The following is a 56,920-nucleotide window of genomic DNA, read 5'->3' as shown; positions in this document are numbered from 1 at the left end:
GCCCTGTACGGGATCGGCGCGCTGATCGGGCGGGACCGGATCCGCGCGCTGGTGGCGCGGCTGCCGCTGCTCAAGCTGGACGACCTGGACCGGACGGAGGCGTGGTTCGCCCGGCACGGCGCCAAGGCCGTGTTCTTCGGCCGGATGATCCCGATCTTCCGCAGCCTGATCTCCGTCCCGGCCGGGGTGGAGCGGATGAGGATGGCGACGTTCCTGCTCTACACCGCCCTCGGCAGCCTGCTGTGGAACACGGTGTTCGTGCTGGCCGGGTACGGGCTCGGGGACAACTGGCGGACGGTGGAGGAGTACGTCGGCGTCTACTCCAAGGCCGTGCTCGTGCTGGTCGGGCTGGCGGCGCTGGCGTTCGTCGCCGTACGTATCGTGAAGTCGCGCAGGTCCGCGCGGCGCCCGGGGCCGGGGGTGCACCGAGCGGAGGCGAGAGGGTCGTCGAGTGGAGGCGAGAGAACTCGAACGTGATCGCAACTTTTGAGGTGCCGCGCGGCGGCCCGCGCGCGGCGGCACGGGCCGCTGCGGGCCTGCTGCTCGGCGCGGTCACGGCCGGGGCGGAACTGGTGCTGCTGGCGGTGGCGGCGGTCCTGATGGCGTACTCGATGGCGTTCTCGCGCGGGCGCCGGAAGGTGCCCGCGGCCGTCGCGGACGGCGCCGAACTCCTGGCCGAGCTGGAGCTCTGGAGGCTCCGGGCGTTCCTCGGCGAGGACCGGGCCGTCCGGTACGGCCCGTTGAAGGCGCTCGCCTACCTCGTGCTGCGGGTGCCGGTAGGGCTGCTCGGCGGCGTGATCCTGCTGCTGCTCGCCTACGGGGCGGCGGCCGCGGTCCGGCTGGCGGTGGGCTGGTGGATCACCGGCGACCACATGGACGACATCCCGCCGACCTGGTGGATCGTCCTCTACACGGCCGTCGCGGGCGTGGTGCTGCTCTTCCTCGCGGTCCAGGGCCTGGTCGGGGTCGCGGCGATGGAGCGGAGCGTGGCCAGGCGCTGCCTCGGGCCGAGCCCGCTGGAGGAGTACGAGCGCCGCATCGCGCAGCTGTCGGTGACGCGGGCGCAGGTGGTGGACGCGGTGGACGACGAGCGCCGCCGCATCGAGCGCGACCTGCACGACGGCGTCCAGCAGCGGCTCGTGGCGCTCGGCATGCTGATCGGGCGGGCCCGCCGCGCAGGCGACGACGAGCGGGCGGCCGAGCTGCTGAGGCAGGCGCACGAGGAGTCCCAGCGGGCGCTCGCGGACCTGCGGGAGGTCACCTGGCGGGTCTACCCGGCGGCGCTGGACGGCGAGGGGCTGCGGGCGGCGCTGGAGACCGTGGCCGAGCGGTCCGCGCTGCCGGTGGCGATCGAGTACGACGTCCCCGGCCGGCCCCCGCACGCGGTCGAGACCGCGGCGTACTTCGTCGTCTGCGAGGCCGTCACCAACGCCGCGAAGCACTCCGGCGCCGCGTCGGTGCGGGTGGCCGTGGCGGGATCGGCGACAATGATCGGCGTGCGCATCGAGGACGACGGGGGCGGGGGAGCCGACCCGGGCGGCGGCGGGCTCGCCGGGCTGGCCCGCCGGGTGGCCGCGCTGGACGGGACGTTCGCCGTGGACAGCCCGCGTGGCGGCCCGACCGTGATCACCGCGGAGTTGCCGTGCGGGTGATGCTGGCCGAGGACTCCACGCTGCTGCGCGAGGGCCTGGTGCGGCTGCTCGCCGAGGAGGGCCACCGGGTGGAGGCGGCGGTGGGCGACGGCGACGCGCTGATCGCGGCGGTGGCCGCCGGCCCGCCCGACGTCGTGGTCGTCGACGTCCGGATGCCGCCCAGCCACACCGACGAGGGCCTGCGCGCCGCCCTGGAGATACGGCGGCGCTGGCCGGACGTCGGGGTGCTCGTCCTGTCGCAGTACGTGGAGAAGCGCTACGCCGCCGAGCTGATCACCGCGGACACCGCGGGCGTCGGCTACCTGCTGAAGGACCGGGTCGCGCAGGTCGACGAGTTCCTCGACGCTCTGGAGCGCGTCGGCGCGGGCGGCGCCGCGTTCGACCCGGAGGTGGTGCGCCGGCTGCTGGCCGCGCACGGCGCGCAGGGCGACCCGCTGGCGCGCCTCACCCCGCGCGAGCGGGACGTCCTCGACACGATGGCGCAGGGGCACACCAACGCCTCGATCGCCGCCCACCTCCACATCTCCCAGAGCGCCGTCGAGAAGCACGTCAACGCGATCTTCGACAAGCTCGACCTGTCGCACGCGACCGGGTACAGCCGCCGCGTCCTGGCCGTCCTGCGGTACCTGGGCTCCTGACGGCGGCGCCTACCCGATCCCCTCGGCGATCCGCAGCGCCATCGCCATGATGGTGAGCTGCGGGTTCACCTCGGGGCAGGTCGGCAGGACCGACGCGTCGGCCACGTGCACGCCCCGGACGCCGCGCAGCCGCCCGGACGGGTCCACCGGCGCCCTCGCCGCGTCGGCGCCGAGCCGCGCCGTCCCGGTCGGGTGGAACCCGGCCAGGTGCAGGTCGCCGGCGGACGCCATCGCCACGGCGTGCGTGAGCTCGGCCTCGTCGCGGGCGACCGGGCGGCGGGGCAGGCCGGTGAGGACCTCCTCGGCGCCCGCCGCGAACAGGATCCGGCCCATCGCGACGAGCGCCCGGCGCAGCCGTGCCGCGTCCTCCCGGGCCAGGTCGTAGCGGACGAGCGCGCGGTGCCGGGCGCCGTGCACGCGGCCGGACGGGGCGTCGGCGATCATCGCGCCGAGCACGGCGAGGCGGTCGGCGCCCTCCAGTGCGCGGCGCAGCGCCCGTCCCGCGCCCGGCAGGGGGAACGAGCTCATGCCGGGCGGGCTCGCGGTCGCCTCGATGAGGATCCCGTCCGCGTGCAGCTCCTCGACGCCGACACTCTGCATCACCCCCGACCAGGAAACGACCGGCTCGGCGAACCTCCCGGCGATGTTCGTCGCGGGGTGGACGGCCATACCGCGTCCCACCCCGGGATGCGAGCCGAGGCCCGACCGCCTCAGCAGCAGCGGCGTCTCCAGGGCGCCGGCCGTGACGACGACGCGGGGCGAGAGGACCTCGAAGGCCGTGCCGTCCGGGCGCCGCGCGCGCACACCGGTGGCGGTGCCGCGCTCGACGAGGATCCGTTCGACCCGGGCCCGGGAGACGATCCGCGCTCCCGCCTCGCAGGCCTGGGGGAGCGCGTTCAGGTGGACGCCGTACTTGGCGTTGTGCGGGCAACCGGCGGCGCACTGCCCGCTGCCCACGCAGTCGGGCGCGTTGCGGCGCAGCGGCCCCGCGCGCCAGCCGAGCCGCTCGGCGCCCTTCAGCGCGAGCAGCCCGTTGCGGCCGAGGGGCCCGATCGGCTGCGGTGCGACCCTCAACGTGGCCTCGACCTCGTCGAGGTGGTCGCCGAAGTCCCCGACCGGGACGCCCAGCCCCGCCCACCGCCGCAGGACGCGGTCCGGCGTCCGGTAGCAGGTCCCGCTGTTGACGACGGTCGTCCCGCCGACCGCGCGGCCCTGGGGCAGCAGCACCGGCGGGCGGCCGAGCGCGACGGTGGAGCCGCCGTCCCGGTACAGGTCGAGGAACCGGTCGAGGGGCGGGCGGTCGCGGAACTCGGCGACGGTGAACCTCCGCCCCTCCTCCAGGACCACCACCGACATGCCGCGCCGGGCGAGGGTCCGCGCCGCCATCGCGCCGCCGGCGCCCGACCCGATCACGACGGCGTCGGCGGTCGAGCACGCCGGCCAGCCCTCCGACGGCGTGCAGTCCAGCGGCGCGTCGGGGCGCGGGTCGCCGGCCGGCCGGGGGAGCGGCAGCAGCTCGGTGCCGGCGGCGAGCAGCAGGGGGATCTTCAGCGCCTCCACGAGCCGCGCCGCCGGCTCGCGGGAGGTCAGCAGGGCGCAGAACGCGTCGCGGCGGTCGGCGTCCAGGCCGTCCAGCGGGTGTCCGGTGGCGAGCCGGGACAGCGCGTCCAGCGTGCCCGCGCCGGCGCGCAGGCCGAGCCGCGCGGGCGCCGGGAGCGCCCGGCCGACGGCCTCCGCGCGGGCGGACACCCGCGCCAGGTCGCCGGGGTCCTCGATGCCGAGCAGTGCCGCGACCGTTCCGGTCATCGCGCTCATCGCAGCCCCACCTCCGCGTGCCCGGTGCCGTCGAGCCGCCATTCGCGCTCGGTCTCCCAGCCGCGCCCCGCCCGCCGGGCCAGCACGATCCGGACGTCGGCTCGCTCGGAGTTGTGGCAGACGGCCGGGGCGCCGTCCGGGTCGGCGTAGTCGACGGAGACGGTCTCCCCGGGCGGCAGCGTCACCCGCACGTGCACGCGCCGGTCGCCGATGCGGCCGTGGACCGTCCAGGCAGGCAGGCCGATGCCGGCGCGCAGCCGCAGCGCCGCGAGCAGCGGGTCGCCGGAGGCCAGGTCGGCGCCGTCGACCCGGAGCCGGACGAACGGCAGCGGAGGGAGCCGGTCCATCCCCGGACGCGTCGACACCGCCGCCACGATCTCGCACACGTCGCCGCCGCCGAGATCGGCGTGCAGCCACGCCCAGCGGCGCGCGTTCCCGTGGCCGTAGATGCGGGCGGACGCTCCGGGCGCGGCCTCCAGTTCGAGGACGCGGTCGCCGAACCGCACCACGCCGTCGTACGTCGCGGCCGGCCTCGGGACGATCTGCGCGGCGGGAAGGAGCTCCGACTCCCACGCCCAGCGCGGGAACGTGTAGAGGGGCCGGCCGCCACCCGACTCGCGCAGGTCCCAGGTGAGGGTCCCGGCCGTGCCGGTGAGCCGCCCGTCGGCCTGCTCGACGGGCCCGGCGGCGAACGCCGCGTCCTCCGGCGGGCTCCACCGCTCCGGGCCGAACCGCGCGAGCACCGGCGCCTCGCCGGGCGGGAAGACGGCGGCCCAGCCGTGCGCCCGCGCTGTGCCCGCGTCCGCCGCGCCCTTGGCCGGCGCGACCAGCTCGTGGTGGAGCCAGACGCCCGTCCCGGTCGCCGGGTCGGTCAGCGTCGTGTACCAGACCTCCAGCCGCCCCGGCTGTCCGCGCCAGCGCGACCGCAGGGGGTCGGGCCCGGGGAAACGGAAGCCGCCGAGGAAGCGGACGAGATCGCGGCGCAGGTCGAAGCGCAGCCGAGCCTCACCGACCACGGCCCCGTCCTCGTCGGTCACCGTGAGCGGCAGGAGCGTCATCGACCGGACGGGGCGCCGCGGGCTGACGGTCTTCCAGCCGTCCAGGCGCAGCCGCCGCCCGTCGCCCGCGGTGAAGCCCAGCGTGTAGCGGATCCGGCGCGCCGCGACGGGCGCCACCCGCAGCCGTCCGGACGCCGCCGGGTCGTCCGCCCAGTCCGGCACACGGACGCGTCCGGTCAGCGCCCCCTCCACATCGCCCCAGGGACGCAGCACGCCCGGCAGGTCGGCGGCCAGCTCCAGCCGCATCGGGCGGTCGCGGTCCTCTCCGGCGAGCCGCAGCGACCCCTCCATCACCTCGCCGAAGACCGTGCGCCGCGCGCTCATCGCGAGCCCCGCATGATCGACTCGGTCTCGGTGAAGTACGCGCCCGCCGCCTCGCGCGCCCGCGCGGCGTCGCCGTCGCACAGGGCCTCGACCAGGGGCGCGAGCCGGTCCGCGGCCGCCGCCGGGTCGGCGAAGGCGTGCGTGAAGGCCTCCCGGACGGCGAGGTAGGCGTTCAGCAGGGCGTTGACCATGAACCCGTAGACCCGGTTGCCGGTGGCCGCCGCGATGACCCGGTGGACCTCGCACTCGGCCAGCTGGGCCTCGTCGCCTCCGGCGGCGTCCCCGACCCGCGCGGCCAGCTCCCGCAACCGGGCCCGCTGCTCGCCGGTGGCGTGGACCGCCGCCTTGGCCGCGACCTGCGCGCCGACCTCGCGCCGCACCTCGAAGATCTCCGCCATCCAGGCCGTCCCGACGGTGCTGACCAGCATCGGCAGCAGTTCGGGCCCGCCCAGCCGCTCGTAGTCGCGGACCCGCGTCCCCACGCCGTGCCGCGTCTCCAGCAGGCCGGCCTGCGCGAGCCGGACGATCGCGTGCTTCAGCGACGTCCGGGTGACCGCGTAGCCGGCGGCCAGGTCCCGTTCCGGCGGCAGGTAGGAGCCGGGCGGGTAGCGGCCGCCGAGCACGTCGTCGCGCAGCCGGTCGACGAGCGCGTCGACGACCGTGTCGCGGGGGATCGGGGAGGACGGCACCGGTAACCTCCAGAGGATGAGTGGATGAGCCACTGGACCACGCGCGCGGCCCAGCCGTCAAGACCGTGGCAGGGTGGGGGCATCACGAGAGGGGACGAGACATGGTCGGCACGCTCGACTGGGAACCGGCGAACGGACGGCGCGACCTGCTGGCCGATCCGGTGGCCGCGGCGATCGGCGGTCTTCCCGGCGCGGAGACCGCCGGGATCGACCCGGACCTGGCCGACACGGCGGCGTTCTGCGAGCGCTACGGCGTCCCCCTCGACGTCAGCGCCAACTGCGTGGTCGTGGCCGCCAAGCGCGGCGGCGAGGTCGCCCACGCCGCCTGCATGGTCCTCGCGACCGGCCGCGCCGACGTCAACGGCGTGGTCCGCAAGCACCTGGGCGCCCGGAAGGTCTCCTTCGCGCCGATGGCCGACGCCACGTCCCTGACCGGCATGGAGTACGGCGGCATCACGCCGATCGGCCTTCCCGCGGGCTGGCCGCTCCTCGTCGACGAGGCCGTCGCCGCCGCTCCGCACGTCGTCATCGGCAGCGGTCTGCGCAGATCGAAGATCCTCCTTCCGGGCAAGGCCCTCGCCGGGCTGCCCGGGGCGGAGGTCATCGCGCTGGCGCGGTAGGGGTGGCGTCCCGGGAGCCGCTACGGTGCCGGGATGCCGTCACCGATCCTGCGCCGCGCGCTGACCGAACCCGGGCTCCGTCCGCTGCCGGAACGGGCCGCCCGCCTCCTGGAGGACCTCGACGCCCCGCCCCGCCTGGCCGCCCACCTGCGGGCCGTCCACGACGTGGCCGCCGAGCTGGTCGACTGGATGGGCCGGCGCCATCCCGGACTCGCCGTGGAGGCGGAGGCCGTGCTGTTCGGCGCGGCCACCCACGACATCGGCAAGGCGCTCCACCCGGCCGAGCTGTCCGGCCCGGGCGCCGAGCACGAGCGCGCCGGGCACGGTCTGCTCCGGGAGCGGGGCGTCGAGGAGCGCCTGGCGCGCTTCGCCCGCACCCACGCGTCCTGGGACGACCCGGGCATCGGCGTCGACGACCTGCTCGTCAGCCTCGCCGACGCGATCTGGAAGGCCGAGCGCGTCACCCGCCTCGAACAGCGCCTCGTGGAGGTGCTCGCCGCCGCGTCCGGCCAGGCGGAATGGGAGGCCTTCATGGACCTCGACGACATCTGCGACCGGATCGCCGCGGGGGCCGACCGGCGGCTCGCCTTCCAGTCGGCCTACCCCGCGGCGGGCGGGACGGAGTCGATCGCGTAGCGGACGCCGCCGACCGCCTCGGCGCGGTCGAGCAGGGCCCGGTTGGCGGCGAGCATCTCCGCGACGGACGCGCACCCCGGCGAGGCGGCGCGCAGCACGCCGAACAGGACGGGGTCGTCAGGCGCCGCGAGCATCGGCACATGGCCGACTCGCAGAGCCTTGACCACGATGGCTCCGCTGAGGCCGAGATCCGCCACGGTCATGCCGGCGACCGTCGACCCGATCACCGCCGCGGCGGCGGGGCCGGGAAGCAGGACGATTCCCCACGGGTGCGGGCGCGCCCACTCGCCGAGCGAGATCAGCTCCTCCACGTCGGGACGCATCCGGTCGGCGAAGTCGGCGTAGGAGAGCTCCTCGGTCTCCGCCGTGCCGGCAGGGGGCTCGCCCGGCCCGTACAGGACGGCCTTGGCCTCGTACGTCCAGCCGGTCTCCGAGGGCTTGACCTGGCCCGAGATGTGCTCGGCCGGCGTCTCGCGCTGGACGCGCAGGAGGTCCGCGGCGTCCCGGCACGGGACCGTGCAGCTCAGCACCCGATCCGGTGCCGGCACGAGCCGCAGCGTCGCCTCGGTGATGACGCCGCGCCGGCCGAGCCCGCCGCGCACCGCGTCGAAGACGTCCGGGCGGACGTCGGGGGAGCAGATCACGGGCTCCCCGTCCACGACGACCTCCAGCGAGAGGACGTTCTCGGCCTGCGTCCCGTGCCGGTGGGACGTTCCGCCGAGGCCGCCCGCGGAGATCGTCCCGCCGACCGTGACGTCGAGAAGGTCGGTCAGGACGGGCGGGGTCAGCCCGAGCGGCAGCGTCGCCGCCAGGACGGCGCGCCAGCTCGTCCCCGCGCCGACGACCGCGCGGTCCGCGCCGACCTCGCGCACGCCCGCCAGCCCGCCGAGGTCGAGCGAGACGCCCGAGGTCAGCGACTGCCCGTAGGTGGAGTGCCCGAGGCCGCGCGGCACCGGCTCCAGGCCCTGCGCGGCGGCCTCGCGAATCGCGGCCGCGGCCTCCCGCGCCGACGCCGGCCGGACGACCCGCGCAGGCGAGCGTTCGACGATCCCCCCGAAGTCGCGCAATGCGATGCTCCCCCCGCTGGTGGTCTCCGCCTCCGGTCACGTTAGCCCGGCGCGACCTACCGGTGGCGCAGGCGCTCGGCGACACGGCCGAGGGCGTCGCCGAGCAGCTCGATCTCCTCCGGCGCGAGCACCTCGACGAAGACTTCGCGGACGACGCGCCGGTGCCCCGGGCGCGCCCTGCCGAGCGCCGCGGCGCCCTCGTCGGTCAGCTCCGCCCACACCGATCGGCGGTCGGACTCGCAGGCCGTGCGCTTCACGAACCCGGCCCGCTCCAGCTGGGTGACCTGGTAGGTGAGGCGGCTCTTGGACACCATCACCTCGCGGGCGAGGTCGGACATGCGCAGCCGGTTGCCCTCGGCGGACCGGAGCCGCACCAGCACCTCGAACTCGGGGTGCGACAGCCCGCCGTCCCGCTTGAGCTGGCGTTCGATCTCGTGGTCGATCAGGTGGCCGGCCGTCAGGAAGGCGATCCAGGCGCGCAGCTCCCGTGGGTCGAGCGGGTCCCCCGCACTGTCCATGCGGCGATTCTAGTTTTCGACGAAGGAGACGGCCGATGCCCCCACCGGGTACCGCCACGACGCGGACGGTGCCCGCGAGTGTGATCTGGGTAACTCTTTCTCTCCGCCGCCGACGCCGCGTGACTCGTGGTTCGACAGGGGTCACCTGCCGGGAAAGGAATATGGCCCGATCCAATCCCTCCTCCAGGCCGCCCCGCGCGCCTGACATCCCCCTTTTCGGTCTCGGGTCCTTTGCGTCGAAATGACAAGATGTTCCCGTTGACCGTATGTGGGCATGAGTGAGCGCTGAGAGTGTCCTGGAGAGGCGGGTCGCAAAGTGTCGCGCGGTAGTGAGTTCGTTGTGGTGGCCAACCGGTTGCCGGTGGACCGGAATGTCGGAGCCGACGGCGTCCCGCGCTGGCGGCGCAGTCCGGGCGGACTGGTCAGCGCGATCGCCCCGGTGATGAGGCGCAGGAAGGGCACGTGGATCGGCTGGACGGGCGCGCCGGACGAGCAGCTGGAGCCGTTCGAGGAGGACGGCATGTCGCTGCACCCCATCGCGCAGTCCGCGCAGGAGGTGGAGCTCTACTACGAGGGCTTCTCGAACGCCACGCTGTGGCCGCTCTACCACGACGTCGTCGCCACGCCCGTCTACGACCGGGCGATGTGGGACGCCTACGTCCGCGTCAACCGGCGCTTCGCCGAGGCGGCGGCGAAGGTCGCCTCGAAGGACGCCATCGTCTGGGTGCAGGACTACCAGCTCCAGCTCGTCCCGCAGATGCTCCGCGAGCTGCGTCCGGACCTGCGGATCGGCTTCTTCCTGCACATCCCCTTCCCGCCGGTGGAGCTGTTCTGGCAGCTGCCGTGGCGGCGGCGGATCCTGGAGGGGCTGCTCGGCGCCGACCTGGTCGGCTTCCAGCTCCCCGGGGCGGCGGCGAACTTCGTGCGGCTCTGCCGGCGCCTTCTGGACGCCCGTTTCGCCAAGCAGGACGTCTTCTGGGACGACCGCGTCGTGCGGGCCCGCGCGTTCCCCATCTCGGTGGACGTGGGCGAGCTGAACGACCTGATCGGGCGCGAGGACGTGCTGGAGCGGGCGCAGGAGATCCGCACCGACCTCGGCGACGCCACCGTGCTGCTGGGCGTCGACCGGCTCGACTACACCAAGGGCATCACGCAGCGGCTCCAGGCCTTCGGGGAGCTGGTCGAAGAGGGCCACATCAAGCCCGGGCAGGCGGTGTTCGTGCAGATCGCGACGCCGAGCCGGGAGCGCGTCGAGCAGTACCAGCTGCTCCGGGAGGAGATCGAGCAGCTCGTCGGGCGGATCAACGGAGAGCACGGCGAGATCGGGTTTCCGGTCATCCACTACCTGCACAGCTCGTATGACCGCGCCGAGCTGGCCGCGCTGTTCCTCGCGGCGGACGTGATGGTGGTGACCCCGCTGCGCGACGGCATGAACCTGGTGGCCAAGGAGTACGTGGCCTGCCGCAAGGACCTGCGGGGCGCGCTCGTGCTCAGCGAGTTCACCGGGGCCGCCGCCGAGCTGAAGCGCGGCGCCTTCCAGGTCAACCCGTACGACATCGACGGCCTGAAGGGCACTCTGATGGCCGCGCTGAACGCCGAGCCCGCCGAGCAGGCGAGGCGGATGCGCGTCATGCGCCGCCGCGTCATCGAGCACGACGTGGACCGGTGGGCGCAGGAGTTCCTCAGCGAGCTGGAGAACCCGGCGCGCTCGGCCCCCGCCGAGCAGGCTCCTACTGCCCTGGAGGGCTGAACCGCAGGTCGAAGGCGGCCCAGACCGCCTTCCCCCCGGTCGCCAGGCGCGCCCAGCCCCAGGAGTCGCTGATCGCGCCGACGACGACGAGGCCCCGGCCGCCCTCCGCGCAGCGGTCGGGTTCGGTCGGCACCGGCTCGGGCGCGCGTGCGCCCGGGTCGGTCACCGACACGACCAGCCGCCGTGGATGGCCGATCAGGACGAGCTGGATGGGGCACAGCGGCAGCGGCTGGGGAAGGCCCTCCAGGCCGTGCCGCAGCGCGTTGGTCACCAGCTCCGACACGGCGACGACCACGTCCCCGGCGTCGTCGGCCATGCCCCAGGCGTCCAACGTGACCTGGGTGAACTCGCGAGCCGACCGGGGTGCGGTGATCTCCGCCGGGAGCACCCGGCGGGCCGTGCGCGGCGCGCCCGCGTGCGGGGCGGGCCAGAGCCCGGCGAGACCGGGGGTCGCGGCCGGGCCGCGCGCGGCCCCCGCGGGAACGTTCGGGCCGAGCGTCATCTGCGGGGCGTCCGGCCAGGGCGAGTGGACGGCCGAGAAGTGCCGTGGCCGCCCGCCCCCCATGGTGGCGGGGGCTGCGACGTCGTCTGCCTGGTCAACGGTCATGGTCAAACCTCAGAGGCGTGCGGGTTGGTCACCGGCGAGCGTTCGCTATCTTGCTCCCCAAGTCGTGCAGATGCAAGACCGTCTGCATGAACCAATGCAAGAACGAATGCACGTGCATCTCGTACCATGGTGTGGGGTGGGGCGAGATCGCGGTCTCCTGGGACAGGGGGACCGAGACGCCTAAAGGGGGCGATGATGGACGGCCACCAGATGTCGGACGTCCGGTGCGGCGGGCTCGTCTGGCAGAAGAGCCGGCGAAGCAACCCATCCGGCAACTGCGTCGAGATGGCGGAACTCCCCAACGGGGAGATCGCCGTGCGCAACTCCAGGGACCCCGAGGGAGCGATCCTCGTCTACACGCGCGAGGAGGTGGAGGCGTTCGTCGGGGGAGCCAAGGACGGTGATTTCGACCACATGCTCGTCTGACCGGCCGGCAAACCGAACGGGATTCCATTTACTGGTCCGGCCAGGTAGGTTGCGGCCATGTACCTGGGGCAGATCGCCGCTCGGACGCCCGACAAGCCCGCCGTGGTCATGGCGGGCTCCGGGCGGGTCGTCACCTTCCGGGAACTGAACGAGGAGTCCAACCGGCTCGCGCAGCTGCTCCGCGCGGAGGGGCTGCGGCCGGGGGACCACATCGCGTTCATGCTGGAGAACCACCCGCTCTACCTGGCCGTCGCCTGGGCCGCTCAGCGGTCCGGGCTGTACTACACCGCCATCAGCTCGCGCCTCCAGCCCGACGAGCTCGCCTACATCGCGGGCAACTGCGAGGCGAAGGCCTTCATCACCAGCGCCGCGATGGAGGCCGCCGCGCAGTCGCCGCCGGACGTTCCGCTGCGCCTGATGCTCGGCGGCACGGCCCCCGGCTACGCCTCCTACGAGGAGCGCGTGGCCCAGCACCCGCCCACGCCGATCGAGGACGAGTGCGAGGGCGCGGACATGCTCTACTCGTCCGGCACGACCGGCCGCCCCAAGGGCGTGAAGCCGGCCCTGTCCAAGGCCCCGATGGGCGAGGGCGGGACGCTGTACCAGCTCCTGTCGTTCCTCTTCCAGCCCGACGCGGACTCGGTGTACCTCTCCCCGGCGCCGCTCTACCACGCGGCGCCGCTGCGGTACTCGCTCAACTTCCACCGGTTCGGCGCCACCGTCGTCGTGATGGAGAAGTTCGACGCCGAGCAGGCCCTCGCCGCCGTCGAGAAGTACCGCGTCACGCACAGCCAGTGGGTGCCGACCATGTTCATCCGGATGCTCAAGCTCCCGGAGGAGACCCGCGCCCGCTACGACGTGTCGTCGCTGCGCTGCGCCGTGCACGCCGCCGCGCCCTGCCCCGTCCCGGTCAAGGAGCAGATGATCGCCTGGTGGGGGCCGATCCTGCACGAGTACTACGCCGGCACCGAGGGCAACTGCTTCGTCTACACGAACTCGGAGGACTGGCTGGCCCACAGGGGCACCGTCGGTCGCCCCATCCTCGGCGAGGTGCACGTCTGCGACGAGGACGGCCGGGAACTGCCGCCGGGGGAGCCCGGCACGCTCTACTTCGGCAACGGCCCCGAGTTCGAGTACCACGCCGACGAGGCCAAGACCGCCGCGTCCCGCGATCCCCGGGGGCGCGGCTGGACCACCCTCGGCGACGTCGGCCACGTGGACGGGGACGGCTTCCTCTACCTCACCGACCGCCGCGCCTACATGATCATCAGCGGTGGGGTGAACATCTACCCGCAGGAGGCCGAGAACGTCCTCGCGGTGCATCCGAAGGTCGCCGACGTCGCGGTGTTCGGCGTCCCGGACGCCGAGATGGGGGAGGCGGTCAAGGCCGTCGTCCAGCCGCCGTCCATGGACGACGCCGGCCCCGCGCTGGAGGCCGAGCTGATCGCGTACTGCCGCGACCGGCTGGCCCACTACAAGTGCCCGCGCTCGGTCGACTTCCGCGCCGAGCTGCCCCGGCACCCGACCGGCAAGCTCTACAAGCGCCTGCTGAAGGACGAGTACTGGGCGGACGAACGTCCTGCCACGGCCTGAGACGGCCCTGAACGGCCAAACCCCGGCCGGGCCCCCTCAGGGGCCGACCGGGGTTTGGAACGCGCCAGGGGCGTTCTAGTGCATCGGCATCGGCGCGTCCACCGCGGGGGTGTCCGGCTTCCTGCGCGGCAGCAGCAGCGCCGGCAGGAACGCCAGCAGCAGCAGCCCGGCCGAGTACCAGTAGGTGTGCTGGAACGCGTTGGCCATCGGCCCGGCGATCTTCTGCATGATCGCCGGCGGCACCTTCTCGGTGCTGCCGATCTCGCCGCCGCCCCCGCCGCCGAGCTCGGAGGTCAGCCGGTTGGCCAGCAGCACCGAGATCATCGCGGTGCCGATGGACGCGGACACCTGCTGGATGATGTTCAGCATCGTGCTCGCCCGCGGCACCTCGTCGTGGACGAGCGTCTGGATGGCCGCCGCCATGGTCGGCATCATCGTCATGCCCATGCCGAGGCCCATCACGAACAGGGTCCCGCCGAGGGCCCAGTAGGAGGTGTCGGCCTCCAGGATCGAGGCGAAGCCCGACACCGACAGGACCACGACGACCATCCCGACCAGGACGACCCGGCCGGGGCCGATCCGGTCGGTCAGCTTGCCGCCGATCGGCATCGTGATCATCGCGCCGAGGCCCTGCGGGGCCAGCAGCAGGCCGGACTGCAGGGCGCCCTCGCCGCGGACGGTCTGGTAGTACAGCGGCAGCAGCAGCATCGCGCCCATGAACGCCATCATGAACAGCAGCATCGTGCCGGACGCGGCCGCCACCGAGCGCCGCTTGAGCAGCCGCAGGTCGATCAGCGGGTTCTCGGCCTTCAGCGCGCGGACGACGAAGCCGAGCACCAGCACGGCGCCGACCGCCCAGAAGCCCAGAGAGCCGGTCTTCAGGAAGTCCTTCATCTCGGCGCCCTTGGCCACGCCGTAGATCAGCGAGGCCAGGCCGGGGGACAGCAGGAGCAACCCGATGAAGTCGAGGCGCTCGGCGGGCTTCGGCTCGTCCCGCTTGAGGATCCGCGCCGCCAGCGCCAGCGCGACGATGCCGATCGGCAGGTTGATGAAGAAGATCCACCGCCACGACACATCGTCGACGAGGTAGCCGCCGATGATGGGGCCGAGGATCGGGCCGAGCAGCATCGGCACGCCGACGATGCTCATCACCTGGCCGACCCGCTGCGGTCCCGCCGCCTGGGTCAGGATCGTCATGCCGGCCGGCATGATCATGCCCCCGCCCAGGCCTTGCAGCACCCGGAAGGCGATCAGCGACTCGGCGGACCAGGCGAGGCCCGCCAGCATCGAACCGATGACGAACAGCCCGATCGAGACCATGTAGAGGCGCTTGGTGCCGAACCGGGCCGAGGCCCATCCCGTGATCGGGATCACGGTGGCCAGCGCCAGGGTGTAGCCGGTGGCGACCCACTGGATCGTCGCCAGCGAGGTCTCGAACTCCTTCGCCAGGTCGTTGATCGCGACGTTGACGACGGTCACGTCCAGGATGGACATGATCGCCCCGAGGACGACCACCATGGCCGTGGCGAGCACACCGCGGTCCAGGCCTCCTCCGGCGCCGGGTTCCTTCAGCGGGCCGTCCGCCACCTTGGGAGATGCGGGAGCGGTCAACTCTGTTCCAATCGTCAGGCCCGCATGTGGGCACGCGGGGGCCGTGGTCTCGTTGCTCAGGGAGTGTCAGGGCTCGCTCATGGCTCGCCTGGGTACTGCCGCAAAATACTGCAGCGACTGACACTTTCGCGAACGATTAAACTTCGAGCGCTCCGGGAGTATTCCAGCGGGGTCCGACAAATCCGCCCTGCTCCGCGCCGTCCGCGCTCCCGCCTCCACCGCCCCCGAGGCCGACCAAGTGTGACAGACGCGACACCGCACTCCTTCCTTCGCGAGTCGGAGAGGCAGACCGTCGCCGGTCCCCGAACTCATCGCCCCCGGGAGGAGGTACTTCGCCGCTCACCGGGTCAGAGGTTGACGGTGATGCCCAGGCCGCGGTCGCGGGCTCCCCGGTAGGCGACCGAGGCGGCGGCGACGTCGAGTGCGGCGTGTCCGGTCGACTTGAAGAGCGTCAGTTCCGTGGCGGAGCGGCGGCCCGGGTGGCGGCGGTCGAGGACGGCGCCGATCAGGGTGGCCGCGGACGGGTCGGTGCCCTGCAGTTCCCAGGCGCCGGCCGGCGGAGGTTCGGTCACGGCGCCCGGCCATTCCACGAACAGCGATGACGACCGCAGGGTCTCGGCGTCGAACTCCGGGCCGTCGGAGCCGCCGACCGAGCTGAGATGCGCTCCGTCGGCGAGCCAGGACCGGCGCACCACGGGCTCCCGGCTGGACGTGCAGCAGAAGACGACGTCGGCCGTCTTGACCGCCGCCTCGATGCCGGCGGCGGAGCCCGCGGACAGGTCCGCGACGAGCCGCTCCGCCCTCTCCTGGTCGCGCGCGCCGACCACGACCTCCGCGGCGTCCATCGCGGCGAGGACGGCGAGCTGGGCCCGCGCCTGCGCGCCGGTGCCGATCACGGCGAACCGGGTGGCGCCGGGCCGGGCGAGGGCCAGCATGGCGGCGGTCGCGGTGGCCGCGGTGCGCACCGCGGTGATCGCCTCGGCGTCCATGATCGCCAGTGGGCGGCCGGTCTCCGCGTCGAAGTGGGCGACGATGCCGCGGTGGGAGCCGCGGCCGCCCGCGGAGAAGACCGACACGAGCTTGGCGGTCAGGCCGAGTTGCGGAACGTATCCGGGCATCGCGCCCAGCAGCCCATGCCCCGAGCGGGCCGCGACGCGCGCCGGGGCGGAGACGTCGCCCCGGCTGACGGCGACGAGCGCGGTGCGCACCGCCGCCAGCACCGCGTCCGGCGGCGACGCGGCCCTGGTCTGCTCCCGGTCGAGGACGAGGACTCCGCCGCCCGCGGGGTCAGTCATCGCCGGCTCCGTCGCCCGTGCCGCTCAGCGCGCCCTCCAGTTCGGCCGTGGCGGACGTGAGGTCGTCCTGCAGTTTCTCGAGGGTGGCGTCGTCGAACTCGCTGTCCAGGCCGACGATCGTGACGGCGCAGATGGGCCGCCCGCCGCCGGCGAGCACCGCGCGGCTCACCGAGGCGATGACCTCCTCGTTGCGCCCGCGCTCCAGCGCGAAGCCGGTGCGCCGGGTCCGGTCGATCTCCTTCAGCAGGTCGGCCCTGGCGGTCGCCGGGTGTCCCTGCTCCTCCGCGGCGCGCAGGTAGGGGATCCGGGCGGCCTCGTCCAGCGCGGAGACCAGGGCGAGGGGGCCGGCGAACTTGTGGATCGGCAGCAGCTCGCCCAGCAGATCGGTGATCATCGCGAGCCGCGGCGGCCGGACGACGTCGATCACCCGGCCGCCGTCCGGTTCGAGCACCTGCAGGTTCACCATCATCGCGGTCCGGTCGGACAGCGCCTGGAGCACCGGCCGGCTCAGCACCACCAGTGAGTTCGCGGCCGCGGCCTGGGAGAACTGGAGCACGACGGGGCCCGGCAGGTAGCGGTCCTCGCTGCGCATGATCCAGCCGCGCCGCACCAGCTCGAGAAGGATGCGGTAGGCGGTGGCGCGGTGCATCCCCGCCTCGTTCGCCAGCTCGCTGAGTCGAAGCGGGTGATCGGCCCGGACGACGGTCTCGATGAGGTCCAGGGCCTTGTCCACGGCAGAGCTGGCCGGTCTGGGCAACTTCCCTCCACTGGCGTTGAGCGTTTTCCGATGCTTGACGCACATTATCAGACGTTGCTAATGTTGTAACAGTTGTTACGGTGTATGTAACACATCGACTAGGCACCCCCTCACCTCGCGAGGCTCGAGAACGGAGACAGGGCGATCGCCATGGTGGACAGAGACGAACGACCGATCGCCGGCAACGACCCGGCCCCCACCCCCTTCGCCGCCGCCGTACCAGGGCAGGTCGTGCTCTACCGCGGCGTGTCGGTGATCGACGGGACCGGCGCCCCCGCGCGGCACGGCATGGCGGTGGTGACGGACGGCCCGACGATCGCGGCGGTCGCGCCCGAGGACGAACTCCGCTCCTCGGACCTGTCCGGCGCCGAGACCGTCGACCTGCGGGGCGCGTTCCTGCTGCCGGGCTTGATCGACACCCACCAGCACCTGTCGACGCCGCCGAACCGCGAGCAGGCCGAGGCGTTGATGCGGCGGCAGCTGTACGGCGGCGTCACCGCGATCCGCGAGATGGCCGGCGACCTGCGGCAGATGGCCGACCTGGCGCGCGCCGCGCTGGTCGGCGAGATCCCCGGGCCCGACGTCCACAACGCGGCGCTGATGGCAGGTCCCGGCTTCTTCGACGACCCGCGCACCTGGCAGGTGTCGCAGGGGGCGACCCCCGGCGCCACGGCCTGGATGCAGGCGATCGACGACGGGACCGACCTTCGGCTGGCCGTCGCGATGGCGCGCGGCACCGGGGCGACGGCCGTCAAGGTCTACGCCGACCTGGCGCCGGCACTGGTGGCCCGCATCACCGAGGAGGCGCATCGGCAGGGCATGCGGGTGTGGGCGCATGCGGCGGTCTTCCCCGCGATGCCCCGCGACGTCGTCGCGGCCGGGGTCGACGTCGTGTCGCACGCCCACTACCTCGCCTACGATCTCGCCGGCGACCGGCCGGTGGCGTACCGGCAGCAGCGCGAGCACCTCGCGGACGCCTACGAGCGCTTCATGGCCGCGCCGGAGGACGCCGTCGACGGGCTGCTGGACGACATGCGCCGCCGCGGCACGATCCTCGACGCCACCGCGAGCCTCACGGCCAGGATCCCGTCCAGCGCGCCGGGCGCGGCCGAACTCGCGCCGGACGTCATGCGGCGCCTGATCGGCCGCGCGCGGGCGGCGGGCGTCACGATCTGCACCGGCACCGACTACGAGTCCCCGCCGAGCGACCCGTACCCGTCTCTCCACGACGAGCTCCGCTACCTGGTGGAGGCCATGGGCATGCCGACGCGGGAGGTGATCCGCGCCGCCACGCTCGCCGGAGCGGCCGGCGTGGGGCTGGAGCACGCGATGGGCGCCGTCCGTCCCGGCATGCTCGCCAACCTCCTGATCGTCGCCGACGACCCGCACGAGGACATCGACCATCTCCGCGGCGTCATCACGACGGTCAAGCGCGGACGGCGCCACGACCGGGCCGACTACGACCGCGCGTCCGCCACCAGGGCCGGCGCGACCATCGAGGAGGGGACGCCGGCGTGAGCGTCGACATTGCGGACTTCATCGTCGTCAACGCGCTGGGCGGGCTGGACAACCCGAACGCCCCGGCGTCGCTCACCGCGTCCGGCGCGCTCGTCCAGACCAGCGAGCAGTTGACCGTCGACGCGCGCACGCTGGCGGACGCGCACGCCTCCGGCGTGACCGCGATCAACGTGACGCTGGGCTACACGATGGGCGACCTTCCGCCCTACGAGCACACGCTGGACGAGCTCCGCACCTGGGACGCGATCATCGGCGCCCACCCGCGGGACCTGATGCGGATCGACACGGCCGCGGACCTCGCCGAGGCGAAGCGGCAACGCAGGATCGGCATCATCTACGGCTTCCAGAACGCCGCCGCCGTCGAGGACCGCGCCGAGCGGATCGGCACGTTCGCCGGGCTCGGCGTCCGGGTGGTCCAGCTGACCTACAACCAGGCGAACCAGATCGGCGACGGCTCGATGGCGCCGGAGAACCGCGGGCTGACCCCGCTCGGGCGCGACGTCGTGGCCGCCCTCAACGAGCACCGCGTCATGGTCGACCTCTCGCACAGCGGCGAACGGACCTGCCTGGAGGCGGCGCGGATCTCCGCGCAGCCCGTCTCGATCAACCACACGGGCTGCCGCGAGCTCGTGGACCTGCCGCGCAACAAGACCGACGAGGAACTGCGGCTGGTCGCCTCGCGGGGCGGCTTCGTCGGCATCTACTTCATGCCGTTCCTCAACGCGTCCGGGCACGCCACGGCGGCGGACGTCGTGGAGCACATCGCCCACGCGGTCAACGTCTGCGGCGAGGACCACGTCGGCATCGGCACCGACGGGACGATCACCGCCATCGACGACCTGGACGCCTACCGCGACCGGCTCGCCGAGCAGGTGGCGCGGCGCCGGGCGGCCGGCGCGTCCGCGGCCGGCGAGCGGAGCGACACCTACCCGTTCGTCGTCGACCTGCGCGGCGTCGACCAGTTCCGGGAGCTGGCGCGGCTGCTCACGCAGCGCGGCTACTCCGCGAGCCGGATCGAAAAGATCCTCGGCCTGAACTTTCACCACTACGCAAAGGCGGTCTGGGGCCGATGACACTCTTCACGAGAGGCGGAGCCATGCGGCGCCTCCCGCTCCTCGCCGGGGCGCTGGTGGCGCTCCTGCCGCTCGCGGCGTGCAGCGGCGGCGGCGCGACGTCCACCGCCCTGAAGCCGGGGGCCAAGACGTTCGGGTCGCTGCCCGCGCAGACCGGCACGCCCAAGGACGGCGGCGCCATCGACATCGGGCAGCAGCCGGGGGCCGGACCGTTCTACATGCTGCCGGTCGTGCCCGGCGCGTTCAACTCGACCTTCGTGACCTACCAGTTCCAGCGGCTCATGTACCGGCCGCTCTACTGGTTCCCGCAGGGCGCGAGCCACAAGGTCGACGAATCGCTCAGTCTGGCCGCCCTGCCGGAGTTCTCCGACGGCAACAAGACCGTGACCATCAAGCTGCGCGATGGCTACAAGTGGTCCGACGGCAACCCGGTCGAGGCCGATGACGTGGTCTTCTTCATCGACCTGGTGAAGGCGGCGCTCAAGAAGAGCCCGGCCAACTGGGCCGACTACACCCCGGGCCAGTTCCCCGACAGCATCGCCGGGGTCGAGGCGACCTCGAAGAGCACGGTGAAGCTGAAGCTCAAAGAGGCGTACAACCCGGAATGGTTCACCGCCAACCAGCTGACCTCCATCATCCCGCTCCCGGCCGACCAGTGGTCCCGCACGTCGGCCGATGGGCCGATCCTCGACCACTCCTCGCCCGAGAACGCCAAGGCGATCTACGCCTACCTCGACAAGGCGTCGCGGGACCCGGCCACGTTCGCGACGAACCCGCTGTGGCGGACGGTGAACGGCCCGTACCGGCTGAGCAGCTTCGACGTGACCACGAACGCGTACTCGATGACCGCCAACGAGGCGTACGCCGGGCCGCAGAGACCGCACATCAAGACGCTGAACTTCCGGCCGTTCACCTCCGAGACGGCCAAGTTCAACCAGCTCCTCAGCGGCAAACTGACCGTGGCCACGGTCGACCAGAACAATGTCGGGCAGGTGGCGGCGCTCAAGGCCGCGGGCTACCACGTCTACGGTGCGCCCAGGTTGGGCTTCAGCTTCATCATGCTCAACTTCAAGGACACGACCGGCAACGTCGACAAGCTCTACGCCCAGCACTACATCCGGCAGGCGTTGCAGCATCTGATCGACCAGCCCGGCTACATCTCCAGCAAGGGGATGTACAACGGCGCGGCCGTCGAGAGCTACGGCCCCGCCCCGGCGAGTTCGCCCTACGTGTCCGGGAACGTCGCCACCGCGCCGTACCCCTACGATCCGGCCGCCGCCCGCAAGCTGCTCGAAGACCACGGCTGGAAGGTGGTGCCGGACGGCGGCACGACGTGCGAGCGCCCCGGCACCGGGCCGTCGCAGTGCGGGGCCGGGATCCCGCGGGGGCAGACGCTGAAGTTCAACCTCTTCTACCGCAGCGAGCCGCAGCTGCACAGCGCGGTGAGCACCGCGTTCGCCTCGGCGGCCCGCAAGCTGGGCGTGACGGTCACGGTCGCGCCGAAGACGTTCAGCTTCCTGATCCAGAACTTCAACGTGCCCGCGGCGCCCTCGAAGGCCGGTGAGTGGGCCATGTCGACCTGGGGCGGCTTCAGCACGAAGCCGTACCCGACCATGTCGGGCGTCTTCGACACCAAGGGCTCGGGCAACGTCGGCGCCTACAGCGATCCCAAGACCGACGAACTGATCCGGGACTCGGTGCACGGCGCCGACCGCAAGGCCGTCCAGGCCGAGATCGAGCATCTGCGGACCGACCTGCCGGTGCTGTGGCTGCCGAACGCCCACACCATCTGGGCCTGGAAGGACACGCTGTCCGGCCCGTCCGACTCCTTCGCCAACCTGCCGGCCAGCGTGCTCACCCCGGAGTACTGGTACCTGAAGTAGCCGGGCCCGCCGAAGCCGGAGACGGCCATCGAAAGAAAGGAGGCAAGGGCGTGGTCCAGTATGTGCTGCGGCGGCTGGGAACGTCGGCGATCGTGATCCTGGGCGTCTCACTGATCACCTTCCTGCTGCTGCACGGGATGTCGGGCTCCCCCGGCCGGGCGATCCTCGGCGTCCAGGCGAGCGCGGAGGCGGTGGCCGCCTTCGACCGGGAGCACGGCTACGACCGATCGCTCGCCATCCAGTACTTCGACTACCTGGGCCGGTTGCTCCACGGCGACCTCGGCCACTCCTACAAGCTGAACCAGAGCGTGAACGCGCTGCTGGCGGAGAACGCCGGCCGCACGGCGATGCTGTCGGCGGTCGCGCTCGCCCTCGCGATCTGCGTGGCCGTCCCGCTCGGCGTCTTCCAGGCGGTGAAGCGCAACAGCGTCGGCGACAACGTGTTGACCACGATCACCTTCGTCACCTACTCGATGCCCGTGTTCCTGCTCGCGATGCTGCTGATCCAGCTCTTCGCGATGGGGCTGGGCCTGCTGCCGGCCCAGGCGGCGCAGTCCAGTTCCGACTTCGTCATCTTCACCGAGCCGCGCGCCATGCTGCTCCCGGTGCTGACGCTGACCGGGGTCACGGTCGCGATGTACTCCCGGTACCAGCGGTCCGCGGCGCTCGACCAGCTCGCGCAGGACTACATCAGGGTGGCGCGGGCGAAGGGCCTGTCCATGCGCCTGGTGCTCACCCGGCACCTGCTGCGCAACGCCTGCGTGCCGCTGGTGACCCTGATCGGCATGTCGATCCCGCTGCTGCTGGCGGGGAACCTGGTGGTCGAGTCCGTCTTCAACTACCCGGGACTGGGGCTGCTCTTCTTCAACGGCCTGAACAACCAGGACTATCCCGTCCTGCTGGGCTACACGCTGGTCGCCGCGACCCTGACCGTCCTCGGGAACCTGGTGGCGGACCTGCTGGTGGCGGCCACCGACCCGAGGACGCGGCGCGCATGACCGAATCCGTGACCGACAAGACCGGCGGCAGGGCGCCCCGCACCGTGCGGGACGACCGCGGAGCGCGCCTCCCGGAGACCACGAGCGGATGGCGGCTCACCGCGCGGGCGTTCCTGCAGAACCGGCTCGCCGTCATCGGCCTCGGCATCATCGTCTTCTTCGTTCTGTTCTGCGGCGCCGGGCCGTACCTGTACGCGACCGACCAGGTCACCGTCGACCCGGTGAGCAGCCTGCTGGCGCCGGGCGGCGGGCACCCGCTCGGCACCGACGCGCAGGGCTTCGACGTGCTCGGCCGGATCATGCTGGGCGGCCGGGCGTCGCTCCAGATCGGGCTGTTCGCGGCGCTGATCGCCACCGGGATCGGCACGCTGTACGGCACGATCGCCGGGCTCGCCGGCGGTGTCGTGGACGGGTTCATGATGCGCGTGGTCGACACGCTGCTGTCGATCCCGTTCCTGTTCATCGTGCTGATCGTCGCCACCCGGTTCAGCTCCACGGTCCTGTCGCTGAGCCTGATCCTGGGCGCGTTCTCCTGGCTCGCGCCGGCCCGTCTCGTCCGGGCCGAGGTGCTGACGCTGCGCTCGCGCGGGTTCGTCGCGGCGGCGACGGTGATGGGGGCGACCAAGGCGCGGATCGTCGCCCGGCACCTGATCCCGAACGCGCTGGGCGTGGTGATCGTCAACATCACCTTCCAGGTCGCGGACGCGATCATCGCGGTCTCGCTGCTGGGCTTCCTCGGCTTCGGGCTCAACTACCCGGACGTCGAGTGGGGGACGCAGCTGTCCGCGGGGGTGTCCTACCTGCTGGCGGGCTCCTGGTGGCTGATCTACCCGGTCGGCGCCTGCCTCGTCCTGGTGGTCATGGCGTTCAACTTCGTCGGGGACGCGCTGCGCGACTCGATCGACGTACGGCTGAGGCGGCGCTGATGCCCGCCCACGCAGGAAGGTCGCACATGAACCCCGACATCGGTCCGGCACCCGACGACGACCGCGTCCTGGCGATCGAGGGCCTGTCCACCACCATCCGGCTGCGCAAGTCGGACGTCGGCGTGGTCGGCGGCGTCGACCTGCGCCTGCGCCGGGGCGAGACCCTCGGGCTGGTGGGGGAGTCCGGATGCGGGAAGTCGATGACCGGGCTCTCGGTCATGGGCCTCCTGCCGCCCGGCGGACGCGTCGCCGGGGGGTCGATCAAGCTGGCCGGACGGGAGCTGGTCGGCCTCCCGGAGAAGCACTACCAGCGGATCCGCTGCAACGAGGTCGCCATGATCTTCCAGGATCCGATGACGTCGCTCAACCCCACCAAGACGATCGGCGACCAGGTCGCCGAGCCGGTCCGGCTGCACCGCGGCGCGAGCCCGAAGGAGGCCCGCGACCGGGCGCTGGAGATGCTCGCGCTGGTCGGCATCGCCCGGCCCGCCGAACGGCTCGGCCAGTACCCGCACGAGCTGTCCGGCGGGCTCCGGCAGCGGGTCATGATCGCCATGGCGCTGTCCTGCGAGCCGAAGGTCCTGATCGCGGACGAGCCGACGACGGCGCTCGACGTGACCGTCCAGGCGCAGGTCCTCCGGCTGCTGCACGATCTGAAGGACCGGCTCGGCATGGCCATGCTGCTGATCACCCACGACATGGGCGTGATCGCGCAGTGGGCCGACCGGGTCAGCGTCATGTACGCCGGCGGCATCGTCGAGAGCGCCCGCACCGGCGAGCTGTTCACGGGCATGCGGCACCCGTACGCGCAGGCCCTGCTGGCCTGCACGCCGCGGCTGACCCAGCCGCGCGGGCAGGCCCTCTACTCCATCGCCGGCTCCCCGCCGGACCTGGCCCACCCGCCCGCGGGTTGCCGCTACGCCGCCCGGTGCGCGCACGCCACCGACCGCTGCCGGAGCGAGGAGCCGGTGCTCGCCGAGGAGCGGCCGGGGCACGCGCTGGCGTGCTGGAACCCGGTCGACGGCCCGCTCGGCGTGACCGCGCCGGCCGCGCCCGGCGCGGAGACCGCGCCGGAGACCGCGGACGCGCCGCAACGGCCGGCCGGACCGGTGCTCGCCGTCGACGACCTGGCCAGGGAGTACGCGGCGGGCAGGTCGCTGCGGGGCGGTGCGCGGCGCGGCGTCAAGGCCGTATCCGGGGTGTCGTTCGAGGTCGAGCCGGGCCGGACGTTCGGGCTGGTCGGGGAGTCCGGCTGCGGCAAGAGCACCCTCGCCCGGATGATCGTCGCGCTGGAGAAGCCGTCGTCCGGCGGTGTCACCGCCCTCGGAGCCGAGCTCGGCGGGCTGCGCGGGCGGGGGCTGCGCCGGCACCGCCGCAACCTCCAGATGATGTTCCAGGACCCGTTCGACGCGCTCGACCCGCGCATGCGGATCGGCGCGATCCTGCGCGAGCCGTTCGCCGCCCAGGGGATCGGTTCGGCGAGGGAGCAGTCGGCCGCGATCCGCGACCTGCTGGACGAGGTCGGCCTGCCGCACAGCGTGCTGGAGCGCTACCCCCACGAGTTCTCCGGCGGACAGCGGCAGCGCATCGCGCTGGCCCGCGCGCTGGCGCTCAACCCCCGCGTGATCGTGGCCGACGAGCCGGTGAGCGCGCTCGACGTCTCGATCCGCTCCCAGGTGCTCAACCTGATGAGGCGGCTCCAGGCGAAGCACGGGCTCACCTACGTGGTGATCTCCCACGACCTGACCGTCGTCCGCTACCTGGCGGACACGGTCGGGGTGATGTACCTGGGCAAGCTGGTCGAGATCGGCTCCCCGGACGACATCTACCTGCGCTCCGCGCACCCGTACACCGCCGGATTGATCGCCGCGATCCCTGAGCCGGACCCGGCCGCCGAACCTCCCGGCGACCAGGACGGCATGGACGCCGAGATGCCCAGCCCGTTCGACCCGCCGTCCGGCTGCCGCTTCCGCACCCGCTGCCCGCGCGCGCAGGCCCGGTGCGCCGAGGAGGAACCGGTGCTGCGCGGCTTCGATCCGGGCCATTCGGCCGCGTGCCACTTCCCGCTGCGCGAGCCGCAGCCCGCCGCCGCCCAGGCCGGCTGACGCCGGCGCAGACCGCAGAGACTCGCAGAAGGGACACCGGTGAACACCGACCTCGAACCCTCCATCTGCCCGGTGACGGAGCAGGAGCGCGTCGACCGCGCCGCCGCCGGCGGGGGAGAGCCCACCCTGGCGTTCACCGGCCGGGTGCCGTACGACGCCTACATCCACGCCGGCACCCTGCACACCCTTCAGCAGACGCTGAGCGACGATCCCGGAGAGATGTCGTTCCTGGTGATCAGCCAGGTGATGGAGTTGTACTTCGGGCTCCTCCGCCATGAACTGCGCGAAGGGCAGCGCCTGATCCGGGAGGACGACGTGTGGGGCGCCCTCCCGCCGCTGCGCAGGGCCTCCCTGCACCTGGAGGGGCTCAACGCGGGCTGGCGCGGCCTGCGCTGGATGACGCCGACCGACTTCAACCGTTTCCGCGACAAGCTGGGCGAAGGCTCGGGCTTCCAGTCCGCGATGTACCGGCACCTGGAGTTCCTGCTGGGGCTCAGGACGGCGTCTCTCGTCCGGCCGTTCAGACGGCAGCCCGACGTCCACGCAGAGCTGACGGAGGCGCTGCGCGCACCCAGCCTCTGGGACGACACCGTCGCCCTGCTCGCCCGGAAGGGCCACGACATCCCCGCCGACCTGCTCGGCCGGGACCACTCCCAGGAACACCAGCCGCACCCGGCGGTCGAAGGCGCCTGGGTGGAGGTCTACACGGACACCGGACCCGACAACCACCTCCGCATGCTCGGCGAGGCCCTGACCGACGTCGCCGAGCGTTTCGGCGACTGGCGCTACCAGCATCTGGTGTCGGTCCGCCGCGCGATGGGCGCGAAGGCGGGCAGCGGCGGCTCGAACGGGATCCAATGGCTCCAGCGCAGCATGGCCAGGGAGGTCTTCCCGGAGCTGTGGTCGGCCCGCACGTACATGTAGGGGAGCAAGGATGACGAAGGTCGACATCGCCGTGGTCGGAGCCGGCCTCACCGGATCCCTCCTCGCCTGCTATCTCGCCAGGCGCGGCCATCAGGTCTCCCTGTACGAGCGCAGACCCGACCCGCGCGTCGGCGACGGCGAGCGCGGACGCTCCATCAACCTCGCCCTGTCCGAACGCGGCCTGGACGCTCTCCGCCGCATCGGCCTGGAGCAGCAGGTCATGGCGGACGCCCTGCCGATGCGCGGGCGGATGATCCACCCCGTGGCCGGGCCCCGGGACTTCCAGCCGTACAGCCGGGACGGCGACAAGGCGATCAACTCGATCAGCCGGGGCGCGCTCAACAACGCGCTGATCGACGCCGCCGAGGCCGCGGACGGCGTGACGCTGCACTTCGGCCACCGGCTCACCGGCCTCGACCCCGTGACCGGCGAGCTCCGGTTCGAGACCTCCGCGGGCACGGTAGGCGTCAGCGCGTCGGTCGTGCTGGGCGCGGACGGCGCCGGATCGGCCACCCGCGCGCAACTGGTGGCGGCCGGCGTGATCCGGGAGGACGTCGAGCTCCTCGACCACGGATACAAGGAACTGACCATCTCCGCGGTGGACGGCGCGTTCGCCCTGGACCCCGAAGCGCTGCACATCTGGCCGCGCGGGAACGCGATGATGATCGCCCTCCCCAACCCCGACCGGTCGTTCACCTGCACGCTGTTCTGGCCGTACAGGGGCCCGTCGGGATTCGCCTCGCTCGACACCCCGGCCGCCGTGAAGGAGCATTTCGAAGCCCGCTATCCGGACCTGCCGCCGCTCTCTCCCGGCCTGGTGGAGGACTATCTCGGCAATCCCGTGGGCAGGCTCGGCACCGTCCGGTGCGACACATGGCACGTGCCGGGCGGCCGGACGGCGCTGATCGGCGACGCCGCCCACGCGATCGTCCCGTTCTACGGGCAGGGCGCCAACTGCGCCTTCGAGGACGTCGTCGAACTCGACCGCTGCCTCACCGAGACCGCCGGCACCTGGGAACTCGCCCTGCCGCGGTACGAGAAGCGGCGCAAGGACAACGCCGACGCCATCGCGCGGATGGCGCTTGAGAACTTCGTCGAGATGCGCGACAAGGTCGCCTCCCCGGTCTTCACGTTCACCCGGAAGACCGAGCTCGCGCTGCAGAAGGCCCTGCCCGGGGTGTGGGCGTCCCGCTACGAACTCGTCTCGTTCTCCACCAAGCCCTATGCACGGGTAGAACGCCGCGCGAAGCACCAATGGCGCTTCCTGGCAGGGGCGGCGACGGTAGCCGGGATCGCGGCCGCGATCGGCTTGCGGCGGGTCGGCTTCCAGGGGCGCCGCCCCCTGTCAGCACCCGTCGGTGAGCCATGAGGACGGTCACAGCACGCTCCCGGGTGTCAGGCGGGGGCGAAGGTCCAGAGGTGGGTCGTGCCGGCGCCGCTGGTGGTGGCGAAGCTCTGGCCGTCGGGGGAGAAGGTCACGGACTGCTCTTCGTCGGCGTCGCCCGGGAGCGTCGCCGTGTTGCGGCCCGTCGGGACGTGCCATAGGCGGATGTTCTTCTTGTCGGCGGTGACGAGGGTGCCGCCGTCCGGGCTGAAGGCGAGGGCCTGGACCTCGCCCTGGAGGTCCCTGATGCTGGTCTTGAGCCGTCCGTCGTCCGCGTTGCGCAGTTCGTAGCCGTAGTAGCCGCCGGTGGAGGCCGCGACGACCTCTCCGTCCGGGCTGAAGGCGAGGCACGGAACCTCGGTGGCGTTGAGGGGAGAGACCTCGGTGCCGCCGCCGTCCGAGACGTTCCAGAGGGTGAAGCGTCCGGAGTAGGACCGGCCGCCGGCGAGCGTCCTGCCGTCCGAGGAGAAGGCGAGGGCGTTGGCGTAGTAGTCGGCCTTCATCCGGACGGTCCTCCCGGTGACGGTGTCCCAGATCTGCACGTGGTCGGGGCCGTTTCCGCCGCTGACGGCGAGCGACCGGCCGTCCGGGCCGAACGTGAGCGCCTGGACGCCCCGCACTCCGGTGAAGGTCTTGCGGATGCGCCCGGACGCCACGTCCCAGAGGTGGACGGCTCCGTCGGCGCCGCCGGTGGCGAGGGTCCCGGCGTCCGGGCTGAAGACCATGGGCCGCCGGTAGGTCTGGTCGGTGTCCTTCATCTCGTGGACGGTGACCTGGGCAGTTGCGAGGTCCCAGCGCAGGATCGAGGAGAAGCCCGCCCCCCACAGGGACCTGCCGTCGGGGGAGAACGCCACGTCGAAGAGCGCGACCTCCGAACTCGGCAGGACGACGCCGGTGGGGACGCCGATCGGGGTCTTCGGGACGTTCCGCTCGGCCGGCACGTCCGAGGGCCACAGTAGGACGGCCGGGACGGCGACGGCGGTGGTCGCCGCCACCGCCGCTCCGCCGAGAAGGAACGCGCGGCGGGGCACCCGGCGCGACGGTTCGGTGGGGAGCCCGGTCAGGATCTCCTGGACGGACGGCCGCCGCGCGGGTTCCTTCTCCAGGCAGCGGACGATCAGGTCGCGCAGGGGAGGGTCGGTGAGCCCGGCCACGTTCGGCGGCGAGCCGATGATCTTGTGGACGATCGCGGGGATGGTCGGCGCGTCGAACGGGCCGCGGCCGAGCGCGGCGTAGGCGAGCACGCAGCCGAGCGCGAACACGTCGCTCGCCGGACCGGTGGCGTCGGCGCGCACCTGCTCGGGCGACATGAACGAGAACGTGCCGACGACCACGCCGGTCGAGGTCAGCGCGGTCGCGTCGGACGCGCGGGCGATGCCGAAATCGATGATCCGGGGGCCGTCCGGGGCCATGATGACGTTGCCGGGCTTGAGGTCGCGGTGCACCAGCCCGCACGCGTGGATCGCGGCCAGGCCCTCGGCGAGCCCCCGGCCCAGTTCGCGGACCGCGGGCGGCGCGAGCGGCCCCTGGCGCGCCACGACCTGCCGCAGGGACGGGCCGGGCACGAACGCGGTCGCCATCCAGGGCGACGCGGCCTCCGGGTCGGCGTCGACGACCTGCGCGGTGTGGAACCCGCCGACCTTGCGGGCGGCCTCGATCTCGCGGGCGAACCGCTCGCGGAACCCGGGGTCGGCGGCGTACTCGGCGCGGACGACCTTCACCGCGACCCTGCGCCCGCTCGGTGAGGAGCCGAGGAACACCTCGCCCATGCCGCCGGCGCCCAGCCGCCCGTCCAGCCGGTGGGGGCCGACCTGGCGGGGGTCGTCACCGCGGAGCGGATCCAAGGGTCAGACCTTCCAAAGGGTCACGGTGCCGTCGGCCTTGGTGCCGCCCACGCCGGCCACGGTCCGGCCGTCCGGGGTGAGGGCGATCCGCTCGACGGGCTGGGAGTGGCCGACGAGCGTCGCGGTGAGCACGCCGGTGGCGGCGTTCCAGATCCGGATGGTCCGGTCCGAGCAGGCGGCGAGGACGGACGAGCCGTCCGGGGAGAACCTCGTGTCCTTCACTGTCGCCTCGCCCGCCTTGATGACGCGCACGGCGCGCCGGGACGCGAGGTCCCAGAGGCGGACGGTCTTGTCCGCGCCGCTGCTGGCCAGCCGCTTCCCGTCGGGGCTGAACGCCACGCCGGTGAGGTTCGAGGTGTGGCCGACCAGCTGACCGCGCTTGCGAAGCGTCCGGCCGTCGAGGAGCTGGACGGTCTTGCCGGGCGGCTTGTCGTGGTACCCGTCCACGCCGACCGCGACGAGCTCGCCGTCCGGGCTGTAGGCGATCGCGTTGACGCCGCTGTGGCGCAGGTCGAACGACGCCAGCCCGCGGCCGGTGGCGGCGTCGAAGAGCCGGGCGTCGGGGTTGGCGCCCGCGATCGTGCGGCCGTCCGGGCTGTAGTCCAGCGAGTTCAGGCCGAACTCGCCGCTCCGCTCGTTCACCTTGAGGCGGCCGGTGGCCACTTCCCAGACGAGCAGGAGGCCGGGGGTGCTGCAGGAGCTCGCCAAGGACCGGCCGTCCGGGCTGAACGCCAGCGCGCTCACCCATCCCGTCTTCTCGATCGTCCGGAGGACGCGTCCGGTCGCGACGTCCCACAGCGTGATCGTGGAGTCCAGGCCCCCGGCGGCGACGGTCCGGCCGTCGGCGGTGATCGCGACCTCGTTGAGGGACTTGACATCAGGGGCGGTGAGCGACCCGCTGGGGGAGACCAGGCCCTTCGGGCGGGGGGCGGGCGCCGGGGGCGCCGCGGCCTCCTGCCCTCCGTCCCCCCTTGTCAGGAACAGCGCGGCCGGGACGGCCGCGGCGGCGACCGCCGTGACGGCGCCCGCGCCGATGAGCAGCGCCCGCCGGCGGACGGGCGCCGGGCCGGCCGGCGCGACGGCCGGGGCGTCCTGCTGCCGGGTCGCGACGCGCGTCGCGTTCGCGTGCGTGCCGACCGCGTCGTCGTCCGGGAGGGACGGGCCCGCTGGTGCAGGAGCGGGGGCTTCGATGCTCTGCGGCGCGCTGATGAGCGCGTCCAGCACGGGCCGCCTCCCGGGATCCTTGACCAGGCACGCGGCGATCATGTTGCTCAGGTCGCCGGGCAGCCCCGGCAGGTCGGGCTCCTCGTGCAGGACGCGGTGGACGATCGCCGGGATGGACGTGGCGTCGAAGGGGCCGCCGCCGGTGGCCGCGTAGGCGAGCACGCAGCCGAGTGAGAACACGTCGCCGGGAGGGCCGGGCACCTCGCCGAGCACCTGCTCCGGCGACATGTAGGCGTAGGTGCCGACGACCACGTTGTGCGAGGTCAGCACGGTCGCGTCGGTCGCGAGGGCGATGCCGAAGTCGATGATCCGGGGCCCGTCCGCCGCCATGATGACGTTGCCGGGCTTGAGGTCGCGGTGCACGAGCCCGCACGCGTGGATCGCGGCCAGGCCCTCGGCCAGTCCCGCCGCGAGCGCCCGGACCGCGTCCGGATCGAGCGGCCCGTGCTCGGCGACCACCTCCCGGAGGGTCGACCCGGGGACGAACGCGGTCACCAGCCACGGCGGGTCGGCCTCCGGGTCGGCGTCGACGACCTGCGCGGTGTGGAACCCGCCCACCCGGCGGGCCGCCTCGACCTCGCGGGCGAACCGCCTCCGGAACCGCTCGTCCTCGGCGTGCTCGGCGCGGATGACCTTGACGGCGACGCCGCGGCCGCCGGGCGAGACCCCGAGGAACACCTGCCCCATGCCCCCGGCGCCCAGCCGTGCCTCCAGTTCGTACGGTCCGATCCGCCGGGGATCTCCGGGATGCAGGGGTTCCATGTACCACCCGTCGTCGGGCCTGGAAGGGTCCGGGATTTTCTAGCAGACGCGGGTGTTCCTTCGACAGCGCCTCGAACCCGGTGTGACGCACGGCATGAACCCTGCTGGTCGGCCGGCTCTCCGGGAGGGGGACCCCGCCGGCCGGATCTTCGTCGAGCCGGGCCCGCGGTCAGTGGCGCTGGAAGCCTTCCTTGGTGCGGAGGCCGTAGCCGAAGGCGCGGTCGACGGAGATGTGGGCCATCCAGCCGCACAGGCCCGCGAACAGCGGAGCCCAGGTCACAGGGGTGACCGTGTAGACCACCATCAGCGCGAACGGCACCAGGGCCCGGTGCGCGGCGTTGTAGTACGGCACGGCGCGCGGCGAGAGCCGGCCGCGCTCGGTGGTGGCGGCGTCCCGCAGCCCGGCGAGGAAGGTCAGGTCGGGGGCGATGAAGAAGGCGACCGCCAGGATCGCCGCGAGCCACCCGTGGTTGACGCCTTCGAGGACTGCGAAGGCCGTCCAGAAGAGCGCGCCGGCGGACCACGCGGCGCGGCGGACGGTGCGGATGCCGGAGACCTTGCCCCGGGTGGCGGCTGCGCTCACGATGACGGCCCTTCCGAACGTTGGCTAACGACGTTAGCCAACTTAAAGCTAAGAGCCTTAGCTGTCAAGCTATCGTCTGGCGGTCGGTGTGGGCCGACGCGGCGCGCGGGGTGGCGGCGCGGTAGTTCGTCGCGCGAACTGCCGGGATACCCTGGTCGCGTGGGCAAAGAAGACGAGGGCCGGATCGGTGTCGTGGCGGCGCTGGTGCGAGGCGCGTTTCTCGTGAACGCCGTTTATGGCGAGTCGGCGCGGGAGTACGGCATCACGTCGCAGCAGGGGCAATTGCTGTGCGTGCTGATGGCGCGGCCGCTGGGGATGGGAGAACTGGGCGCGACGCTGGGGCTGGCCAAGTCGAGCCTCACCGGCCTGGTGGACCGCACCGAGCGCAACGGCCTGGTCCGGCGCGAGCCCGACCCGCGGGACCTGCGCGCGGTGAGGGTCGCGCTGACCCCCGAGGGGGGCCGGCTCGCTGAGGACTTCTACGCCGAGACCTGCCGGCGGATCGACCGGCTGCCGAAGGGGCTCAGTGATGCCGAGCGCGGCGCCCTCGCCGATCTGCTCGGCCGCATCGTGCTGGACAACCAGGTCCCGGTGGTGTTCGCCGAACCCGACGAGGGGGCGGCCCGCAGGCGCTGAGACCTTCCGCCGGAAGGGTTGCAGTTCGTGTTACGAACTAATATGGTTCGTGATACGAACTGTAACTCTGTTGTGCGGAGCGCGGAATGATGAGTACTTCGATTGCGGCCGGCGGCGAGGGGCTGCCCCTGTTCGGGTTCGGCGCGCACTCCGGCGTCGAGGACGTGGCCGGCCTGCTGCGCATGGCCCAGCAGGCCGACCGTGACGGCCTGGACCACTTCTCCCTGTCGGACCACCCCTACCTCGGCGAACGCCTCGACGCCTACGCCGCCATCGGTTTCGTCCTCGGCCGCACCGAGCGCATCGCGGGCTTCGCCAACGTCACGAACCTGCCGACCCGGCCGGCTCCCATGCTCGCGCGGACGGTGACGTCGCTGTCGGTGCTCTCCGGCGGCCGCGTCGTGCTCGGCATGGGCGCGGGCGGGCTGTGGGATCGGATCTCCGACATGGGCGTGCCGCGGCTGTCGCCGGGTGCGGCGGTGGACGCCTTCGAAGAGGCGATCGTCCTGGTCAGGAAGCTGGCCGGCGGTGGCCCGCCCGTCACCCACCAGGGCCGCCACTACCGGGTGGAGGAGATCGAGCCGGCTCCCGTGGCCGCGCCGCCCGTATGGACCGGGTCGGTCGGCCCGAGGTCCCTCGCCGCGACCGGCCGGGTGGCCGACGGCTGGATCCCCGGCCACGCCGCGGACTGGCTCAGCGAGCGCTACCGGGCGTCGCGGCCGGTGATCGACGAGGCCGCCGCGGCTGTGGGCCGCGACCCGCGCGAGATACGCACGATCTTCAACCTGCCCGGACGCGTGACCGACCGGCCGCTGCCCGCCACGCGCGACCGCGACGGACGCTGGATCGGGGGCTCCCCCGAGCAGTGGGCCGAGGAGCTGACCGGAGCGGTCCTGGAGCACGGCGCGTCCGGGTTCACCCTCTTCTCGCCCAGCGGCGGGACGCAGGACCTCGCCTCCGTCACCCGCTGGGGGCAGGAGATCGCCCCCGCCGTCCGCGAAGCGGTCGCGAAGGAGAACGGCCCCTCGCCGAAGGCGCGGCGCTCGGGGCCCGTCCGCCGCTAGCATGATCGAATGTCGCAGACGGTGGGGATCGCGCAGTTCGTCCGGCAGTCGAGTGACCTGGGCGAATGCCGGGCCGGAACCGACCTGATCGGCCGGGACGAGGTGCAGGCGTTCCTCGGGTCCATCACCGACGTCGACGCCGCCATGGCGGAGCTGGCCGCCTCGCTCGGGGCCGGCGACGTCTTCCGCGCGGGGATGATGGCCTTCGTGTGCGGGGTGCTCGTCGAGCGGGGCGGCTCGGTGACGGTCCCGGTCGACGCGGTCATGGAGATGACCGAGCGCTACCTGGGCCTGGCGAAGGAGTTCGTGGTGCAGGGCGGGGTGAGCGCGCAGGACGAGCTGTTCCGGGTGTCTCCCGACCTCGTCCGCGCCCACCACACCCTGCCCTTCGTCCTCCTTGCGGCCATGACGATGCTCAGCCGCGACGAGGGCGCGCGGCGGCGTCTGCGCGCCCGGCCCCACGTCGCGCCGCTGGTGGACGAACTGGAAGAGCACTACGAGACCCTCTACTACGTCCGCGAGGTGCTCGCCCTTCTGGACGGCCGGGAGATCCTGCTGCTCGACCCGCGCGGCCGGCGCGGCTTCGTCCTCGGCCTGACCGGCGTCCAGGACCGGATGTACCACTTCTTCGCGCTCGCCCAGGACGCTCTCGAACGCCATGCCGGCCCCGGCTACCTCGGAGCCGAGCCGACCGACCCCGCGCTCGTGCGGTACGCGCGGAACCAGGGCCTGACCCCGCAGGAACACCAGGAGGCGCAAGAGCTGATCGAGCACCAGCGGATCGGGTTCCACTACCCGGGCGCCGGCGGGGCGCCGGCGATGTTCTTCCCCGGTTCCGCAGCCTTCGAGGCGGTCCCCGTGGTCGGGGGCCTTCCCACCCTGTTCCTGGACGAGAGATCGATCCACGCGCAGTGGTCACCGACGAACATGTACCCGGTCCTGCACGAGGCGCTGGAATCAAGGGTCAGCCTTCGCGAGCTGCCTCGTGAGGATGTGGAAGCCCGGCTCGCCGCCTTCGTGACGTCCTCCGGCTGAGCCGGACCGCGGCTCAGGGCCTGCCGGATTCGCGGAGACGCGCGTAGACGTCGCCCGACCGCCCGCGCGGGCGGATCCTCTCCAGCCGCCGCCGCAGCTCGGCCGCGTCGAGCCAGCGAGGGCTGGCCAGCCGCATCGTCTCGATGGGGGAGTAGTTGTAGACGTAGTCGCCCAGCCGGTCCACGAGGTCCAGCGCCTGCAGGGAGGCGTCGTGCGCGGACGGCACGTACTCGAACGACAGGGCGGGCAGCGGCCGGGACAACCCCGCCAGCACGTCCGCCTCGAAGCCCTCGACGTCGATCTTGCAGAAGGCCGGCACGCCGTGGACGGCGATGAGCTCGTCCAGCGTGGTCACGTCGACGCCGATCGAGCGGTCCCAGCGGACGCGGGCGAAGCCGCGGTCCGTCGTCACCGCCTTGATCCAGCCGGGCGACATCGAGGACACCGTCGGCGTCGCGGTGGACAGGGCCAGGTGCGCCCGTCCGGGCTCGGCGCCGGCGGCGCCCGGCACGAGGACGACGCCGCGGTCGCGGCCGAAGAACAGGCGCAGGACGCGCAGGCAGTCGGGCTGCGGCTCCACCGCGACGACGCGCGCTCCGAGCCCCCGCCACACGCGCACCCGGCCGCCCACGTGCGCGCCGATGTCGAACGCGATGTCGTCGGGCCCGAGGAACTCTCCGTAGAGGCGCGACGCGCGCCGGTGCCTGCCCGGAATTCCGTGGTACATGACCAGTGAGCGAGCGATCCCGTAGGCGCGCAGCAGCATCCGCCGACCTTACCGCGCCGGGCTCCGCCACCGGTGGGAACCCGCGTTGCGCGGAGAGGCGCGCCCGGCGGCATCGGGGGCCGCCGGGCGCGGTGCGCGTCAGGACGGCGGGAGGCCGAGGGCGCGGGCGATCAGCATGCGCTGCACCTCGGAAGTGCCCTCGCCCACTTCCAGGATCTTCGCGTCGCGGTAGAAGCGGCCGACGGCGTACTCGTTCATGAAGCCGTAACCGCCGAAGACCTGCGTGGCGTCGCGGGCGTTGTCCATGGCGGCGTTGGAGGCCACCAGCTTGGCGATGGCGGCCTCCTTCTTGAACGGCTCGCCCGCCAGCATCCTCGCGGCCGCCGCGTAGTAGGCGAGCCGGGCGGTGTGCGCCCGGGTCTCCATGTCGGCGACCTTGAACTGGATCGCCTGGTAGCGGCCGATCTCCTTGCCGAACGCCTCCCGCTCGCGGACGTAGCGCAGGCACTCGTCCACGCAACCCTGGGCGAGGCCGACCGACACCGCGGCGATCGCGATGCGCCCCTCGTCCAGGATCCGCAGGAACTGGGCGTACCCCCGGCCCCGCTCGCCGACGAGGTTCTCGGCCGGGACGCGGACGTCGTCGAACGACAGCTCCCGCGTGTCGGACGCCGCCCAGCCGACCTTGGAGTACTTGCGCCCGACCGTGAAGCCCGGGGTCCCGTTCGGGACGAGGATCGTGGAGATCTCGCCGTCGCCGGTGAACGCGGTCACGGTCACGAACGCGGTGATGTCGGTGCCGGAGTTGGTGATGAACGCCTTGGACCCGTTGATCACCCAGGAGTCGCCGTCCAGCCGGGCCGTGGTGCGCATGCCGCCGGGGATGTCCGACCCGCCGCCCGGCTCGGTCAGCCCGAAGCCGGCCAGCCGCTCGCCGGAGGTGAGCGGCGGCAGCCACCGCTCCTTCTGCTCCGCGGACCCGAACCGGTAGATCGGCATCGCGCCCAGCGACACCCCGGCCTCCAGCGTGATCGCGACGGACGAGTCGACGCGCGCCAGCTCCTCCAGGGCGAGGCAGAGCGTGAAGTAGTCGCCGCCCATGCCGCCGTGCTCCTCCGGGAAGGGGAGCCCGAACAGCCCCATCTTCCCCATCGCGGCGACGATCTCATAGGGGAACTCGCCGCGCTCGTACAGGTCCCCGATCACCGGGGCGACGTTCTCGCGGGCGAACTGCTCGACCGTGCGCCGTAGTTCCTCCTGCTCCTCGCCGAGCGTGAAGTCGATCATTGGTTACTCCGATTCAGGTGACAGGGCTTGCACTACGCGGGACGGGCTGGGACGGCCCAGGCGGTCCGCCATCCAGCGGCTCGTGGACACGAGCCCGGCGAGGTCGACGCCCGTCTCGACGCCGAGGCCGTTCAGCATCCAGACGAGGTCCTCGGTGGGCAGGTTGCCGGTGGCGCTCTCGGCGTACGGGCAGCCGCCGAGGCCGCCCGCCGAGGCGTCCACGACGGTGACGCCCGCGCGGAGCGCGGCGAGGGTGTTGGCCAGCGCCTGCCCGTAGGTGTCGTGGAAGTGGACGGCGAGCCGGTCGGTGCCGACGCCCGCCTCGGTCAGCGCCTCGATGAGCGCGGTGACCTGGCCGGGCGTGCCGACGCCGATGGTGTCGCCGAGGCTGAGCTGGGAGCAGCCCATGTCCATCATGCGGGACGCGACGGACACGACCTGCTCCACGGGGACGTCACCCTCCCACGGGTCGCCGCACACCATCGACACGTAGGCGCGCACCCAGAGGCCCTCGGCGCGCGCCCGTTCCACGACCGGGGCGAACATCGCGAGGGACTCGTCCACGGTGCGGTTCAGGTTGCGGCGGGCGAAGGTCTCGGTGGCACTGCCGAAGATCGCGATCTCGGTGACGCCGTTGGCGAGCGCCCGGTCCAGGCCCCGCTCGTTCGGCACGAGGACGGGGTACCGCAGCCTGGGGGAGCGCGGCAGGATGTCGAGCAACTGCTCGGCGTCCGCCAGTTGCGGCACCCACTTGGGGTGGACGAAGCTGGTCGTCTCGATCGTGCGCAGCCCCGCGTCCGCCAGCCGGGTCACGAACTCCGCCTTGACCTCGGCGGGGACGATCGCCTTCTCGTTCTGCAGCCCGTCCCGCGGCCCGACCTCGTAGATCGTGACCCGCTCGGGAAGGCCGGAGAGGGGAAACACCGGCACCGTCATGCCTCCTCGATCACGGCCAGCACCGCGTCCAGGGCGACCTGCGCGCCCGCGCGGACCGGCAGCTTCGCCACGACGCCGGCGAGCGGCGCCGTGACCGTGTGCTCCATCTTCATCGCCTCGACGACCACGAGCGGCTGCCCGGCCTCGACGCGGTCGCCTTCGGCCGCCTTGACCGCAAGGACCGTGCCCGGCATCGGGCTGCGCAGCACGCCGTCGCCCGCGGCGGCGGCGTCGGCCCCGCCCTCGGCGCGGACGTGCTCGCTCAGCGCCCACGCGTGCCCGTCGCGCCCGAGCCACAGGGTGCGCCCGTCCCGGGCGCCGGCGAACGAGGTCGTCCTTCCACCGTAGGTCAGCGTGAACGGCCTGGTGAGCGAGGCGGCGACCGGCGGCTCACCGCCGACGGCGACGCGCGCGGACGCCGCCCTGCCCTGGACGCGGACCTCGACCGGGTCGCCGCCGGACGGGGTGATGATCCACGGCGCCCAGGCGTGGGCGCCGGGCCGCCAGCCGTCCGGGACGTCCCACGGGTCGTCGCCGGACTCCAGGTCGAGCATCCGCTCCAGCGCGGCGGCGGCGAGCACCTCGGGCGGAACGGACACGCCCGCGACCAGCTCGTCCAGAGCGCGCTCGACCAGGCCGGTGTCCAGGTCGCCTGTCACGACCGACGGGTGCCGCAGCAGGGCGCGCAGGAACGCGACGTTCGTCGGGACGCCGAGCAGCGTGTAGGACGCGAGCGCGCGGTCGAGCCTGTGCAGCGCCTCGGCGCGGTCGGCGCCGTGGACGATGACCTTGGCGAGCATGGGGTCGTAGGAGCCGCCGACCTCCGTTCCGACGTCCAGCCCGGAGTCGACCCGCGCGGCCTCGGGCTCGCCGAGGGCGAGCACCCGCCCGCCCGTGGGCAGGAAGCCGCGCGCCGGGTCCTCGGCGTAGACGCGGGCCTCGATGGAGTGCCCGTCGAGGCGCACCCCGTCCTGCGTGAACGGCAGCGGCTCTCCCGCGGCCACCCGGAGCTGGAGCTCGACCAGGTCGAGTCCCGTGACGAGCTCGGTGACGGGGTGCTCGACCTGGAGCCGGGTGTTCATCTCCATGAAGAAGAACTCGTCGGGGCGGTCGGCCGAGACGATGTACTCGACCGTCCCGGCCCCCACGTATCCGACGGCCTGCGCGGCGGCCACGGCGGCGGTGCCCATCCGCTCGCGCGCGGCGGCGTCCAGCAGCGGGGACGGCGCCTCCTCGACGATCTTCTGGTGCCGGCGCTGGAGGCTGCACTCGCGCTCGCCGAGGTGGACGGCGCCGCCGTGCGCGTCCGCGAAGACCTGGATCTCGATGTGCCGCGGGTTCTCGACGAACCGCTCGGCGAGCAGCGTGTCGTCGCCGAACGAGCCGCGCGCCTCCCGCCGGGCGGAGGCGATCGCCTCCGGCAGGTCCGCGGCGTCCCGGACGAGCCGCATGCCCTTCCCGCCGCCGCCCGCGGACGGCTTGAGCAGCACCGGCAGCCCGACCTCCAGGGCCGCCGCCTCCAGTTCGGCGTCGGACAGGCCGGGCTCGTCCCGCCCGGGGACCACGGGGACGCCGGCCGCCGCGACGGTCCGCTTCGCGCGGATCTTGTCGCCCATGGCGTCGATCGCCCCGGCAGGCGGCCCGATGAACACCAGCCCCGCCTCGCCGCACGCCCGCGCGAACGCCGTGTTCTCGGCGAGGAACCCGTATCCGGGGTGCACGGCCGACGCGCCGGCGTCGCGGGCGGCCGCGATGACCGCCTCGATGTCCAGGTACGACGGGATCAGCAGGGCCTCGTCCGCCTCCCGGACGTGGCGCGCCAGGGCGTCGGCCCCGGCGTGCACGGCCACGGACCGGATGCCGAGCCGCCGCAGCGTGCGGAACACGCGGACGGCGATCTCCCCGCGGTTGGCGACCAGGACGCTGTCGAACATCAACACCCTCACATCCGGAAGACGCCGTAGCCGACCGGCTCCAGCGGTGCGTTGGCCGCGACCGACAGCCCGAGCCCGAGCACGCGCCGGGTGTCGAGCGGGTCGATCACCCCGTCGTCCCACAGCCGCGCCGTCGAGTAGTACGGGTTGCCCTGCGCCTCGTACTGCTCGCGGATCGGCGCCTTGAACCCTTCCTCGTCCTCGGCGGGCCACTCCTCGCCGCGCGCCTCCATCTGGTCGCGGCGGACGGTGGCGAGGACGCTCGCCGCCTGCTCGCCGCCCATGACCGAGATGCGGGCGTTCGGCCACATCCACAGGAAGCGCGGCGAGTAGGCCCGGCCGCACATCGCGTAGTTGCCGGCGCCGAACGAGCCGCCGATCACGACGGTGAACTTCGGGACGCGGGCGCACGCGACGGCGGTCACCATCTTCGCGCCGTGCTTGGCGATGCCGCCCGCCTCGTACTCGCGCCCGACCATGAACCCGGTGATGTTCTGCAGGAACACCAGCGGGACGCTGCGCCGGTCGCACAGCTCGATGAAGTGCGCGCCCTTCTGCGCCGACTCGCCGAACAGGATGCCGTTGTTGGCGACGATCCCGACCGGGTGCCCGTGGACGCGCGCGAACCCGGTGACGAGCGTCGCGCCGTACTCCTTCTTGAACTCCTGGAAGCGGCTGCCGTCCACGATCCGGGCGATGACCTCGCGCACGTCGTAGGGGGTGCGCGAGTCCGGCGGGACGATCCCGTACAGCTCGGACGGGTCGGCGGCCGGCTCCTCGGGCGGCGCGACCTCCCACGGGCGCGGCTCGCGCGGACCCAGCGTGGCGACGATGTCCCGGACGATCCGCAGCGCGTGCGCGTCGTCCTCGGCGAGGTGGTCGGTCACGCCGGACGTGCGCGCGTGCAGCTCGCCGCCGCCCAGCTCCTCCGCCGTCACGACCTCGCCGGTGGCGGCCTTCACCAGCGGCGGCCCGCCGAGGAAGATCGTCCCCTGGCCGCGGACGATGACGGCCTCGTCGCTCATCGCCGGGACGTAGGCGCCGCCCGCCGTGCAGGAGCCCAGCACCGCCGCGATCTGCGGGATGCCGCGGCCCGACATCGTGGCCTGGTTGTAGAAGATGCGGCCGAAGTGCTCGCGGTCGGGGAACACCTCGTCCTGGCGCGGCAGGAACGCGCCGCCGGAGTCGACCAGGTAGAGGCAGGGGAGGCGGTTGTGCAGCGCCACCTCCTGCGCTCTCAGGTGCTTCTTCACCGTGACCGGGTAGTACGTGCCGCCCTTGACGGTGGCGTCGTTGGCGACGACGACGCATTCGCGGCCGGAGACCCGCCCGACGCCGGTGATGATCCCCGCGCCCGGCGCCTCGTCCCCGTACATGCCGTTCGCGGCCAGCGGCGACAGTTCCAGGAAGGGCGAGCCGGGGTCCAGGAGCGTGTCGACCCGGTCGCGGGGCAGCAGCTTGCCGCGCGCCACGTGCCGCTCGCGGGTGCGCTCGGGTCCGCCGCGGCCCGCCCGGTCGACGCGGTCGCGCAGTTCCGCGACGAGCGCCTCGTTGTGCGCGGCGCTCGCCTTGAACGCCTCGCCCGCGACGTCGGCGGGCGAGCCGATCTCGGGTCCGCTCATGACCCCCCTTCCCAGTTAACGTTCATTAACAATGCTGATGTTAACGGTCGTTAACAACTCTAGTCTAGACTGGGCCGCATGACGTCCCACCCCGCCGAGGCGCCGCCGGGCCCGCCCAACCCGCGCAGGGCCGAGATCCTCGGCGCCGCCGCCGAGCTGTTCGCGCGCCGCGGCTACCACGGGGCGTCCATCGGCGACCTCGGCCGGGCCGTCGGGCTCACCGGCCCCGCCCTCTACCGCCACTTCAGCGGCAAGGAGGCGGTGCTCGCCGAGATGCTCCTCGACATCAGCGAGCGGCTGCTCGCCGAGGGCCTGCGCCGCGCCGCCGACCCCGACCCCGGGCGCGCCCTCGACGCGCTGCTGAGCTGGCACATCGCGTTCGCCCTCGACAACCCCGCGCTGATCACCGTGCAGGAGCGGGAACTGGACAACGTCCCCGAGCCGCAGCGCCACCGCATCCGCCGGCTCCAGCGCGCCTACGTCGAGGAGTGGGTCGCCGTCCTGCGCCGCCTCAGCCCCCGGCCGCCGGACGAGCGCACCCGCGCCGCCGTCCATGCCTGCTTCGGCCTGCTCAACTCCACCCCGCGCAGCGCCGTGCAGGGGCTCGACCGCGCAGCGATGGCCGGCCTCCTGCACGGCATGGCCCGCGCGGCACTCGAAGGCGTCCGCTAGCCGAGCACGGTCAGCAGGACGCCGTGCGCCCGTCGAGCGAGCGCCCCACGGCCCTGGCGAACGTCTCGGCGTCCGTCCCCGTCCGGTCGAAGAGCTTCTGCACGCACCCGCGGAACGTGCCGGTGAACGTGCTGTAGTGCGGCGTGGCGGGACGGGGCCGCGCCCTGTCCAGGGCGTTCACCACGGCCGTCCCCAGCTCGGTCAGCTGCGCCTGGTCGAGTTCGACGTCGCCGGGATCGAGACGCTCCTGGGTGAAGGCCGAGCAGTTCCGCACCTGCACGTCGGCGGCGGCGTGCCGCCCGGGGCGCAGCCCGAGCGCGCTGTAGCGTCCCGGCGCGAAACCGCCGCACGAGAACAGCAGCTTCTGGCTCTCGGTCCCGCTCAGATACTCCACCAGCCTGAGCGCGGTGTCCGGGTGAGGGGAGTACTCGGAGACGGCGAGGTTCTGGCCTCCGAGGACGGTGTGGCCGGGCAGGGCGGCCACCGCGTACCGCAGGCGCGTCCCGTCCCGCATCCCCGGTTCCGTCGCGAGCGTGGAGAACGCGTACGGCCAGTTCCGCATCAGCGGCGCCCCGGCCATGAACGCCTCCATGCTCTTCTGCTCGTCGTAGGAGCGCGACGCCGTCAACGGGCCGCCCGTACGCGTGCCGGGCCTCGGGTCGGAGGCACGCGCCGCCATTCTCCTCAACGCCGGGAACACGCTCGTCCGCAACGTCTTCTCATCCGGGTGCCCCTCGCCGGTGAGCAGGCCGCCGCCACCGTCGTTCCACACCGCTTCGAGCGCGTTGACCGTCAGCCCCTCGTAGTCGTCGAGCTGCATCGCGACGCCGGAGCCGAGCAGATGCGGCCAGTCGCGCGGGGCCTGCGCGCCGTCACGCCGGTAGAGGAGCCCGACGTCGACGTTGAACGGGACGGCGTACTGCTTCCCGTGCCACTTTCCGGTTTCCAGCGCGGCGGGGAAGAAGTCGCTCCGGTTGCCGATGTCGTCGAGCGGCCGGAGGTAGCCGCCCGCGGCGAACTCCGCCGTCCAGGTGTTGTCCATGATCAGCACGTCGTAGCCGCAGCCGCGCGACTCCTGCATCGCCTTGATCTGGCTGTGCTGGGAGTCGGTGGACTCCGCGATCTCCACGAGCGTGGCGTGCGGGTTGCCGCCGGTGTTCCACTTCTGGATCAGCTGGCGGCGCTGGCTGTTCAGGCTGACGTCGGTGCCGCCCGCGACGACCAGCTCCGAGCGGTCGCAGTGCGACGGCAGGGCCTCGTATGAGGAGCCCGGCCAGAAGGCCAGCGCCTGGGCGCAGACCAGCGTCGCCGCGGCCCCGCCCACGGCGCTCAGCCAGGCCGTCCGCCCGTGGGGCATGGACCATCGCCGCCGTCGCGTCATGGCCCTCCGTTCATCGCAGGTCGGAGAGAAGCTGGGCGGCCTGCTGCGGTTCCGGCGCGCCCGTCAGCGACACGCAGCCCTTGCCGCCGGAGGGGCCGAACGCGTCCACGATCTCCTTGACGGGGGAGGCGCCGCAGCCCGTCGGGCCCGTCAGCACCACGGTCACCCGCACGTCCCGATGCCGGTCACGGAACTTCGCGGCCGCCTCGCCGGGGGGCGAACCGGGGCCGTTGGTCCCGGGGGACTGCCCGTCGGTGACGATGACCAGGTTCGACCCCGGGTCCACGTCGGCCTTGCCGATCATGTCGGCGAGCGCGACGTCGCCACCGGCGGTCGCGACCGCCTGGAGGTGGCTCGTGATGCGGTTCTTCTGGACGGGGCCCGTCCCGGCGAGCCGCACGTTCTCCAAGGTGTACGGGCTGTCGGGCGGCTTCTTCTTCGACGCCACCCGCAGTCCCGCGCTGTCGCGGCTCTGCAGCTGGGCCACCAGGCTCTGCAGGAAGGAGACGCTTAGCGACAGACGGGTGTCGCGGCCCCGGGCCGGACGACCCATCGACCCCGACACGTCCAGCATGAGAGAGACCGAGGCCGGGGGACGGGCCGCGGCGACGCGCTGGAGGCTTTCGGCCACGTACTTCCCGCTGCGGTCGCCGGCCGCCGGCCTCAGCGGATTCGGCTCCATCCGGTTCGGGATGATGTTCGGGCCGAGCAGGGTCCACAGCGCCGTCAGGTCGTGGCGGGCGGAGTCGCCCTCATGCGCGGACGGCATGGCGCCCTTGTCGTCCCGGAGGCCCTGCCGGGTGAGCGGATGGCGGGTCAGCCACCGGCGGAACGCGGTGACGGCCGCGTCGCGCTCCCGCGTGTCCTGGCCGCGCCACGTCACCTGGATGAACGGGTGGTCGAGCGACGGCAGGTCCTCGGCGTAGTAGGGGTACAGCGTCCACTCGCCTCCGGCGCCGGGCGCGTCCGCGGCGCCGCACTGCTTCTTGAGCCGTCCCGCGGCGTAGTCGCTGACGACCTGCTCGGGAACGGCGAAGGCGACGCGGTCCGGCGGGTGGGCGCCCTGGCGGGCCTTGCACAGCAGCGTCACCGCGTCCGGCGCCACCAGGTCGGTGGGCTCGGCGAACTCCTCGTCCTGCTGGTCCTTGCCCGGAAGGGCGCCGTAGAGGACGGGCGTCACCGCCAGCGCGGCGGCCGACGTCTCCGGGACGGGACGGGCGATCTCGCGCAGTTCCACGCCCGCCCTGGCGAAGCGCCGCAGCAGGTCGGTGGTGCGCTGCTGCGGCGGCTTGATGGCCGTGTCCTCCACCTGGGCGTGGTCGCCGCCGAACAGGGCCAGCACCATCGGCGACGACCCCAGCGAGCCGCGCGTGGTGAACACCGGATCGGCCTTTGCCGGCGGGCCCGGGCTCGGGGCACCGGCGCCCTGCGCCCTGCGGACCTGGTCCGGGCTCTTCTCCACGTAGTCGAACTCGGCCGTCGACGACGGGATCCAGACGTCGGGCTGCGGGCCGTACAGCCGCTCGTCCTGCGGCGCCGGCGCCGCCTCGCCGCCGGGAGGCTCGCTGCGCCGCCACAACCGCCCGAACGACTCGGAGAGCTGCACGAACTCCGGCTCCGGCGCGACGGTGACGCTGTACTCCCGGCAGCCCCGCTCCTCGCTGTCCTCCTCGAAGCCCTTCGCGGCGTCGCGCAGCGAGGTGAGCGTCTCCGGCGTGGTGACGACCCGCAGCTCCAGCGGCTGCCCGCACGGCCGCGCGTGCTCCGCCAGCGAGGCCACGCCCGTCCACGCGAGCAGGACCACCGCCATGACCGCCGCGCCGGCGCACGCCCACGCCACCGCCTCGGCGTTCCAGGGCAGGGTCCTGGAGAGCCGCTTCAGCGCGGCGCCCGCCCGCTCGGAGCGGAACAGCGCCACCGACACCGCGACGATCACCAGGGCGAGGACGGCGAGCGGCAGGACGGTCTGCAGCCAGGCGACCGCGTCGACCAGCTTCAGCACCTGGTTGGCGATCAGCCCGGAGACCACGCCGACGATCAGGCCGGGAACCGCCGCGCGCACGAGCCGGTCGAGCGGCGCGTCAGAGTTCCCGTTGCCCGACTCACTCATTCCGGCTCCGTCGCCGCGGAAAGCACGATGTATCGTCCTTCGATCTGACGGCCAATGATAATTGCCGGGACGAGCAAGGTCATGGAAAAGGCCTGTCCTGCATCGGACGATCTTTCCCGCCGCGGGCGGGCCGGCCGCGGATGACCTTGACTCTCCCGGCGCCCCCCGGATCAGATGGTCGAACAGGATTCGGTTTCAGGTCCCGCACGGAGGAGACCCGCATGGGCGTCGAGGGTGTCGGCTTCTACGAGATCGCGCGCAACGACCCGGACCGTCCCGCCGTGCCGGCCCCGGGCGTACCGATCTCCTACGGCGAACTGCTCGCCGAGGTCAACCGCCTCTCCAACGCACTGGCCGGGATGGGGCTGCGCCCCGGCGACACTCTGGCGACCGTCCTCGGCAACCGGCCCGAGTTCCTCACCGTCCTGCTCGCCGCGGTCCAGTCGGGCCTGTACCTGGTCCCGGTGAGCCGCCACCTGACCGCGCCCGAGATCGGCTACATCCTCGGCGACAGCGGCGCGAAGGCCGTCATCACCGAGAGCGCGCTGGCCGAGGAGGTGTCCGGCGCGGCCGACGAGGCGGGCGTCCCCGCCGAGGGACGGGTGAGCGTCGACGGCGGCGACGGGTACGGGTCGATGGCCGCGCTCTGCGCGACGGGCGGCGCGGAACCGCCCGCCCGCCGGCGCATGGGTTCGGTCATGCTGTACACCTCCGGGACGACGGGGCGACCGAAGGGGGTCCGGCGGCCGCTGCTCGACATCGCGCCCGAGGTGCTGATGGACATCATGCGGCGGACGCTGGGGAGGCACCTCGGGCTGGAGCCCGGTGACGAGGTGCACCTCGCCGTCGGACCGCTCTACCACTCCGCGCCCTGCGTCCACGCGATGATGGCGCTGAACCTCGGACACGCCGTCGTCGTCGCCCCGCGGTTCCATCCCGAGCACACCCTGGAACTGGTCCAGCGGCACGGCGTCACCAACACGTTCATGGTGCCGACGATGTTCCACCGGTTGCTGGCCCTGCCGGACGGCGTCCGCGCCCGGTACGACCTGTCGACGCTGCGCCAGGTGTACCACAGCGCCGCACCCGTCCCCGTGGAGACGAAGCAGAGGATGATGGAGTGGTGGGGGCCCGTCCTCTACGAGTACTACGGCTCCACCGAGAGCGGCCCGGTCGTCGTCGCGAACCCGCACGAGTGGCTCGCCCGTCCCGGGACCGTCGGGCGCGCGGTCGACGGCGTGCGGATCAGGATCCTCGATCCGGAGGGGGCCGAGCTGCCGCCGGGGGAGACCGGCCTCATCTACGCCACGGGGCAGCCCGGCTTCGAGTACCACGGCGACCCGGCCAAGACCGCGGCCGCCATGCGGGACGACTACTACACCCCCGGCGACCTCGGCCACCTCGACGAGGACGGCTGGCTCTACATGAGCGACCGCCGCACCGACCTCATCATCTCCGGCGGGGTCAACGTCTATCCCGCCGAGATCGAGTCCGTCCTGCTCCAGCACCCGGCGGTCGCCGACGTCGCCGTCATCGGCGTCCCGGACGACGACTGGGGGCAGCGCGTCGTCGCGCTCGTCGAGCCCGCCGAGGACGCCGAACCGGGAGAGGGGCTCGCCGCCGAACTGCTCGCGCACTGCGCCCCCCGGCTGGCGAAACTGAAGCACCCCCGGCGCCTGGAATTCCGCGAATCGCTGCCGCGCACCCCGTCCGGCAAGCTCAGCCGCCGCCGCGTGCGGGAGGCCTACCTGGGCCAACGCGCGGACTGAGCCTGCCGGACGGCCGGGGGTCAACTCGTCGCCGGGAACGTCGAACGCCTCCGGGCCATGGTGCGTACAACCGCACATGGAAGACCAGAAGGTCGCCCCGTTCGACAACGTCGCCCCGACCCCCGCCGCCCCGACGCAGACCGACCTTCCCGTCATCACCGACCCTGCCGCCTACGCCGAGGGGGACGACCCGGCGCGTCCGCGCGGGTCCTCGGGTGCGCTGCCGGACGTCCCGCCGGGCGGCGCGGGGGAGCCGCCGGCCCCCGAAGACGACCGCGCCGGGATCGCACGCCTCGGTGACCCGGTCGCGGTCTGGCCGTGCGCCGGCTGCGGACGGCCCGTGCCGCAGCCGGTGCGCGGCGCCCGCACCGTCCGGTACTGCCAGGACGGCGACGGCACGTGCGAGCGGGCGGCGCGCGAGAGCCGGGAGCGCGGGCTGGAGGCGCCCGGACTCACCGGCCAGGTCGCCTGGACGTGGGAGATGGTCGACCGGCTGGAGGGCCTCGCCGACCGGCTCGCCGGGTCGCTGATCTCCGAGCTGAGCGTGGCGGGCGTCGAGCGGCGGATCGCCGAGGCCCGCGCCGAGGCCGCCGGGCTCGTCGCGATCGCCCAGCGGGAGCGCGACGCCTCCCAGCGGCAGGCCGAGGTGGCGTGGCGCGAGACGGCCACCGCCCGCGCCCGCGCCGAGGCCGCCGAGCAGGAGGCGGCGTCCGCCCGCGCCGAGGCCGAACGGCTCGCGGCCGAACGGGACGCCGCGCGGCGGGAGCGCCAGGAGGCGGAAGACGACGCCGACGGCGCGGGCGCCGCCCGCATCGCCGCCGAGCGCGAGCGCGACCGCATGGCCTCCCGGGAGGGCGAGCTGCTCACCTCCCTGGAGAGCGCCCGCGCCGAACTCGTCACCCTGCACGGGCGGCTGTCGGAGGCCGACACCCTCGTCGAGGGGCAGCGCGTCGAGGCCGCCGCCGCCACCCGTGCCGCCGAGGACCTGCGCTCCGCCGTCCGCGACGCCGAGGCCAAGCGGGGGCAGGCCGTGGCCGACCGCGACCAGATCCAGGCACGGGCCCGCGAGCTGGAGCGGCACAACTGGCAGCTCGCCCGCGCCGTCGAGGAGCTGCGCGCCGCGGTGAGGGCGCTGACCGCCGAGCGGGACGCCGCCCGCGCCGAGGCCGAGCGCGCGCGCCGCCGCGTCGACGCGCTCACCGCGCTGTCGGAGGGGCGCGCGGACCCCGGCCCGGCCGGGCCGCGCCCCGCCGTCGACCGGGAGCCGCCGACCGGCCTGCACTCCCTGCCGCCGATGAACGGGTCCCTGCTGGACGGCGGCGACCCGCTCGCCACCGACCCCCTGCGCCGCAACGGGCACGGTGGACACAACGGGCATCGCCTTCCCCACGCCGGCTGACCGTCATGCCGGCCGCGCGACGTACAGGTAGGAGGTGAGGCCCAACCCCCACACTGCACTGGCCCTGAGACCGGCCGCCGTACCGCACCGGGGTGGTGCGGCGGCCGGCTAGCCGCGTGCCTCCAGACGGGAGGCGTAGTCCAGGGCCCCGGCGCGGACGGCGGCGTGCACGGTCCGTGCGATCCGCGCGCCCCAGGTGGAGCGGGGCCCGGCGAAGACCTCCGGCGTTCCGCCGGCCGCGGCCGCGACGCAGATCGCGTCGGACGCCGTGCCCGTGCAGGGGAAGCCCGCTTCGAGCAGCGCCTGCGTCTTGGCCTCGGTCGCGGTGACGACCACGTTCACCAGCGCCGCGTCGCTCAGCTCGACGGGGACGGCGACCACGATGTTGATCGTCCCGGGCTTCCAGGCCGGCGTCGCGTCCCCGTCCAGCGGGGCCAGTTCGGGATCGGGCGCCCCGGCGGGGGAGGCCGCCCAGGTCGGGACGCGCAGCCCGACCGTCGCCGACACGCGCACGCCCTCCCCGTCCCGCCGCACCGTTCGCGCCACCGAGGCAGCCGTGAGCATCCCGACGCCGGGGCCCTCCAGCCCGCCCGCCGCCGCGAGTTCGGCGAGGTGCGCGACCGGGTCGGTGCGCGCGTAGGCGCCGGGCACCTGGGCGTTCAGCACCCAGCGGGCCGGGCCGATGCCGCCGCCCAGCATCGCCGAGGAGATCATCCGATGGCCGCGGCCGGCCCGCCACACCGTGGAGGCGAGCCGCCTGCCGTCCTCCACCCGCCACACCGTTTCGAGGTTCACGGACGCTCCAGCGACAGGATCGGCCGGCCGCCCGGCCCGGGGGTGACGCTCACGCGGGCGTCGAAGTGCTCCTCGACCGCGTCGCGGGTGAGGACCAGGCCGGGCGGGCCCGACGCGGCCACCCGTCCCCCCGAGATGAGGACGAGCCCGTCGGCGTACTGCCCGGCGAGCGTCAGGTCGTGGATCGTGGTCACCACGGTCAGCCCGTCCGACAGCCGCAGCCGGTCGATCAGCTCCATCACCTGCTGCTGGTGGCCGATGTCGAGCGCGGTCGTCGGCTCGTCCAGCAGCAGCACCGAGGTCTGCTGCGCGAGGGCGCGGGCCAGCACCACGCGCTGCCGCTCACCGCCGGAGAGGTGGTCCAGGGGGCGGGACGCGAAGGGGGTGAGGCCCAGCCGGTCGAGGACCTCTCCGGTGATGGCCCGGTCGCGGGCGCTCTCCCTGCCCAGATGCGGGATGTAGGGGGAGCGCCCCAGCAGGGTGTAGTCGTACACCGTCATGCCCACCGGAAGGCTCGGGCTCTGCGGGGCGTAGGCGACGAGCCGGGCGCGCTGCCTCGGCTTGAGCGACTGCAGGTCCGCGCCCGCGAGGCTGATCTCGCCATGGGACGGCACCAGGCCGAGGACCGCGCGCAGCAGCGTCGACTTCCCCGCGCCGTTCGGCCCGATGACCGCCGTCCACGACCCGGCCGGGACCTCCAGCGACACGCCCTTCAGCACCCGGCGCCCGCCGAGCGCGACGTCCAGGCCCCGCACCGAGACGGTCACGTCTCCACCTGCCGGCGGGACGCGCGCAGCACCGCGACGAAGAACGGTCCGCCGACGAACGCCGTCACCACGCCCAGCGGGACCTCCCCGGGCCTGATGACCGTCCGCGCCACGAGGTCGGCCACCTCCAGGAACGCCGCGCCGCCCAGCAGCGACAGCGGCAGCACGATCCGGTACGACCCGCCCGCCAGCCGCCGCACCACGTGCGGGACGACGATGCCGACGAAGGCGATCAGCCCGCTCACCGCGACCGCCGACGCCGTCGCCAGCGACGCCGCCACCAGCACCGTCAGCCGGACCCGCGCCGCCGACAGGCCGAGCGAGGCCGCCTCCTCGTCGCCGACGCTCAGCACGTCCAGGAGCCGGCCGTGGGCGAGGAGCACCACGGTGGAGACCAGCGCGTACGGGAAGACGAGCGCCAGCTGGTGCCAGTCGGCCGATCCGACCCCGCCGAGGATCCACGAGTAGATCCGCTGCAGTTCCTCCGACTTCATCTGCTGGATCAGCGTCTGCACCGCGGCGAGGAAGGACGACACCGCGACGCCGGCCAGCACCAGCGTCGCCGTCCCGTTCCCGCGCCCCGTCGCGACGCTGCCCAGCACGTAGGCCAGCGCCACCCCGCCGATCGCGCCGACGAACGCCGCGAGCGGCACCGTGTATCCGGGGTCGCCCGGCACGAGCGCGATGACCAGCGTCGCCCCGACCCCCGCCCCCGCCGCCGCGCCCAGCAGGTACGGGTCGGCGAGCGGGTTGCGGAACACTCCCTGGTACCCGGCGCCCGCGACGGCGAGCATCCCGCCGACCAGTGCCGCCATCAGGGCCCTCGGCACCCGCAGCTGGAACAGCACGTTCTCGTCGATGACGCCGAACCCGCTGTCGGCGTGCACGAACGGGATCCTGTCGGCCAGCGCCTTCAGGACCCCGCCGACGGGCAGCCCGGCCGACCCCACCAGCACCCCCGCCAGCAGCGTCGCGAGCAGCAGCCCGACCGCCACCGCCAGCGGCAGTGGCCGCAGCCTGGACTGGCCCTGCCGGCCGAGGGGTGAGCCGTCAAGGCCCGAGGGGACGACGCCCCCGGGGTGCGTCGTCGCCTCGGGCGGCGCATCGCCGCGGTCGCAGGAGACCTCGGGTGCCCGCCCCTGCCCGGAGACGTCCTCGGGACCTGTGCGGACGTCCGGGGACGTCCCGTCCGCGTCCTCGGCGTCGGCCGGGACGTCCCCGGTGTGCGGTCGGCGCCTGCTCACGGGCGGGCGTCCTCGGCGGCAGCGGTCACTGAACCTTCTGGACCGCGTCGCCGATCGCCTTGACGAACTCCGTCAGGCGCGGCCCCCAGCGGGAGGCGATGTCGTCGTCGAGTTCCACCACGCCGCCGTGGCCGACGGCGTCCAGGTCGCTCCAGCCGGGGCGCTTGGTGAGGGCGGCGGCGTTCTGCCCGCAGCACTTGGTGTCGGCCAGGAAGATCAGGTCTGGGTCCTGCTTGAGCAGGTACTCGCGGGACAGTTGCGGGTAGCCGCCGGACGCCTTGTCCGCCTTGTCCGCGATGTTCTGCAGGCCGAAGAGCGCGTACACCTGGCCCGCGAAGGTCTTGGACGTCACCGAGTGGAGCTGGTTGTCCAGCTCGTGGTAGTAGGTGAGGCCCTTGGCCTTGGACGACGCGGCGACCGTCTTCTGGATGTCCGCTCGCATGCCGTCGGTGACCTTCTTGGCCTCGGCCTGGTGCCCGGTGGCCTGCCCGAGGTCGCCGATCTCGTCGTAGGCCTCGTCCAGGTTCGTCGCCGCCGGCTCCAGCAGGACGGGGACCTTCACCTTCTCCAGCGACTTGACGATGCCGTCGAGGTCGTCCGACAGCACGACGAGGTCCGGCTTGTAGGCGATGATCGCCTCGGCGTTCGGCTTGAAGCCCGACAGCTTCGTCCGCGGGGCGCCGGCCGGGTGGTTGGAGTAGTCGTCCACCGCGACCACCTGCGGTCCGGCGCCGATGGCGAAGAGCGTCTCGGTGTGCGTGGGGGACAGGGAGACGATGCGCTTCGGCTTGGCCGGGACGGCCACGGCCCCGTTGGCGGCCTGGACGGTGATGGTGTTCCCGTCCGGCGTGCCGCCGGTCTTGCCGTCGTCGCCGCCGCATGCGGTGGCGGCGAACGTGACGATGCCGATCGCCATCGCCGCGCCCAAGGTGCGTACGGGTCTCACAGGAGCCTCCTGGTTGCAGGGAAGCCGCGGCCCGTCAGGACGGATCGCCCTTCCACGAGGTCGACAATCGTCGGCGCGCGAGGAGGCGACCTGGCTCGGCCACTTCGAGAGGGGCACCACAGTTGCGGGACAGCGCCGGATTTTCCACCGGACTTCGCTCCTGGCGCGCAGCATCGCAACGGTATCAGCCACCGAATGCTGATCTGTCGGATTGTGCGGAGTGAGTACTCACTTCGGACTTGACGGAGTGAGTACTCACTCCGTATGGTGGCGGACATGGAGGAGAAGGTCCGCCGGCGCGCCCCCGGGATGAGCCCGGAGCAGCGCCGCGAAATGATCATCCGGACCGCGCTGCCGCTCGTCGCCGAGCACGGCATGGCCGTCACCACCGCCCAGATCGCCCGCGCCGCGGGCATCGGCGAGGCGACGATCTTCCGCGTGTTCGCCGACAAGGACGAACTGCTGGACGCCTGCGTCGCCGAGGCACTGCGGACCGACCTCGTCCTCGCCGAGATCGGCGCGATCCCGCTCGACCAGCCGCTTCCCGCGCGGCTCGCCGAGGCCGCCGCCGCGATCGACGCCTACCTCGCCCGCATGGGCCTGGTGATCGGCGCTCTGCACGCCACCGGCCGGCGCGAGCGCCGCGTGCCGGGCTCCGGCGAGCCCGGCCCCGACCGCGCCGCCGCCATGACCCGCACCTGCGAAGCGCTCGCCGAGCTGTTCGAACCCGAACGGGACCGGCTGCGCCTGCCCGTCGAGCAGATCGCGAGCCTGTTCCTGGGCTTCGTGTTCAGCCGCGCCCGGCCCGCCGCCGCCCCCGACGCGCAGCCCCTCTCCGTCGAGGAGTACCTGGACGTCTTCCTGCACGGCGCTCTCAAGGAAGGAAACACAGCATGACGATCACCCTGAACCACGCGATCGTGACGGCCGCAGACAACGACGAGGCCGCCCGCTTCTTCGCCGCCGTCATGGGCCTGGAGTACACCGGCCCGCACCCGCACGCGCGCCACTTCGTCCCGATCCGGGTGAACGAGGGCCTCACCCTCGACTTCATGACGGTCGCCTACCCGCAGGGCCACCACCTGGCCTTCGACGTGGACGCCGTCACCTTCGACACGGTCGTGGACCGCCTCGACGCCCGTGAGATCCCCTATGGCGACGGCCCCGCCCACGCCGACAACGGCCGTGTCGACGAGAACCACCCGCTCGGCGGCCGCGGCCTCTACTTCTCCGACGCCAGCGGCAACCTCTACGAGGTCATTTCGCCGTGACCGTCTTCAGGAACTCCCGGGTGCGCCGGTCGCCGGGCATGTACTCGGCGGCGACGAAGTCGGTGACGCCCGCCTCGGACAGCTCCTCCAGCTTCGCCGCGACCGCGTCTTCGTCCCCGACGACGGCAAGGTCCTTCGGCCCCTCCACGCCTTCCCGGTCCATCATCGCCCGGTAGGACGGCAGCACCCCGTACACCTCGAACGTCTCCCCGGCCTGCTCCCGCGCGCGCTCCACGTCACCGGTGACGCACACGGGCAGGACGCACACGACGCGCGGCGCGTCCCGTCCGGCCGCCTCGGCCGCCGCCGTGATGGTCGGCACGATGTGCTCGCGGACGGTGCCAGGACCGGTCATCCACAGCACCGTCCCGTCCGCCCGCTCCGCCGCCAGCTTCAGCATCTTCGGGCCGAGCGCCGCCAGCAGCAGCGGCACCCGCCCCTCGTTCGGCACGCTCAACCCGACGTTGCCCCGCAGCGTCTCGCCCGTGAAGGAGGCGTTCTCCCCTTCGAGCAGCGGCGCCAGCACCGACAGGTACTCGTTCATGTGCCGCAGCGGCCTGCCGAAGTCGTATCCGTACATCTCCTCGATGACGATCTGGTGGGACAGCCCGATGCCGAGCGTGAACCGCCCCCGCAGCGCCAGCGCGGTCGTCCTCGCCTGCTGCGCCAGCACGGCCGGATGCCGCGGATACGTGGGCACGACCGCCGTCCCGAGCTCGATGCCGGACACCCCGCTGCCCGCCACGGCCAGCGCGGTCAGCGCGTCCAACCCGAAGATCTGCGACATCCACGCCGAGGAGAACCCGTCGTCCACCGCACGCCGCACATCGTCCGCCAGCTTCCCCAGCGCCTCGACGCCGCCCCGCTCGTTGAGCAGAACCCCAACCCGCACCAGGACCTCCCAGAGAGATAACCGGATCCTTACATGACCCCTCCCTACCTAAGCGGTCTACCCCCGGGCGTCACAAGGCGGACCCCCGGCAAGCCGAAAGACCAGGCATCGCCGTCGCCAACCTCGGTATCGCCGTCGCCGAGGTCGTCGCGGCGCTGATCACCGGGTCGGCGTGGAGGGCGGCGGAGGCCGCGCACTCGAACGCCGAGACACGGGGGCGCAAAGCCAGACGATCGACCAGATGAAGCCGTACGGGACGGCAGTGCGGTGGAGCGCCGAGATACCTTGGCCCCCAGCGACGCCGTACCGCCGTAAGGGCGTGCTGCCAACCGAAAAGCCTGTGGTCAGGTGGCGTCGATTTCGCTGCCGCCTGGTGCGTGTTGCCGGGCCAGTTTCCTGTCATTGTCTGCCCATCGGCGGTGGCGCGCGGCTGACTGGAGGTGCAACTCGGCCTCTTCGGGGTGGACGGTGGCCATCTCCTCCAGGAGCAACGCGGCGCGATCGTGGGCTCGCGCCGATGAGACCATCGCCTGCCGCGCGTACTCCTCGGCCCCGGGCCTGCACTCCGAGGCCGTCGCAGGGGCTTCGGGACCGTCAGGCAGCCGCGTTGTCGCTGCGCGCTCGGAGGCTCGCCGCGTACGGCGTGCCTTCACCCCAAGCGCGTGCTCTTCGCTGTCCATACCAGCCAATCCGACGCTAAAGCCCGTCGACCAACCAGCCCACCAGACACATTCGATTTCTACCCAGCACCCTGTCCTTTCAGCCCACTCCGGCGGACACATACCTAACCCGTCATTTCCCTAGGGACGCCCATGGGTCGCTGAACTCGGACCCCGCGCCGGGCGAGAGGTGGGGTAAGGCGCCGGTAGTGAGGGAGGGAAGCAGATCGCGTTCGGGATGTGACGTCAGTGCTGGCCCAGGTAAAAGCGGCTCCCTTGATCGTCGGTGCATTCGGAGGTGACGCCGTAGGGCTGTCGGGCAGGGTCGGTGGCGGTGCCGCCGGCCTCGCGGACGCGGGCGACGGCGGGCTCGATGTCGTCGACCGTGTACATCGGGACCACCACGGGATGGTCGGCGCCACCGTACATACCCGTCATGGGGCGGACCTCCGTTCCGCCGAGGCGGACGCTCCAGCCGCCCGGCGTGTGGCCCGGCGTGAACTCCCAGTGCAGCACCTCGCCGTAGAAGGAGCGTGCACGGGCGATGTCGGGGACGCCGATGGTGAGGTAGGAGATCTCGCCGTGGTGCGCGGTGAGCCCCGCTGCTTCCGCGAGCCGGCCCTCGACGGGACTGACCGCCTCCGCGGGCTGGTAGACCGAGAAGCGCAGGCCCTGGTCGTCCGTGCACATGGCGCTGACACCGAAAGGCTCGTCGGTCGGCTCTTGGGCGTCACCACCGGCATCGCGGATCTGCCGGACGGTTCCGTGGACGTCGTCGACCGCGAAGGCCAGGTAGACGGTGCGGTGCTCCTGCCCGCCGAAGAGGCCGATGTGCTGTTCGGGCAGTCCTTCAACGCGACGACTGGCCTCCGCGCCTCCGGGAACCGTGTGCCAGCCGAGGACGGAGCCATAGAAGGCGGCGGCGCGGTCCACGTCGGGGACCCAGACCGAGGCGTATCCGACGTCGCCGTGCCGTAGCCGCGGACGTGCGGGCAGCGGGGGGCTTGCGATGACCCAGCGGTGGCCGAACGGGTCCATGACGACGCCATTGCGGCCGTAGGGGTAGTCGGCCACGGGGCGATGGGCGACGGCCCCCATTTCGACGGCGTGGGAGAAGACGATGTCCACGTCGGGGACGTTCAGGTAGAGCGACTGGCTGGGGCCGCCGCGTGCCTTCGGCCCGAGCAGGCCGCTCTCCGGCCACTCGTCGGCGAGCATCAGGACGGAGTCGCCGATGACGAGCTCGGCGTGGCCGACACGTCCGTCTTCCATCACCATCGGCTCGCCCCGGAGTTCGGCACCGAACGCTTCCGCGTACCAGCGCAGGGCGCGCCGGCCGTCGTCGACGCACAGGTAGGGGGTGAGCGACCGCACCTCGGCCTGCGTTTCACGAACGGTGGCCGTCGTCATGGTTTCTCCTGTGGGTTGCAGCAGCGCGCGCCGCAGGCGTTCACGCAGCCGCGCCGCGAAGGCCGGGTCGGGATCGACTGGGAC

The 56,920-nt window shown here is 73.0% G+C and carries 48 protein-coding genes and 1 pseudogene (2 of these 49 cut by a window edge); 24 read left to right on the top strand and 25 right to left on the bottom strand.

Features of this window, described 5'->3' with window-relative positions:
* The 3 genes in view from AB0H37_RS09995 to AB0H37_RS09985 are tightly spaced (each overlapping or abutting the next) and all read left to right on the top strand, a layout consistent with a single transcriptional unit that may run on beyond the window.
* Positions 1 to 477, top strand: the 3' portion of a protein-coding gene (locus AB0H37_RS09995) for a DedA family protein (RefSeq protein WP_360612164.1). Its footprint begins 246 nt before the window's first position; the window shows 477 of its 723 coding nt (coding positions 247-723); the start codon falls outside the window, past its left edge; it ends in the stop codon at positions 475 to 477.
* Positions 474 to 1,652: a histidine kinase gene (locus tag AB0H37_RS09990; protein WP_229810466.1), complete on the top strand. Its 1,179-nt coding sequence runs from the start codon at positions 474 to 476 to the stop codon at positions 1,650 to 1,652. The genes AB0H37_RS09995 and AB0H37_RS09990 overlap by 4 nt, the downstream gene beginning before the upstream one ends.
* Positions 1,643 to 2,290, top strand: coding sequence for a response regulator transcription factor (locus tag AB0H37_RS09985; RefSeq protein ID WP_329092801.1), 648 nt, complete (start codon positions 1,643 to 1,645; stop codon positions 2,288 to 2,290). The genes AB0H37_RS09990 and AB0H37_RS09985 overlap by 10 nt, the downstream gene beginning before the upstream one ends.
* A gap of 9 nt (positions 2,291 to 2,299) precedes the next feature.
* On the opposite strand, the gene AB0H37_RS09980 is transcribed toward AB0H37_RS09985, so the two are convergent.
* Genes AB0H37_RS09980 through AB0H37_RS09970 form a run of 3 tightly spaced genes read right to left on the bottom strand, consistent with a single transcriptional unit; the run spans position 2,300 to position 6,176 of the window.
* Positions 2,300 to 4,105, bottom strand: a complete 1,806-nt coding sequence (locus AB0H37_RS09980; protein ID WP_360612163.1) for a GMC family oxidoreductase — start codon at positions 4,103 to 4,105, stop codon at positions 2,300 to 2,302.
* The gene (locus AB0H37_RS09975; protein WP_360612162.1) at positions 4,102 to 5,487 is read right to left on the bottom strand and encodes a hypothetical protein; all 1,386 of its coding nucleotides are present in this window, start codon (positions 5,485 to 5,487) and stop codon (positions 4,102 to 4,104) included. The genes AB0H37_RS09980 and AB0H37_RS09975 overlap by 4 nt, the downstream gene beginning before the upstream one ends.
* Complete coding sequence (locus AB0H37_RS09970; RefSeq protein WP_179834039.1) at positions 5,484 to 6,176, bottom strand: GntR family transcriptional regulator; 693 nt, start codon at positions 6,174 to 6,176, stop codon at positions 5,484 to 5,486. The genes AB0H37_RS09975 and AB0H37_RS09970 overlap by 4 nt, the downstream gene beginning before the upstream one ends.
* A gap of 101 nt (positions 6,177 to 6,277) precedes the next feature.
* Between AB0H37_RS09970 and AB0H37_RS09965 the strand changes: the two genes are divergently transcribed.
* The gene (locus AB0H37_RS09965; protein ID WP_360612161.1) at positions 6,278 to 6,796 is read left to right on the top strand and encodes a YbaK/EbsC family protein; all 519 of its coding nucleotides are present in this window, start codon (positions 6,278 to 6,280) and stop codon (positions 6,794 to 6,796) included.
* A 33-nt stretch (positions 6,797 to 6,829) separates the two neighbouring features.
* The gene (locus tag AB0H37_RS09960) at positions 6,830 to 7,432 is read left to right on the top strand and encodes an HD domain-containing protein (protein ID WP_360612160.1); all 603 of its coding nucleotides are present in this window, start codon (positions 6,830 to 6,832) and stop codon (positions 7,430 to 7,432) included.
* Here AB0H37_RS09960 and AB0H37_RS09955 read toward each other — a convergent pair.
* Both AB0H37_RS09955 and AB0H37_RS09950 read right to left on the bottom strand, forming a co-directional pair.
* Positions 7,396 to 8,499, bottom strand: a complete 1,104-nt coding sequence (locus AB0H37_RS09955; RefSeq protein ID WP_360612159.1) for an FAD-binding protein — start codon at positions 8,497 to 8,499, stop codon at positions 7,396 to 7,398. The two genes, AB0H37_RS09960 and AB0H37_RS09955, sit on opposite strands and share 37 nt — an antisense overlap.
* Before the next feature lie 56 nt (positions 8,500 to 8,555).
* A complete protein-coding gene (locus AB0H37_RS09950) occupies positions 8,556 to 9,017 on the bottom strand; it encodes a MarR family transcriptional regulator (RefSeq protein WP_329092788.1) in 462 nt (153 codons plus the stop codon).
* A gap of 316 nt (positions 9,018 to 9,333) precedes the next feature.
* On the opposite strand from AB0H37_RS09950, the gene AB0H37_RS09945 reads away from it, so the two are divergent.
* Complete coding sequence (locus AB0H37_RS09945; protein WP_329092785.1) at positions 9,334 to 10,767, top strand: trehalose-6-phosphate synthase; 1,434 nt, start codon at positions 9,334 to 9,336, stop codon at positions 10,765 to 10,767.
* On the opposite strand, the gene AB0H37_RS09940 is transcribed toward AB0H37_RS09945, so the two are convergent.
* Positions 10,748 to 11,374: an ATP-binding protein gene (locus tag AB0H37_RS09940; RefSeq protein ID WP_329092783.1), complete on the bottom strand. Its 627-nt coding sequence runs from the start codon at positions 11,372 to 11,374 to the stop codon at positions 10,748 to 10,750. The genes AB0H37_RS09945 and AB0H37_RS09940 overlap by 20 nt on opposite strands.
* 195 nt (positions 11,375 to 11,569) lie before the next feature.
* Between AB0H37_RS09940 and AB0H37_RS09935 the strand changes: the two genes are divergently transcribed.
* Both AB0H37_RS09935 and AB0H37_RS09930 read left to right on the top strand, forming a co-directional pair.
* Entirely contained in the window at positions 11,570 to 11,800 is a 231-nt protein-coding gene (locus tag AB0H37_RS09935; RefSeq protein ID WP_179834046.1) for a DUF397 domain-containing protein, read from the top strand.
* 57 nt (positions 11,801 to 11,857) lie between these two features.
* Positions 11,858 to 13,393 carry an acyl-CoA synthetase gene (locus tag AB0H37_RS09930; RefSeq protein WP_360612158.1) on the top strand — a complete coding sequence of 512 codons (1,536 nt, stop codon included), beginning with the start codon at positions 11,858 to 11,860 and terminating at the stop codon, positions 13,391 to 13,393.
* Between the two features lie 75 nt (positions 13,394 to 13,468).
* Here the strand turns inward: AB0H37_RS09930 and AB0H37_RS09925 are convergent, their stop codons facing one another.
* The 3 genes from AB0H37_RS09925 to AB0H37_RS09915 form a co-directional block, all read right to left on the bottom strand.
* Positions 13,469 to 15,004: a DHA2 family efflux MFS transporter permease subunit gene (locus AB0H37_RS09925; protein WP_329092778.1), complete on the bottom strand. Its 1,536-nt coding sequence runs from the start codon at positions 15,002 to 15,004 to the stop codon at positions 13,469 to 13,471.
* 347 nt (positions 15,005 to 15,351) lie between these two features.
* On the bottom strand, positions 15,352 to 16,299 hold the full coding sequence (locus AB0H37_RS09920; protein WP_329092776.1) for an NAD(P)-binding domain-containing protein: 948 nt from the start codon (positions 16,297 to 16,299) through the stop codon (positions 15,352 to 15,354).
* The gene (locus tag AB0H37_RS09915; protein ID WP_360612157.1) at positions 16,292 to 17,056 is read right to left on the bottom strand and encodes an IclR family transcriptional regulator; all 765 of its coding nucleotides are present in this window, start codon (positions 17,054 to 17,056) and stop codon (positions 16,292 to 16,294) included. The genes AB0H37_RS09920 and AB0H37_RS09915 overlap by 8 nt, the downstream gene beginning before the upstream one ends.
* Positions 17,057 to 17,206: 150 nt before the next feature.
* On the opposite strand from AB0H37_RS09915, the gene AB0H37_RS09910 reads away from it, so the two are divergent.
* From AB0H37_RS09910 to AB0H37_RS09875, 8 genes and pseudogenes are all read left to right on the top strand, one after another.
* A complete protein-coding gene (locus AB0H37_RS09910) occupies positions 17,207 to 18,574 on the top strand; it encodes an amidohydrolase family protein (RefSeq protein WP_360612156.1) in 1,368 nt (455 codons plus the stop codon).
* The gene (locus tag AB0H37_RS09905; RefSeq protein ID WP_360612155.1) at positions 18,571 to 19,647 is read left to right on the top strand and encodes a membrane dipeptidase; all 1,077 of its coding nucleotides are present in this window, start codon (positions 18,571 to 18,573) and stop codon (positions 19,645 to 19,647) included. Before AB0H37_RS09910 ends, AB0H37_RS09905 begins: the two co-directional genes overlap by 4 nt.
* 23 nt (positions 19,648 to 19,670) lie before the next feature.
* The gene (locus AB0H37_RS09900; RefSeq protein WP_360612154.1) at positions 19,671 to 21,530 is read left to right on the top strand and encodes an ABC transporter substrate-binding protein; all 1,860 of its coding nucleotides are present in this window, start codon (positions 19,671 to 19,673) and stop codon (positions 21,528 to 21,530) included.
* A 50-nt stretch (positions 21,531 to 21,580) separates the two neighbouring features.
* On the top strand, positions 21,581 to 22,528 hold the full coding sequence (locus tag AB0H37_RS09895; RefSeq protein ID WP_329092765.1) for an ABC transporter permease: 948 nt from the start codon (positions 21,581 to 21,583) through the stop codon (positions 22,526 to 22,528).
* Positions 22,525 to 23,454 carry an ABC transporter permease gene (locus AB0H37_RS09890; RefSeq protein ID WP_329092763.1) on the top strand — a complete coding sequence of 310 codons (930 nt, stop codon included), beginning with the start codon at positions 22,525 to 22,527 and terminating at the stop codon, positions 23,452 to 23,454. The genes AB0H37_RS09895 and AB0H37_RS09890 overlap by 4 nt, the downstream gene beginning before the upstream one ends.
* Before the next feature lie 26 nt (positions 23,455 to 23,480).
* On the top strand, positions 23,481 to 25,559 hold the full coding sequence (locus AB0H37_RS09885; RefSeq protein ID WP_360612153.1) for an ABC transporter ATP-binding protein: 2,079 nt from the start codon (positions 23,481 to 23,483) through the stop codon (positions 25,557 to 25,559).
* Positions 25,560 to 25,598: 39 nt separating this feature from the next.
* The gene (locus tag AB0H37_RS09880) at positions 25,599 to 26,483 is read left to right on the top strand and encodes a tryptophan 2,3-dioxygenase family protein (protein ID WP_360612152.1); all 885 of its coding nucleotides are present in this window, start codon (positions 25,599 to 25,601) and stop codon (positions 26,481 to 26,483) included.
* Positions 26,467 to 27,852 (top strand): annotated as a pseudogene (locus AB0H37_RS09875) (NAD(P)/FAD-dependent oxidoreductase); the annotation flags it as partial. The gene AB0H37_RS09880 and the pseudogene AB0H37_RS09875, both read left to right, overlap by 17 nt.
* A 26-nt stretch (positions 27,853 to 27,878) precedes the next feature.
* Here the strand turns inward: AB0H37_RS09875 and AB0H37_RS09870 are convergent.
* The 3 genes from AB0H37_RS09870 to AB0H37_RS09860 all read right to left on the bottom strand — a co-directional run bounded on the left by AB0H37_RS09870 (position 27,879) and on the right by AB0H37_RS09860 (position 32,280).
* Positions 27,879 to 29,711, bottom strand: a complete 1,833-nt coding sequence (locus AB0H37_RS09870; RefSeq protein WP_360612151.1) for a serine/threonine-protein kinase — start codon at positions 29,709 to 29,711, stop codon at positions 27,879 to 27,881.
* A gap of 3 nt (positions 29,712 to 29,714) precedes the next feature.
* Complete coding sequence (locus AB0H37_RS09865) at positions 29,715 to 31,697, bottom strand: serine/threonine-protein kinase (protein WP_360612150.1); 1,983 nt, start codon at positions 31,695 to 31,697, stop codon at positions 29,715 to 29,717.
* A gap of 169 nt (positions 31,698 to 31,866) precedes the next feature.
* Positions 31,867 to 32,280 carry a DUF4260 family protein gene (locus tag AB0H37_RS09860; protein ID WP_218935080.1) on the bottom strand — a complete coding sequence of 138 codons (414 nt, stop codon included), beginning with the start codon at positions 32,278 to 32,280 and terminating at the stop codon, positions 31,867 to 31,869.
* A 159-nt stretch (positions 32,281 to 32,439) separates the two neighbouring features.
* Between AB0H37_RS09860 and AB0H37_RS09855 the strand changes: the two genes are divergently transcribed.
* The 3 genes from AB0H37_RS09855 to AB0H37_RS09845 all read left to right on the top strand — a co-directional run bounded on the left by AB0H37_RS09855 (position 32,440) and on the right by AB0H37_RS09845 (position 35,015).
* Positions 32,440 to 32,916: a MarR family transcriptional regulator gene (locus AB0H37_RS09855; RefSeq protein ID WP_329092752.1), complete on the top strand. Its 477-nt coding sequence runs from the start codon at positions 32,440 to 32,442 to the stop codon at positions 32,914 to 32,916.
* Positions 32,917 to 33,005: 89 nt separating this feature from the next.
* Positions 33,006 to 33,980 (top strand): LLM class flavin-dependent oxidoreductase, encoded by a 975-nt coding sequence (locus tag AB0H37_RS09850; RefSeq protein ID WP_360612149.1) that lies wholly within the window; start codon positions 33,006 to 33,008, stop codon positions 33,978 to 33,980.
* Between the two features lie 9 nt (positions 33,981 to 33,989).
* Positions 33,990 to 35,015, top strand: coding sequence for a hypothetical protein (locus tag AB0H37_RS09845; protein ID WP_360612148.1), 1,026 nt, complete (start codon positions 33,990 to 33,992; stop codon positions 35,013 to 35,015).
* Between the two features lie 13 nt (positions 35,016 to 35,028).
* Here the strand turns inward: AB0H37_RS09845 and AB0H37_RS09840 are convergent, their stop codons facing one another.
* From AB0H37_RS09840 to AB0H37_RS09820, 5 genes are all read right to left on the bottom strand, one after another.
* The gene (locus AB0H37_RS09840; protein ID WP_360612147.1) at positions 35,029 to 35,781 is read right to left on the bottom strand and encodes an FkbM family methyltransferase; all 753 of its coding nucleotides are present in this window, start codon (positions 35,779 to 35,781) and stop codon (positions 35,029 to 35,031) included.
* A 99-nt stretch (positions 35,782 to 35,880) separates the two neighbouring features.
* Complete coding sequence (locus AB0H37_RS09835) at positions 35,881 to 37,029, bottom strand: acyl-CoA dehydrogenase family protein (protein ID WP_179834064.1); 1,149 nt, start codon at positions 37,027 to 37,029, stop codon at positions 35,881 to 35,883.
* A gap of 3 nt (positions 37,030 to 37,032) precedes the next feature.
* Entirely contained in the window at positions 37,033 to 37,965 is a 933-nt protein-coding gene (locus tag AB0H37_RS09830) for a hydroxymethylglutaryl-CoA lyase (protein ID WP_360612146.1), read from the bottom strand.
* A complete protein-coding gene (locus AB0H37_RS09825) occupies positions 37,962 to 39,899 on the bottom strand; it encodes a biotin carboxylase N-terminal domain-containing protein (RefSeq protein WP_360612145.1) in 1,938 nt (645 codons plus the stop codon). Before AB0H37_RS09825 ends, AB0H37_RS09830 begins: the two co-directional genes overlap by 4 nt.
* 8 nt (positions 39,900 to 39,907) lie before the next feature.
* A complete protein-coding gene (locus AB0H37_RS09820) occupies positions 39,908 to 41,521 on the bottom strand; it encodes a carboxyl transferase domain-containing protein (RefSeq protein ID WP_329092740.1) in 1,614 nt (537 codons plus the stop codon).
* A gap of 78 nt (positions 41,522 to 41,599) precedes the next feature.
* Between AB0H37_RS09820 and AB0H37_RS09815 the strand changes: the two genes are divergently transcribed.
* Entirely contained in the window at positions 41,600 to 42,193 is a 594-nt protein-coding gene (locus tag AB0H37_RS09815) for a TetR/AcrR family transcriptional regulator (protein WP_179834068.1), read from the top strand.
* Positions 42,194 to 42,203: 10 nt separating this feature from the next.
* On the opposite strand, the gene AB0H37_RS09810 is transcribed toward AB0H37_RS09815, so the two are convergent.
* Both AB0H37_RS09810 and AB0H37_RS09805 read right to left on the bottom strand, forming a co-directional pair.
* Positions 42,204 to 43,574, bottom strand: coding sequence for an extracellular solute-binding protein (locus AB0H37_RS09810; protein WP_360612144.1), 1,371 nt, complete (start codon positions 43,572 to 43,574; stop codon positions 42,204 to 42,206).
* 10 nt (positions 43,575 to 43,584) lie between these two features.
* Complete coding sequence (locus tag AB0H37_RS09805) at positions 43,585 to 45,684, bottom strand: vWA domain-containing protein (RefSeq protein ID WP_360612143.1); 2,100 nt, start codon at positions 45,682 to 45,684, stop codon at positions 43,585 to 43,587.
* Positions 45,685 to 45,905: 221 nt separating this feature from the next.
* Between AB0H37_RS09805 and AB0H37_RS09800 the strand changes: the two genes are divergently transcribed.
* Positions 45,906 to 47,453 (top strand): AMP-binding protein, encoded by a 1,548-nt coding sequence (locus AB0H37_RS09800; protein ID WP_360612142.1) that lies wholly within the window; start codon positions 45,906 to 45,908, stop codon positions 47,451 to 47,453.
* A 76-nt stretch (positions 47,454 to 47,529) separates the two neighbouring features.
* On the top strand, positions 47,530 to 48,852 hold the full coding sequence (locus tag AB0H37_RS09795; RefSeq protein WP_360612141.1) for a chromosome segregation ATPase: 1,323 nt from the start codon (positions 47,530 to 47,532) through the stop codon (positions 48,850 to 48,852).
* A 108-nt stretch (positions 48,853 to 48,960) separates the two neighbouring features.
* On the opposite strand, the gene AB0H37_RS09790 is transcribed toward AB0H37_RS09795, so the two are convergent.
* The 4 genes from AB0H37_RS09790 to AB0H37_RS09775 form a co-directional block, all read right to left on the bottom strand.
* The gene (locus AB0H37_RS09790; protein WP_360612140.1) at positions 48,961 to 49,647 is read right to left on the bottom strand and encodes an adenosylcobinamide amidohydrolase; all 687 of its coding nucleotides are present in this window, start codon (positions 49,645 to 49,647) and stop codon (positions 48,961 to 48,963) included.
* Positions 49,644 to 50,414, bottom strand: a complete 771-nt coding sequence (locus AB0H37_RS09785) for an ABC transporter ATP-binding protein (protein WP_179834073.1) — start codon at positions 50,412 to 50,414, stop codon at positions 49,644 to 49,646. Before AB0H37_RS09785 ends, AB0H37_RS09790 begins: the two co-directional genes overlap by 4 nt.
* Positions 50,411 to 51,430, bottom strand: coding sequence for an iron ABC transporter permease (locus tag AB0H37_RS09780; protein ID WP_179838586.1), 1,020 nt, complete (start codon positions 51,428 to 51,430; stop codon positions 50,411 to 50,413). Before AB0H37_RS09780 ends, AB0H37_RS09785 begins: the two co-directional genes overlap by 4 nt.
* A 253-nt stretch (positions 51,431 to 51,683) precedes the next feature.
* The gene (locus AB0H37_RS09775; protein ID WP_229810463.1) at positions 51,684 to 52,604 is read right to left on the bottom strand and encodes an ABC transporter substrate-binding protein; all 921 of its coding nucleotides are present in this window, start codon (positions 52,602 to 52,604) and stop codon (positions 51,684 to 51,686) included.
* 276 nt (positions 52,605 to 52,880) lie between these two features.
* Between AB0H37_RS09775 and AB0H37_RS09770 the strand changes: the two genes are divergently transcribed.
* Both AB0H37_RS09770 and AB0H37_RS09765 read left to right on the top strand, forming a co-directional pair.
* A complete protein-coding gene (locus AB0H37_RS09770; protein ID WP_229810462.1) occupies positions 52,881 to 53,501 on the top strand; it encodes a TetR/AcrR family transcriptional regulator in 621 nt (206 codons plus the stop codon).
* On the top strand, positions 53,498 to 53,875 hold the full coding sequence (locus tag AB0H37_RS09765; protein WP_179834074.1) for a VOC family protein: 378 nt from the start codon (positions 53,498 to 53,500) through the stop codon (positions 53,873 to 53,875). The genes AB0H37_RS09770 and AB0H37_RS09765 overlap by 4 nt, the downstream gene beginning before the upstream one ends.
* On the opposite strand, the gene AB0H37_RS09760 is transcribed toward AB0H37_RS09765, so the two are convergent.
* A complete protein-coding gene (locus AB0H37_RS09760; protein ID WP_360612139.1) occupies positions 53,862 to 54,767 on the bottom strand; it encodes an LLM class F420-dependent oxidoreductase in 906 nt (301 codons plus the stop codon). The two genes, AB0H37_RS09765 and AB0H37_RS09760, sit on opposite strands and share 14 nt — an antisense overlap.
* Before the next feature lie 905 nt (positions 54,768 to 55,672).
* Positions 55,673 to 56,920 carry the 3' portion of a VOC family protein gene (locus AB0H37_RS09755; protein WP_360612138.1) on the bottom strand. 36 nt of this gene lie beyond the right edge of the window, so only the last 1,248 of its 1,284 coding nucleotides appear in the window; the start codon falls outside the window, past its right edge; its stop codon occupies positions 55,673 to 55,675.

The organism is Actinomadura sp. NPDC023710 (assembly GCF_040639875.1).
Lineage (GTDB): Bacteria > Actinomycetota > Actinomycetes > Streptosporangiales > Streptosporangiaceae > Spirillospora > Spirillospora citrea.
Note: the sequence above shows the minus strand (reverse complement) of the source record. Positions and strands in the feature narration are given on the sequence as shown.

Excerpts from the sequence above, each read along its gene's own strand:
- AB0H37_RS09980 (WP_360612163.1), bottom strand. The coding sequence starts at position 4,105 with ATGAGCGCGATGACCGGAACGGTCGCGGCACTGCTCGGCATCGAGGAC.
- AB0H37_RS09975 (WP_360612162.1), bottom strand. The coding sequence starts at position 5,487 with ATGAGCGCGCGGCGCACGGTCTTCGGCGAGGTGATGGAGGGGTCGCTG.
- AB0H37_RS09965 (WP_360612161.1), top strand. The coding sequence starts at position 6,278 with ATGGTCGGCACGCTCGACTGGGAACCGGCGAACGGACGGCGCGACCTG.
- AB0H37_RS09960 (WP_360612160.1), top strand. The coding sequence starts at position 6,830 with ATGCCGTCACCGATCCTGCGCCGCGCGCTGACCGAACCCGGGCTCCGT.
- AB0H37_RS09950 (WP_329092788.1), bottom strand. The coding sequence starts at position 9,017 with ATGGACAGTGCGGGGGACCCGCTCGACCCACGGGAGCTGCGCGCCTGG.
- AB0H37_RS09940 (WP_329092783.1), bottom strand. The coding sequence starts at position 11,374 with ATGACCGTTGACCAGGCAGACGACGTCGCAGCCCCCGCCACCATGGGG.
- AB0H37_RS09935 (WP_179834046.1), top strand. The coding sequence starts at position 11,570 with ATGGACGGCCACCAGATGTCGGACGTCCGGTGCGGCGGGCTCGTCTGG.
- AB0H37_RS09930 (WP_360612158.1), top strand. The coding sequence starts at position 11,858 with ATGTACCTGGGGCAGATCGCCGCTCGGACGCCCGACAAGCCCGCCGTG.
- AB0H37_RS09920 (WP_329092776.1), bottom strand. The coding sequence starts at position 16,299 with ATGACTGACCCCGCGGGCGGCGGAGTCCTCGTCCTCGACCGGGAGCAG.
- AB0H37_RS09910 (WP_360612156.1), top strand. The coding sequence starts at position 17,207 with ATGGTGGACAGAGACGAACGACCGATCGCCGGCAACGACCCGGCCCCC.
- AB0H37_RS09900 (WP_360612154.1), top strand. The coding sequence starts at position 19,671 with ATGCGGCGCCTCCCGCTCCTCGCCGGGGCGCTGGTGGCGCTCCTGCCG.
- AB0H37_RS09890 (WP_329092763.1), top strand. The coding sequence starts at position 22,525 with ATGACCGAATCCGTGACCGACAAGACCGGCGGCAGGGCGCCCCGCACC.
- AB0H37_RS09885 (WP_360612153.1), top strand. The coding sequence starts at position 23,481 with ATGAACCCCGACATCGGTCCGGCACCCGACGACGACCGCGTCCTGGCG.
- AB0H37_RS09865 (WP_360612150.1), bottom strand. The coding sequence starts at position 31,697 with ATGGAACCCCTGCATCCCGGAGATCCCCGGCGGATCGGACCGTACGAA.
- AB0H37_RS09850 (WP_360612149.1), top strand. The coding sequence starts at position 33,006 with ATGAGTACTTCGATTGCGGCCGGCGGCGAGGGGCTGCCCCTGTTCGGG.
- AB0H37_RS09845 (WP_360612148.1), top strand. The coding sequence starts at position 33,990 with ATGTCGCAGACGGTGGGGATCGCGCAGTTCGTCCGGCAGTCGAGTGAC.
- AB0H37_RS09840 (WP_360612147.1), bottom strand. The coding sequence starts at position 35,781 with ATGCTGCTGCGCGCCTACGGGATCGCTCGCTCACTGGTCATGTACCAC.
- AB0H37_RS09835 (WP_179834064.1), bottom strand. The coding sequence starts at position 37,029 with ATGATCGACTTCACGCTCGGCGAGGAGCAGGAGGAACTACGGCGCACG.
- AB0H37_RS09830 (WP_360612146.1), bottom strand. The coding sequence starts at position 37,965 with ATGACGGTGCCGGTGTTTCCCCTCTCCGGCCTTCCCGAGCGGGTCACG.
- AB0H37_RS09825 (WP_360612145.1), bottom strand. The coding sequence starts at position 39,899 with ATGTTCGACAGCGTCCTGGTCGCCAACCGCGGGGAGATCGCCGTCCGC.
- AB0H37_RS09820 (WP_329092740.1), bottom strand. The coding sequence starts at position 41,521 with ATGAGCGGACCCGAGATCGGCTCGCCCGCCGACGTCGCGGGCGAGGCG.
- AB0H37_RS09815 (WP_179834068.1), top strand. The coding sequence starts at position 41,600 with ATGACGTCCCACCCCGCCGAGGCGCCGCCGGGCCCGCCCAACCCGCGC.
- AB0H37_RS09810 (WP_360612144.1), bottom strand. The coding sequence starts at position 43,574 with ATGACGCGACGGCGGCGATGGTCCATGCCCCACGGGCGGACGGCCTGG.
- AB0H37_RS09805 (WP_360612143.1), bottom strand. The coding sequence starts at position 45,684 with ATGAGTGAGTCGGGCAACGGGAACTCTGACGCGCCGCTCGACCGGCTC.
- AB0H37_RS09800 (WP_360612142.1), top strand. The coding sequence starts at position 45,906 with ATGGGCGTCGAGGGTGTCGGCTTCTACGAGATCGCGCGCAACGACCCG.
- AB0H37_RS09795 (WP_360612141.1), top strand. The coding sequence starts at position 47,530 with ATGGAAGACCAGAAGGTCGCCCCGTTCGACAACGTCGCCCCGACCCCC.
- AB0H37_RS09770 (WP_229810462.1), top strand. The coding sequence starts at position 52,881 with ATGGAGGAGAAGGTCCGCCGGCGCGCCCCCGGGATGAGCCCGGAGCAG.
- AB0H37_RS09765 (WP_179834074.1), top strand. The coding sequence starts at position 53,498 with ATGACGATCACCCTGAACCACGCGATCGTGACGGCCGCAGACAACGAC.